Below are 56,634 nucleotides of genomic sequence, written 5' to 3'. Positions count from 1 at the left end.
TTGTCGACGCGCGCCTCGGCCTGGCGCAGCAATTCCTCGCAGCGGCGCTTCAGCGCTTCGCCACGCTCGTAAATCGTGACGGATTCCTCGAGCGGCACCTTGCCGTCTTCGAGTCGCTTCACAATCGTTTCGAGTTCCTCGATCGCGCGCTCGAAGGTGAGTTTGGCGACGTCGACTTGAGTATTTTCGGCCATATCCGTTTCCGATTGCCCGATTCGCCTTCAACACGAGAAAACAAAGTTTTGCGGGCGTAATGTGGCGGGTGCGTCAGGCGCCCATCAGGGCGCCGACATGCGCCGTAACAGATTCTTTCAGTCCTTGCAGGTCATAGCCGCCCTCGAGCACCGAAACAACGCGGCCGCCCGCGGTCTTGTCGGCGAGATCCATCAGCTTGCGCGTCACCCAGGCATAATCCTCCGCGCGCAAATTCAGCGAGGCCAGCGGATCGCGATAATGCGCATCGAAGCCGGCCGAGATGATGAGTAGCTCCGGGCTGAATTTTTCGAGTTGCGGCAGGATCAGATTCTCGAACGCCGAGCGGAATTCCGGCCCGCCATCCTCGGAGGCGAGCGGCGCATTGACGATGGTGTCGTGGTCGCCGCGCTCGCCCGTCGCGCCGGTGCCAGGAAACAGCGGCATCTGGTGCGTAGAGCAGTACATTACGGTCGGGTCCGACCAGAAAATGTCCTGCGTGCCGTTGCCGTGATGCACGTCGAAATCGACGATGGCCGCGCGCTTGATGCCGTATTTGCGCTGCGCATGACGCGCGGCGATGGCGACATTGTCGAAGAAGCAGAAGCCCATCGGCTTGCCGATCTCGGCGTGATGGCCGGGCGGGCGCACCGCGACGAAGGCATTGCGATGCTCGCCGGCCATCACCGCTTCGGTTGCGGCCACCGCGCCGCCGACGCCGCGCATCACCGCTTCCCAGGTGCCCGGCGACATCGAGGTGTCGCCGTCAATGTAGACGAGGCCGCTGCTCGGCGCGATGTGGCGCAGCTCGGTGACGTAGTGCTCGTTGTGGCAGAGCGTGACAATATCGAGATCGCCCTCCGGCGCCTGGTCGCGCACCAGAAACTGGAAGCGCTCATGCGACAGCGCCTCTTCCACCGCACGGAGGCGATCCGGCCTTTCAGGGTGTCCCGGCGGCGTGACATGGTCGAGGCAGGCCTTGTGGGAAAGGAGAAGCGTGCTCATCAGGTCGGCCTCATGGATGCGGGCTTTCGACGTCGCTTGGCGCATCCGGCGCCAAAACGCAATGCAAAACCCAATCTATGCGCTCGAACGGGAATGGCAAAGGGTTGTCCCGTTCCGGCCCGTTTGATCCGGATCAATTCACGCGCAGGATTCGGCTCAGCGGCAGCGGGCCGATTGGTCCATGCGCCCGGAAGAACGCGAACAGCGCGTCCGCGTCGTAGCCGCCATATTGCGGCGCCGTGCCTTGTTTGGCGACGGTAAAACCATCGCCGCCGACCGCGAGGTAATCGTTGAGGGTGACACGATAGCCGCTGGCCTGCTCGATCGGCCTGCCGTTGAGCATCATCTTGTCGGCCATCACGCGCTCGCCGAATGGCTTCGACGCATCCCAGGCATAGCTGAATCCGATCGAGACCTGGAGGATGCGCGGTCGCTTCGGGTCGAGCCATTGCTGCTCGAGCATGTCCTTCAGTTGGCTGCCCGTCAGCGTCACCGTCACGAGGCGGTTGCGGAACGGCTGGCTGGCGAAGACATCGCCGAAGGTGATCGCGCCGTTCTCCTTCGGGACGATATCGGTGCGGATACCGCCGGGATTGGTGAGCGCGATGACAGCGCTGCCATCCTGGGGCGCCCGGGTCGCGGCAAGCTGCGCGTCCGCGATGACGTCGCCGAGCGCACTTTCGCCGGCCTCGTTCGGCACGCGCGACAGCGTCTGCGTCACCGATCCGGCCGGCCGGTTGGCGATCGGCGCCGACAGCCTGTCATAGGCCTCGATCAACGCGGTCTGCTCGGCGTCCTTCGCCAGCGAGGCATTGGCGACGATGACGTTCTCGGCTTTGGCGCTGATGATGTCGCGGGTGACAGGATCGAGCCTGAGGTCGATCGCGGTGACCAGCGTGCCGTATTTGTCGCCACTGGTGACGAGCCGCCCGTCGATGTCGCAGACATAGGCGCGGTGGGTATGGCCGCTGACGACGACGTCCACGGCGCGGTCGAATTTCTTGACGATGTCGACGATCGGCCCGGTGATGGCAGGGCATTCGTTGTAGTCCCCGGCGGGCTCGCCGCCCTGGTGGATCAGCACCACGATCGCCTCGACGCCGCGCGCCTTCAGCTGCGGCACAAGCGCGTTCACGGTCGCGGCTTCGTCCCGGAATTCGAGCCCGTGGATGCCCGACGGCGAGACGATGCCTGCGGTCTCTTTCAAGGTCAGCCCGATGAAGGCGACTGGGATGCCGTCGAAGTCCCGGATCTCGTAGGGTGGCAGCACGGTGTTGCCCGTTGTGGTCTCAACGGTGGACGCGGCCAGATAACGGAATTTGGCGCCCGTGAACGGATGCGGCCCCTGGCAGCCGTCGACCGGATGGCAGCCGCCGTTCTGCATCCTGAGCAACTCGGTCTTGCCCTCGTCGAATTCGTGATTGCCGACCGAACTGATCGCAAGCCCCATCAGGGAAAGCGCTTCCACCGAAGGCTCGTCGTGAAACATCGCCGACAGGAACGGGCTCGCCCCGATCAGATCGCCGGCCGCGACCAAGATCGTGTTCTTGTGTCCCTCGCGCAGTTGCTTGACCAGCGTCGCCATGTATTCGGCGCCGCCGGCCGCAACCATCACTTTCCTGGTTCTGTCCTCGGGATCGGCGATGCGAATGCCGCCCGGCGGCGGCCGCAGATTGCCGTGAAAATCGTTGATGGCAAGGACGCGTAGCTCGACCGGCGCGGCGGTCTGGGCCGAGGCGGGGAGAGCGGCAACGAGGGCGAGGGCGGCGAGGATGGATCGTAAGGCATATCGCATAGAACCAGATTAGTCGCTCCGCGCGAAGATTTCACGAAGTTCTCGCCGTCATTCCGGGACGCGAGTAGCGTCGAGCCCACAATCGATTGACGGCAGTTGGTGGAGAAAGGAATTCCGGGTTCGCGCTTCGCACGCCCCGAAGGCTACCGCTTCTTCCGGCTTGCGAACGCGTTGAATGCTGCCACAGCTTCGTCCGACTTCAGCCGCTCGCCGAACAGATGGCCTTCCTGGTCGATGCGGCGGGTGAGGTCTTCGGCCGGCGCGCGCAGCAATTTGCGGGAGGTTGCGACCGCCTCGGCCGGCAGCCGGCAGATCTCGCGCGCCACCTTGCGCGCCTCGACCTCGGTATGTCCCGGCGATACCACGGTGTTGACGAAGCCTGCCGCGTGCGCCTCGGCTGCGGAGAACGTCCGCCCCATCACCAGCATCGCGAAGGCGCGCTGATAGCCCATCGTGTTCGGCATCAGGAGGCTGGCGGCGCCGACCGGCACCAGCCCGAGATGGATGTAGCGCGCTGAGAAGGTCGCAGCGTTCGAGGCCAACACGTAGTCGCAGTGAAACAGCATCACGGTGCCCATGCCGATCGAGGCGCCGTCCACGGCGGCGATGATGGGCTTGACGTTGAGGGCGAGCGAATAAAGAAACTTGGCGCCCTCCGACAGCGTCTCGGGACGCGCGGTGTCGGCGTGCATGAAATCGTCGATGTCGTCGCCCGCGGTGAATACGCCGGAGCCGCCGGTGATGATCATGCAGCGGATATCGGGGTTGTTCTGCGCGGTGTCGATCGCGCGGCTCATCTCCCGATACATGTCCTGGGTGATGGCGTTCTTCTTGCCCGGGCGGCGCAAGTTGATCACGCGCGTTCCGCGCTCCTCGGTGAGAACGATGTTGCCGCTCGACATGAGAACCCCCTGCGCTCGCCGCGACACTTGCCGCTCGCGAGCCTTGCAAGCCTCAGCCTACATCATCCCGCAAGCGTGCCAATGCGCTCGGTCAAGCTTTCTGGAGCGGATTTCCACAAGGCGGCACATGGCGGCGCCACGGGGTTTGCATTGCAGCAATGAGCTGCAAGTCCAAAAGCCTAAATCTTCCGGTTGTGGTGAGCCGCTGCTTAACCCAGCAGAACCGCATCGGCTGTCGCGACCGACTCCGCGCTTTCCGTCACGGTGCGCTCGAGCGCGCCGGCCTGGACGCTGATGTTCTCGGCAAAGAAGCGCGCGAGTGCGACGTAGCGCGCGGCGTCCGTGTTGCCGTCGGCCTTGGCGGCGAGCGCCTCCGAGGCGAGCAGGCAGCCGCCGAGCGTGGAACCGAATTGCTGCAAATACGGTGTCGCACCTGCAAGCGCCTCGTTCGGCGCGGACGTCACGCGCTCCAGCAGCCACTTGCTGGTACGCGTCAAGGCCTCCAGCGCTTCGCGCAGCTTGACGCCCGTGGTGCCGAAAGCCGGATCGTTGGAGGCTTCGACTTTCTTGACCGTCGCCGCCAGTTCGTCGAGCAGCGCCCACACCGACGCGCCGCCATTGGCCGCGAGCTTGCGCGTGACGAGGTCGATCGCCTGGATGCCGTTGGTGCCTTCGTAAATCGCGGTGATGCGGGCATCGCGATAATGCTGGGCCGCACCGGTCTCCTCGATGAAGCCCATGCCGCCGTGCACCTGCACGCCGAGATAGGCGACCTCGTTGCCGATGTCGGTGGAATAGCCCTTGGCCATCGGAGTCAGCAGCGCCGCGCGCGCTGCGGCATCGGCCCTGACTTTCGGATCCTTGGCGCGCGTCGAGACGTCGAGTGCGACAGCGGTCGCATAGCAGATGGTGCGCGCAGCCGCAGTCTGCGCCCGCATCCGCATCAGCATGCGTTTGACGTCGGGGTGCACGAAGATCGCATCCGATCCGTCGCCTTTCTTGCCGACGGCGCGGCCCTGCTTGCGCTCCTGCGCAAAGGACAAGGCCTGCTGAAAGGCGCGATCGGCGACACCGACGCCCTCAAGGCCCACGCCGAGGCGGGCCTGGTTCATCATCGTGAACATGCAGCGCATGCCCTGGTTCTCTTCGCCGATCAAAAAGCCGATGGCGCCGCCATGGTCGCCCATGGTCATGGTGCAGGTGGGAGAGGCATGCATGCCGAGCTTGTGCTCGACGCCCGAGGCGAAGATGTCGTTGCGCTGTCCGAGCGAGCCGTCTGCATTGACCATGAACTTCGGCACGAGGAACAGCGAGATGCCCTTGGTGCCGGCGGGCGCGTCCGGAAGGCGCGCCAGCACGAAGTGCACGATGTTGTCGGTCATGTCGTGCTCGCCATAGGTGATGAAGATCTTCGTCCCCTTGATGCGATAGGTGCCGTCGGCTTGCTTCTCGGCGCGGGTGCGCAGCGCGCCGACATCGGAGCCGGCCTGCGGCTCGGTCAGCTGCATCGTGCCCGTCCACTCGCCGGAGACGAGCTTCTCGAGATAGATCTTCTTCAGCGCGTCGCTGCCATGCGCGTCCAGCGCCTCGATCGCCGAAGCCGTCAGCAGCGGGCAGAGGCCGAAAGCGACGTTCGCGGCGCTCCAGATCTCGGTGCAGGCGGCGTTGATCGCGATCGGCAGGCCCTGGCCGCCGAAATCTTCCGGGCCCGAGACCGCGTTCCATCCGCCCTCGATCCAGCGCTTGTAGGCGTCCGGCCAGCCCGGCGCGGTCGTGACCTTGCCGTCGTCGAGCTTGATGCCGTGCTCGTCGCCGACCTTATTGAGCGGAGCCAGCACGTCGGTTGCGAACTTGCCGGCTTCCTCCAGCACGGCTGCGGCAATGTCGGCGTCGAAATCGCCGTAATGACCGGCCTCCATGGCGGCCTTGAGGCCGGCGCCGTGGTTGAGCGACAGCAGCATGTCAGAGATCGGCGCGCGGTAGGTCATGGCTCACTCCCGTGGACGGATATCGGCGCCGTATTCCCATGAAATGGCCGAGGTCTCAATGGGCGGAAGGATGCCTCGCCGCAGGGCCTGTCATCCCAAGCGCGGCTCGATAAAGGGCGTGGCGCGGCCGATCCCGGGCACCGGCGGTATTTTGCCGCTCCAGGCGGTTGAAATGCCGCGCTGCTCCCTATAGACCGGCTGCGACCGGAGGGAATCTGCGGCGGTCGGCCGTCGCCATCCCGTCCGGGCGTTGGGGCGTAGCCAAGCGGTAAGGCAGCGGATTTTGATTCCGCCATTCGGAGGTTCGATCCCTCCCGCCCCAGCCAGGGAGCATTTAACCCCTTGAAATCGTGCAGTTCGCCAATCTCGGCTGGGCGGTTGCGTCGCGTCACGCGCCTGTATCACAGGAGTTTTGCGGGCGCGCGGTTCAGCACGTCTTCAGGCGCCGTGCGACTGAAGACGTGCCGGCGGCTTCTCAAGAAAATAGGGGAGAACTTGGGACCGATTGCGATTGGCCTAAGAGCACGGGACCTTTCAAAGGCGCGCACCATCGCGGCTCATTTGGCCGGAGCGAGTGATGGCATCTTGCGTCAGCAGTAGCGAAGAGACGTGCCGTCGCCTGTTCAAATTCGGACGATGCCGGAGTCGTTCGCGTGCACCCATTTGACCAAGCTCGATCATCTCGCCGTGTTGGCCTCGAGCGATCCCATGGCCAGATTGCTCTGCGAGTTCTCTTTTTCGTCTCGCCGGCATTCTTTCGGCACCGGCGACGACTATGGGAGGCCACACGGCGAACAAGCGAAATGTGCGTACGGCAAAAACGTGTGGTCTGGATGTCGTCGCCCGGTCCGGTCGCGAGAATTTGCCGTTGCGTCTCTTGTGCCTGACCTACGCCGCGGGCGTCCCGCTGTTGAGAAGATTGGCGAGGGCGGTGAGAAGCTGTGCCGGTGCAAACGGCTTGGGAAGCATGACGCTGTTTGGAACGCCCTTGGAGGTCCAGTCCGCGGCTGCGGCCCCGCTCGTATAGACGATAGGAAATTCCGGATGGATCTCCCTGGCGTGCTGGGCGACGTCCCAGCCGTTCATCTTGCCTTTCAGGTCGATGTCGGTGACCAGCGCTCGGTATTGGCCGTTGTCGGCTTTCAGCAAAGTCACAGCCTCTTCTCCAAACGACGCGACGACCGACTCGAAGCCGCCGTCGTGCAATGCGTCCGCGACGAAACTCTGGAGCAACTCCTCGTCTTCGACAACGAGGATGATAGGCATTTTAATTTCCGGCACGACGAAATTCCCGCTGCAGCAGCCCGAGACGCAAGTTACAAAGTGAACATAAGTTCCCGGCGGGCAGCACGATCAGTTCAAATTATCGTTCAAGGTCTCGGAGAGCCGATGCGCGATTCTCCCGATCATGCGCTAATGGCCGAGAGAGGACGACCGCATCCCGTGATGGCCCGGCGGCATCGCTCCGATCTGCGCCCGCACATGCATGAGTGCGCGACGCAGCCATGTCCTGATGGTGTTGGCGGGGACGCCATATTGCTCGGCCAACCGATGCCGGCTTTCACCGTGGAGATAGGCCGCGATCACCAGATGACGCCGTGTCGGCTCGAGCGTTTGCAAGGCGGACAACATGCTCTGCTGAAGCCTTGCGGTGTCGCTTTCGTTCTCCCTGCGCTCCATGCTCTCGAGCGCCGTGGGAGTGTCGGCCGGAAAGTCCAGCAAGGCCGACTGGTCGCGAAAGATTTCGCGCGATGGCCTTCGCACGGCATCGATCGCGAGATTCCTGGCGATCGTTATCATCCACATCATGGGCGAGCCCAGAGCCGGACGATACGCCGGGGCGTTCAGCCAGATGCGAACATAGGCCTCCTGCGCGATGTCTTCGGCGAGATGCCGGCGCCTGACGACCAGGAGCACGGTGGAGAACAGCTTGCGCCGCGTGGCCGCGTGCAGCTTTTCGAAGGCCAGCTCGTCGCCCCCCGCCATGCGCAGCAACAGCTCATCCAGCTTCGCCGGATCGGATCGTTGGGTGCGGAGGCCACTCATCCTTGGCGCCATGTCATCCCTCGGGGCTGCCGGCAATTCCGTCCGACAAAGCTCTCCGATGTTGGCCCGACTGTCAATTGTAGTTTACATTTCGATCTGACAATCCACGTTGAATCCTGCACGATTCAAGATATTTCTCATTTCCTCAATGGCTTGGGTCAGTGAAGGTCTGTGGCTTCTCATCCCTTAGGAACCAAGTTTAGTCGCTCCCATTGTCATCTCAATCATACAATGGAGGCTTCTCATGCAAGGCGACAACCCTATCAGCTGGCTGATGTTCTTCACCCTCGCGGCCACGACGTTCATCATTGCCGGCGCATTCATCTACTTTCTTCGCTCCCGCACCAACCGCGAAATCGCGGCGAACGCGCTTGAAGGCAACGGAAGCAGCCGCGGCTTGGCGCCGAGCGGAGCCGGACCCGAACTCATTGGGTTCGCCGTCCTCGCGCTCGCAGTGATGGGCCTGCTCACGGTTGGCTACAACGGCAAATCCCGCCTCGAAACCGCTCAGGCAACCACGCCGGTCGGTGGTGCAACGACAGGCATGGCGCAGCCGGCTGGCACGCCCGATCAGCCCAAGCTCTATCAGCCGATCAATCCCGCGCCTGACACCCGTGCTGCCCCGACCTCATCGGATACCGGGACAGGGCCCGCCAACGGTTCGACCGGCCAGCCGAAGTAGTGATGACCAGCAGGAGACTCGTGTTCTACCATCCGCGAGTCCCTGCGCCGCCCTTGAACGGCCCAACGATGCGTGAGGTGATCCAGCCGCCGTAGAAGTCGCCTTCTTGGGGCTGCACGCGTTCGTCGTCCACCCAGCATTCATCGACGCGCGAGGCATAGAACGCCAGATGCCCCGCGATAGCGGAGAACGTCGGCGACGGCGATGGATAGCTCCAGGCGGCGCGATCCGACATCCGGCCATCGACACTCAGCGACCAGTATTGTGCGTCCCCCTTGAATTCGCACCACGAGCTGCCCGGCGAATTTAGCAGATATTGTCGCGCGATATCATCGGGCGGAATGTAGTAAACCGGCGGATGACTGGTCTCGAGGATCCGATAGCCCGCCGTCGTGTCGGCAATCGTGTGTGCGTTGAAGATGACGCGCAGCCGCGCACCGATCTTCTCCAGACGCGGCGGACGCGGATAATCCCAGACGGACTCCTGCCCGGGCAAGGGTTCGATGCGCTTGGGTAGCCACATATCTCATCACTCCAGCAGCAAATCGTGGGAGGAAAAATCATCGCACGATCATCGGAAAGGTCACGGCGATCGCCCATGCGAACAGCGTTCCGTTGGCGAGTGCGCCCGGTAGCGGATGCCGCGTCGCCGCATAGCTCCAGCGGCTGATCAGCCCAAAGGCCAGGAACAGCAGCAGGATGGCCGGCACAATGATCACGAGGAAGAACAGCTTCATCGGATTGAGCGCTACGGCAATCGCAAGCGAGAGTATGAAACAGAATTTGGTGAGGGCGTAGGCGCCGCTGCGGGACTCGCTGCCGCTCGTCAGCCACTCATCGGCGATGAAGTAGGGCAGCGTCCCGCAGGCGATTGCGGCGATCAGAGGCAGACGCGCCGGGATCGGCAGGAACGAGAACACATAGGCGTCGATCGCAAGACCGAAGGCCAGGATGTTGTAGGCGGACACTGCAATTGCTGCGATCGCGACGCGTTTCCAAGCAAAAGTCGTCGCGGCGGCCAGCGGTTGAGGCTTGCGCAAGTAGACCAAGAATGTGGTCGTCAGCGCGCCATAGAGCAGAAAATGTAATGTCAGATAATCGCCGAGCAGGATCGGCAGAAAGTCAGTCGGCATCTTCCACAGCAACAGCGGGGTTGCGATCGCCGGCAGGAGAGCGGCCGTCATCAGCGCCTTCCAGCCCAGGCTTGCGCCGGCCAAACCCGGGCTCGCCGCAGGCAACATTGTGGACAGCGGCCAGGCCAGTGCGACGATGCCGGCAAACACCAGCGCCAGCCAGCGGCCCCGGCTGTCGACCTCTGCCTGCGGTCGGTCGCCGAAGGCCGCATTCATCCAGCGTACTGTCTCAATCAGGCTGTCATGGCTGTAGAGCACGCCGATGTGTTCGACGCCGCGCGCCAGCACGAGCTTGCGGGCGGTACCGTCGGAAAATCGCCCGTAAGTCTCGCCGGGACTGGCCGTGCCGCCGGCGGTGAGATTGACGATGCGGAGGCCTTCGTTCCTGAGCATCGCAGGCTCCAGCGCACCGACGATGACGAGCAGATTGCGCGGATTGGCCGGTGTCACCACGGGCGAAAACACCGAGACCGCGACGGTCGCTTCGACATCCGGGTGCGCTTGCGCGTACCGCACCACGATGTCGGACGCCATGGAATGTCCGAGCACCGCGAGCCGGCCGTCACTCCCGGGCAGCTTGCGTGCCGACGCCGCGACGTCGGTCAATTCCTCCAGCAAGGCGGCAGTGATGGTCAGGCCCTCGTTGATATCGCCATGCATCGGGACCGAGTTGCGGCCATGGCCGAGGAAATCAAAGGTCACGGCGACATACCCGTTGCGCGCAAGCGTTTCGGCGAACGGCTGCATCAACTGCTGCGAACCGGCAAAGCCGTGCGCGATCACGACGACCGGCGCTGGAGCGGCGGATTTCGGCCTGAAGATCGTCACCGGCGTTTCGCCGATGACGGTTCGCGTGACGTTCAGTTCCCGGCTTCCGTCATGCAGTTCAAACAGCCCGAGCAGGATCGCAACGGTCGCGAGTAATCCGACGAGCAGCTTCATCGGTCTTCGCCGGCCATGTGCCTTCTACGGATAGTTCGCACCGTCCACCAGATCGCAAGGCCGGCAACCGGCACGAAGGCTGCTGTCGCGACATTGGGCTCGACATGAAGAGCGCCGCTGTCATGTGCCGCTTTGGCGATGTATCCGAACAGGCTTACCACGTAATAGGTGATCGCCGCGACCGAAAGGCCCTCCACTGTGGCCTGCAGCCGCAGTTGCAGCCGCGTCCGCGCATTCATCGACTTCAGAAGCTCTTGATTCTGCTGCTCCAGCTCGACATCGACGCGGGTGCGCAACAGGTTTGCGGCGCGTGCGAGCTTCAACGAAAGGCTGGATTGGCGTGCCTCAGTGGTGACGCATGTGCGCAGAGCCGGCTTCATCCGGCGTGCCAGAAACGACGACCACGTCGGGAGTCCACCGACCTTGCGTTCCCCGATGGTCTGCAAGCGTTGCTCGACGATCTCCTCGTAGGCACGGCTGGCGCCAAAGCGAAACACGCTCGCGGCCGCCCCGGCTTCGACCTCGGCAGCCAGGGCAGTCAGCTCATCGAGCAGCTTGTGGTTGGCGGCGAGGTCACCGGCTTGGCGCATCTGGTCGGTGACTTCGACGAGGCGGCGCTCTGCGGCTGCGATCGATGGCGACAGCCGTTGCGTTTCCGGCAGGCCGAGCAAGGCGAGCGTGCGATAAGTCTCGAGCTCGATCACCCGCCGGACCAGCGCTCCGGCGCGTTCGGACGACATCTTGCGGTTGGCAACGAGGATGCGGACAAAGCCCGAAGGGCCAGGCTGGAAATCTGTCGCGTAGAGCGCGGCACCGTCCGAGTTCTCGGCAACCGCCAGACTGGCGTTGTCGAACAACCGTTCCGGCGCAGTTCGTGGCAGATCCTCCGCCAGAAGATGCAGGTCGACGGCCACCAGCAGCGGGCCGGGCTGCGGCACCAGCCGCATCGGTCCCGCTAGCGAGGCCACATCCGGATGGAACGGCGCGGCCGCGGGATCGGCTGGCATTTCCCAGGTGTAGGTGGTGAATTCGGAGTGCTGCTCCCAGCGCAGCACGGTGGTGCCGAACGGGGCGCGATGATGCTTTTCGGCGGGCGATGGCGATTGCAGCCCGCGCGACGTGCAGAATGCGGTAAGGTTGACGCGGTCGACCTGTGCGCGTGGTCCCGACGTGTCGAAGGCAAAATGCACAACGCGCGATGGCACTGCAATAGGGGTGAAGGGGCGAGCATGAACCTCGCCGAGCACGGCTGAACGCAGCGGATGAGGTGTCAGCCGCGCCGTTTCGCCGTCACCTATCAGGACATCCGCGCTCATCGCGATCTCGAACTCCGGTGGCCAGTTGCTTCCAAGGGGCGCAGCGATATGAGTAACACCCCGTCGGGCCAAGCAGAAGTCGGAAGAAGTTCGGAGCACGCCAGCAAAAATAAATTTGGCGCGGTGTGAAACGCCGGATGATTGGCTCGTATATTCGCTGCAGAGCTTTGTCTTGAAATCGGCGTGTGCACCGCAAGCTGACCTTGATTTGCATTCCGGAAACGGCTGGCCTTAATCTCTGCCCGCGCCGCGGAGAGTCGTGCGGTTGCGGATGGGAGCGCGGTGGTGGCAGTCGCGATGCGGATAGGTACGCGCAAGAGCGTCATGGCATTGGCCCAGACCGAGGATATTGCGCAGCGCTTGTCCGGGGTGGCGCCCGAATTGGGCATCGAGATCGTCAGGTTCGAGACCACGGGCGATAGCGATCAGACCAGCAAGCTGTTGGTCCATGGCGGCAAGGGCGGTGCATTCGTCGCTGCCATCCGCGCCGCGGTCACATCGGGCCGGCTTCATGCAGCAATGCATTCGCTCAAGGACATGCCCGGCAATGAGGATACGCCCGGGCTCGTAATCGCCGCGACGCTGCCGCGCGATCCGCCGACCGATGCGCTCGTGCTGCGATCCGGCGTCTTTCTCGAGGACATCAGGCGCTCGCGCGGCAAGGGTTACCGGATCGGCACCAACGCGGTGCGGCGCGCCGCCTATGCACGGCGGCTGTTCCCTGACATCGAGGTGATACACTTTCGCGGCGCGGCCGATACCCGAGTTCGCAAGCTGGACAATCGGGACATGCAACGCCTGCCCGGTGGCGGAGAGGCGGGGCCGGCGGACGCTTTGATCATGGCCCGGTCCGGGCTCGAACGGATCGGTCTCGGCCATCGCATCGCTTGCGAGCTTGCGCCTTCGCAGGTTTTACCCGCGGTAGGGCAGGGTATCGTCGCGGTCGAGTGCGCGGTCAACGATTGGCGGACGCGGCAATATCTCGCGCTGATCGACGATCCGGCGGCACATCTAAGTTGCGACGCGGAACGAGAGGTTTTGTGGATCCTGAACGGTCACTGCAACTCGCCCATCGCAGGATATTCGACGATCGACGGTTCGCAGATGACGCTCACGGCTTCGGTGCTGGATGAAGCGGGCAGGGAATTTATCGAAGTGACCCGCTCGGGACCCGCAAGTCGACCGCGCGAGCTCGGTCGCGCGGTCGGGTTGGAACTGCTTCACAAGGGGGCGGCCGATATCATTGCGCCTACGCGGCCGCTGCCATGAAAGGATAGCATGGCAACAACATTTCCATTCTCCGCGATTGTCGGCCAGGACGAGATGAAGCTCGCGCTGCTGATTGCCGCGGTCGATCCCAAGGTCGGCGGCGTGCTGGCCTTTGGCGATCGCGGCTCCGGCAAGTCCACTGCGGTCCGCGCGCTTGCGGCGTTGCTGCCGAAGATGAAGGTCGTTGCCGCTTGCCGCTATAATTGCGATCCGGATCGGCCGGCGGAGTTTTGCGAGGATTGCCGCATTCGCGCAACCAAAGGCAGGCTGAAATCCGCGCAAGTGCCTGTTCCGGTCGTCGATCTGCCGCTCGGCGCAACCGAGGATCGCGTTGTCGGGGCGCTCGATCTGGAACGCGCACTTGCGCGCGGAGAGAAGGCGTTCGAGCCGGGATTGCTGGCCCGCGCGCATCGTGGATTTCTGTATATCGACGAAGCCAATCTGCTGGAGGATCATCTGGTCGATCTTCTGCTCGATGTTGCCGCGTCCGGCGAAAATGTCGTGGAGCGCGAAGGCCTGAGCATACGCCATCCGGCGCGGTTCGTGCTGGTCGGGACGGGAAACCCCGAGGAAGGCGAGTTGCGCCCGCAATTGCTGGATCGCTTCGGCATGTCGGTGGAGGTGAAGACACCCGACAATCTCGCGGACCGGATCGAGGTCGTGCGGCGCCGGGACGCCTTTGAAAGCGATAGCGAAGCCTTCGTCGCCAATTGGGCCAAGGACGAGGTCAAGCTTCGCAAGAAGATCATCGGGGCGCGGGAGAAACTTTCCTCAGTCTCGGTGCCCGATGTGACGCTCGAGCGCGCCGCCAAGCTCTGCATGGCGCTCGGCACCGACGGCTTGCGTGGCGAGCTGACCTTGATGCGCGCCGCACGAGCGCTCGCGGCACTCGAAGGCGCAAAGACCGTGACTGACGATCATCTGCGCCGGATCGCGCCTTCCGCTTTGCGTCATCGCTTGCGGCGCAATCCGCTCGATGATGCGGGCTCCTCGGTACGCGTCGACCGTGCGATATCAGAGGTCCTGGGATGACCGGCGCTGCCATCTGGTCCGATGCGGTGACGGCGTTGCAATTATTCGCCGTGGATCCGTCGGGAACCGGTGGCGTGTTGTTGAGATCACGCTCCGGACCGGTGCGGGATCGTTGGCTGGCCATGCTCCGTACGGCGTTGCCGCCATCCTGCAACGTGAAGCATCTGCCGCTCAACATCGCCGACGGCCGGCTTCTCGGTGGCCTCGATCTCAACGCGACGCTACTGGCTGGAAGGCCGGTTGCGGAACGCGGGCTGCTCGCAGAGGCGGATGGCGGTGTCCTCATTCTGGCGATGGCGGAGCGGCTGTCCGCAGCAACGACGGTCCATGTCACGGCCGCGATGGACGCCGGGGAGACCATCGTCGAGCGCGACGGCCTGTCGCTTCGGATGCCTGCGCGTTTCGGTGTGGTCGCCCTCGACGAAGGCGCTGACGATGAATTCACGTCGGCGTCTCTGCGCGATCGCCTGGCGGTCCACCTCGATCTCAACGCGATCGGCGTCCGTGACGCCGAGGAATTCGCGCTTGATACCAGGGAAATTTCGGCCGCACGCGCGAAGCTGCCAACCCTCAAGGCGGACGGTGCCCAGGTCGAGGCCCTCTGTACCGCGGCCACGGCGCTCGGGATCACCTCCTTGCGCGCGCCATTGCTGGCGCTGCGTATCGCCTGCGCCGCCGCCGCGCTCGCGGGTCATTCCAAAGTCGATCAGGGAGACCTTGCCTTGGCCGCGCGGTTGGTGCTGGCTCCCCGTGCCCTGGTGTTGCCGCCCGCAGATGAGGCGGCCCAGCCGGGGCAGCCACCACCGCCAATAGAAGATGAAGCTGACGAGTCCGGTGGCGAAGATCAAACCCCTGACATCGATCGCGCGCTTGACGAAATCATTCTGGCCGCGGCGCAGGCCGCAATCCCTCCGGACGTGCTTGCAGCCCTTCGTGCGGGATCTGCGCGACGATCGCGCAGTCGTTCCTCCGGCAAGGCCGGCGCATTGCAGAAATCCAACAAGCGTGGGCGTCCGGCCGGCGTGCTGAGCGGGGAATTGCGTGCCGGTGCCAAGCTCAGCGTGATCGAAACCTTGCGCGCGGCGGCACCATGGCAACCTCTACGGCGGCGTGAGATGACCGGAGCGGGCGCGCGATCGCTACCCCGGATTTTGATCCGTAAGGATGATTTCCGCATCTTGCGGTTCAGGCAGCGCACAGAAACGGTCACGATTTTCCTTGTCGATGCGTCCGGTTCCGCAGCATTGCATCGGCTGGCGGAGGCCAAGGGTGCGGTCGAGTTGCTTCTGGCGGATTGCTACATCCGGCGAGACCAGGTCGCGCTGATTTCGTTTCGCGGCAGTGCTGCGGAGTTGCTGCTGCCGCCGACCCGTTCGTTGGCGCGCGCTAAACGTGCTCTCGCAGGATTGCCGGGCGGCGGCGGGACACCGCTGGCTGCGGGGCTCGATGCGGCTTTCGTGTTGGCGGATTTGGTCCGCCGCAAGGGACAGACGCCGACCGTGATCGTCCTGACCGACGGCCGGGCCAACATTGCGCGCGATGGCGGGCAGGGGCGTCCGCGTGCCGAGGACGACGCGATGAGCGCGGCGCGGCAGTTGCGCGGGGCCGGTGTCGACATTGTTCTTGTCGATACGTCGCCGCGTCCGGGCATTTCAGGCGAAGCCATCGCCAAGGAGATGGGCGCACGCTATCTGCCGCTGCCGCACGCCGACGCCGCAACTTTGTCAAAAGCAGTGCTTGCCAGCGTCGGCTAAAACGATCCCTTGCAGGTCCGCACCCGCTTCCAATGTTCGACATGTGCGATCGGGGTCTGCGGTTGGATGCGTGGCCGAGATTGAAGATCAATTGGCCGCTTCCGAAATTTGCGGCGGATCGGCTGCAGCGTCACCTCGGCGGCGAGATCAGGCGTGAAGCAGAGATCGAGACAGCCGCCGGCTCTGGCGCGAACATAGCGGTATTTGGTCAAGTAACGGCTGGCCGGGCGCATCATCCAGAGCGGCGGAACTGGCTGCCGCCGGCCGGACAGCACTTCGGGGAAGAATTGGCGGGCGCAGCCCGTGTCAAGCGCCATTTCCGTTGCTGGTCGACAACTATGATTGTCAGTCCTGATCCACTGCTGTTACGGTCTTGGCCACGGCGAGATGCGATCGGGTTCGAAAAAGGGAGACTTTGAATGAGCGCAGCCGCCCGGGCAATAAATGCCGACGCGTCGCGTCGCGCGGAATTGCCCGCCCCGGTCTCCGGCCAGCGCCACGAGATCGGTAGTCCGGTCGGAAGGTTGACCTACTATTCGGCCGGTCCCGAACTTCCCGGCAATTTCCCGCCGCTGCTGTTGGTTCACAGCATCAATGCCGCGGCCTCAGCCTATGAAGTTAGACCCCTCTACGAACACTATCGCCGAAGCCGGACAGTCTACGCATTGGAGCTTCCCGGTTTCGGGCATTCCGAGCGAGGCAGGCGCGAATACACCGTGCGCATGATGACCGACGCCATTCTGATCGCAACGCGCGAAATCCAGAACGATCACGGCCGCGGTCCGATTGACGCATTGGCGGTGTCGCTGTCGTCGGAGTTTCTCGCCCGAGCCGTGAGCGAGATGCCGCTGGCGTTTCGCAGCTTGGCCCTGGTCAGCCCCACCGGCTTCACGAGCCTCGACAAGGCTACCAAATGGCGGGAAGGCACGCGAGGCAAGCGGTGGCTGCACGGGCTATTCGAGGTTCGCCTGTGGAGCGAAGGTTTTTTCCGGCTGCTGAGCAGCCGCCGCATCATTCGCTACTTCCTGAACAAGACCTGGGGCTCGACCAACATCGACGAGGGCTTGCTGGAATATGATTACCTGACCACACACCAACCGGGCGCACAGCACGCTCCGTACTATTTCGTCTCCGGGTTTCTGTTCAGCAAGGACATGCCCCGAATCTACAACTCGCTGACATTGCCGGTCTGGATGAGCCATGGCGTTCGCGGCGATTTCGTCGACTATGCCAACAAGACGCAAGTCGAGGGCCGTGCCAACTGGACCATTCGCGTGTTCTCGACCGGCGCGATGCCGCACTTCGAAGCCAAAGCCGAATTCATTGAGGCTTACGACGCGTTCCTCGCCGGCGTGCCGTCGGCATTGCCCGCGTAAGACACTGCCGTGTCCGGTCTCGTCTGGAGCCGCGATGGTACGGACTGGCCCAATCGGCATGCGAGTCTGTTCGTCGAAGCGGCCGGCATCCGCTGGCATGTGCAGCGAATGGGCGAGGGGCCATCGCTGCTCTTAATCCACGGCACCGGCGCCGCAACGCATTCCTGGCGCGGAGTGTTGCCGCTACTGGCCCAGCATTTCTCGGTGGTCGCGCTGGACTTGCCCGGACACGGATTTACGCAGACCCCGCCGTCACATCGCCTGTCGCTGCCCGGCATGGCCGCCGACATCGGAGCGCTGCTGCGCAAGCTGGAGGTCAGCCCGGAGATCGCGGTCGGTCATTCGGCAGGAGCAGCGATATCGGCTCGCATGTGTCTCGCCGGCCGCATGGCGCCGCGCCTGCTGATCGCCCTCAATGGCGCCTTTATGCCTTACGGCGGCATTGCCAATCATCTGTTCTCGCCATTAGCAAACCTGCTGGTGATGAATTCGTTGGTGCCACGAATGTTCGCCTGGCAGGCGTCTCATGCCGGCGCGGTCGAGCGCTTGATCGCCAATACCGGTTCGACAATCGATCAGCAGGGGATTGAGCTCTACCGCAAGCTGGTGCGGAATCCAGCGCATGTCGCGGCCGCGCTGCGGATGATGGCAAACTGGAAACTCGAGCCGCTGCTGCACGATCTGCCGCGGCTGACGACAGCGTTGGTCCTGGTGGCAGCCACCCATGATCGCTCGATATCGCCGGAGGTCGCACGACAGGTTCGCGAGATTCTTCCAGTTGCCGAGATCGAGCGACTGTCCGGTCTAGGTCATCTCGCGCACGAAGAAGAGCCGCGACGAATTGCAGAACTCATCTTGAAATACGCGCGTGTCTGCGCTGCCGAGCAAGCGGCGCAGGAAATGTAAGTCGGAATATACACTTTCCGGCTAGGCAACTGTCAATAAATAATTACAGTGGCCTCATGCTGGATTCAATCTCCGTCCGCCCAACGCCGCAACCTTCATCGCATCTGCAGCCGCATGCGGTGGTGATCGGCAGCGGCTTCGGCGGATTGGCAGCTGCGATCCGGCTCGGCGCAAAAGGCTATCGTGTCACCGTTCTTGAGAAACTCGATGCCCCCGGCGGCCGCGCCTATGTCTACACTCAGGACGGCTTCACCTTCGATGCCGGGCCGACCATCGTCACCGCGCCGTTTCTGTTCGAGGAACTGTGGAAGCTGTGCGGACGAAAGATGTCGGACGACGTGACGCTGGTGCCGGTCTCGCCGTTTTACCGGATCCGCTTTCAGGACGGTTCGCATTTCGACTATTCCGGCGATCCCGCCGCGATGCGCCGCGAGATCGCGCGATTCTCGCCTGGCGACGTCGACGGCTACGACGAGTACATGAGAGCCAGCGAGGAGATCTTCAAGGTCGGGTTCGAGAGGCTTGGTGACGTACCGTTCAGGAAATGGACGGATATGGCGAAGATCGCGCCTGAGATGCTGCGGCTGTCGAGCTATCGCAGTGTCTACTCGCTGGTTTCGAAATTCTTCCGGGACACTCGCCTGCGCGTCGTCTTCAGTTTTCATCCGCTGTTGATCGGTGGTAATCCTCTCACCGCGAGTTCGATTTACTGCCTGATCGCATTTCTGGAGCGGCGCTGGGGCGTGCATTTTGCGCTTGGCGGCACCGGGCGGCTGGTCGATGGGCTGGTCAAGTTGATCGAGGGGCAGGGCGGCAGGCTCCGCTGCAACCATGAGGTCCGCGAGATTGTCGTGAACAACGGCGTTGCGCGGGGCGTACGGTTGGCTTCGGGCGAGACCATTGCTGCCGATGTCGTCGTGTCCAACGCGGATTCCGCGTGGACGTATCGGCATCTGGTGCCTGCGTCGGCGCGGTCACGCTGGACTGACAGGCGCATCGAGCGAGCGCGTTATTCAATGAGCCTGTTCGTTTGGTATTTCGGCACACGTCGCAGATACGAGGGAGTGCCGCACCACACGATCCTGCTGGGCCCGCGCTACAAGCGATTGTTGACGGATATCTTCGATCGCAAGGTTCTGGCCGACGATTTCAGCCTGTATCTGCATCGCCCGACCGCGACCGACACTTCCCTCGCACCTGACGGCTGCGATGCGTTCTACGTGCTTTCGCCTGTCCCGCATCTGCAAAGTGGTACCGACTGGAGCTTGATAGCCGAAGAGTATCGCCAGGCGATTGCAGGCGAGCTCTCGAGGACTGTACTGCCCGGTCTTCAGAATGAGATCGTCAGCTCGCGGATGCTGACGCCGCAGGATTTCCAGGATCGGCTATCCTCGTTTCGTGGTGCAGCCTTCGGGCTGGAACCGATCCTCACGCAAAGCGCCTGGTTTCGCCCGCACAACAAGAGCGAAGATATCGAAAAGTTGTATCTGGTGGGCGCCGGTACGCATCCCGGCGCGGGCCTGCCCGGCGTGCTCTCGTCGGCGCGTGTTCTGGATGCCCTGGTGCCCGATGCCTCACATCTTGCAAGCCTGGTGACCGCATGACGACACGGCTCGATCCCATCGACATGGCTGCCTGCCGTGACCTGCTCAAAGGCGGTTCGCGGACCTTCAATGCGGCCTCGAAGGTGCTGCCGCGCCGGGTCGCTGATCCAGCCATTGCGCTCTATGCATTCTGTCGCTTGGCTGATGATGCCGTCGATCTCGGCAAAGACCGCGCCGCGGCAGTGGCGCGGCTGCGGGACCGGCTCGATCGCGCCTATCGAGAGCAGCCGATGGACCTCGCTGCTGATCGCCTGTTCGCCGATGTCGTCACGAAGTTCTGCATACCGCGCGAGCTGCCTGAAGCGCTGCTCGAAGGACTGGCGTGGGACGCAGAGGTCCGCCGCTATGAGACGTTGCAGGATCTCACTGCCTACGCAGCACGGGTTGCAGGCGCCGTCGGGGCGATGATGACGCTGGTGATGGGGCAGCGCGCGCCGGAGATCGTTGCGCGTGCCTGCGATCTCGGCGTTGCGATGCAGTTCACTAACATTGCCCGCGATGTCGGCGAAGATGCTCGCGCCGGCCGGCTCTATCTGCCGCAGTCGTGGCTGCGCGAGGCGGGGATCGACCCGGACATTTGGCTGCCGAATCCTTGCTTCACGCCTGATGTCGCGGCCATCGTGCAGCGGTTGCTCGATGCGGCCGATGTGTTCTATTCGCGCGCGACGCACGGCATCGCTAGTCTGCCGATCGGCTGCCGCCCCGGCATTTACGCCGCTCGCGCGCTCTATGCCGAAATCGGCCGCGAGCTAGAGCGGAGCGGGCTCGATTCCGTGTCGAGGCGTGCAGTCGTTTCGTCCCCACGCAAGCTCGCGGTTCTGGCGCGAACGCTGCTCTTGCCGCAAATGGAATGGGCGCCGGCGAGAGGGCTTGACGTCAGAACCGCCGATATTGAAGAGACCCGTTTCCTGGTGGACGCCGTGGCGGCAACGCCGCTACGCGCAAATGCCAGGCCGCGGTGGCGGCCGGTCGAGGACCGTGTGGTCTGGGTAATCGACCTGTTCGAACGCCTGGAACGCCGGGATCAGCTGCAGCGTTCGGGGTCGTTCCGGTAAGGCAAGGCAGATGCACGGGACCGACGCCATCAGGGACAACAACGACGGTCTCGCCGAACGGCGGCGTGCCGAAGCGAAAGTCTGGTTCGAATCGCTGCGCGACAGGATCTGCGCCGAGGTCGAGGTATTGGAGCGCGAAGCGCCGGCCGACCTGTTTCCGGGGGAGCCCGCCACCTTCACCTACAAGCCGTGGCAGCGCGCGACCGGCAGCGGCGGCGGTACCGGTGGTTTCCTCAGCGGTGGCAGGCTGTTCGAGAAGATCGGTATTCACACCTCGTCGGCCAACGGCACGCTTACCCCAGAGATGGCCAAAACGCTGCCGGGCGACGGCATTCAGCTCGACTACGTCTCCACCAGCATCAGCCTGATCATGCATCCGCGCAGTCCGCGGGTTCCGACGGTACACATGAATACACGTTTTCTGTCGACCGCAAAGGGGTGGTTCGGCGGCGGTGCGGATCTCACGCCGATGCTGGCGGAGCAGAGAAACCCGGATGCGCCTGATGCCGTGACGTTCCACGCAGCGATGAAGCAGGCCTGCGACGCTCATGATCCCGATTATTACGGCAAGTTCAAACCCTGGGCCGATACCTATTTCTTCCTGCCGCACCGCGGCGAGGCGCGCGGCGTCGGCGGCATCTTCTACGATCATCTCGACACTGGTGACTTCGAGAAGGATTTTGCATTCACGCGCGAAGTCGGACTTGCTTTGTTGGATGTCTATCCACGGATCGTGCGCCGGCGGATGATGGAACCGTGGACCGAGGCGGAGCGAGCGCAGCAGCTGGCCTGCCGTGGACTTTATGTCGAGTTCAATCTGCTCTACGACCGAGGCACCATGTTTGGCCTTCAGACCGGAGGCAACATCGAGACTATCCTGAGCTCCATGCCGCCATTGGTGAGCTGGGTTTAGCTTTCGGCTGAATTCTGTACGAAACGGTAGCTGCGGAGAGTTGCGCGGGGCGACATCATGGACAGCTATCTTGGTTTCATCGAGTTCTTCGTGGTGCTCATGTTCGCGGCGGCCTGGAGTATCCTCGAACTGGTGTGCCGGAGGCTCGACAGACAGAAGGAAGCCGAACGCGCGAAGCAGCAAAAGCCAACCGCGTCACCTTGACCAATTCGACCTCCGCACCCGCGGCATGCGAAATGGCAGCATGGCCTGGACGATCGGCATCTTGAAGCGATCGAGCGACAGGCTCTCGTGCATCAGCGTCACGGGCTCTCCGAGCATGCTCGCCGACACGACCGAGCGGGCATAGAACGGCGCATCTTCGAGGGTCTTGACGATCTTGGCAGCACTGTCGCTGCGCACGCTGCGGACGACGCGCCAGCCGGAACGCCTCAGGTCCATCGTTGGCGGCGGCTCGAAAGCCTGCATCCGTCCGTCACGATCGAACATCATCGCGAGGTCGACCCGGCTGCCGTCACGGCGCTCTGCTTCGTATAGGATCACCGTGCCGTCCTGCATCGCTCCGCGCGACCATTGCCAGTCGGCAAAACCCTGCTCCAGCGGCGCGTCGCCGTGGTTCATGTCGAAATAGCCGTCACCCTGCCAGTTAAGGCGGGGATGATCGAACCGCACCTGGACGCGCGCGCATGGCGCTATCGGCCACCACTGATGATTGCCGCTCTGATTGAGCGAGAAGGCCTGCTGCGTGATCGCGGTGGGTACCAGTCGGATGGTACCGCGCAGGCGTCCGGGAATCGGAACGGCAATTTCATCCACATCGATGCTTAGCGATCTGCCGTCCCAGGACAAATGGCTCGGACCGACCGTGAATGTGTCCGTCGTGCGGTTGACTGCGTCGCGTGATCGCTCCGTCATCGCCCAGCGATTGCCGCCGCTGCGATATACCGCGACATTGACGGCGCAATGATTGAGCGGATCGGCCGGTCCCTTGCGCCGCGCAAATGCGTAATAGGGTGAAAACACGCTGCCGATGAAAGCGATGATGGTGATGCCGTTCTGCCCGTCGTCGCTCAGCGCGTCGACATACCACCACGCATAGCCGTTTGCCGGAACGACCCGCGAGAACTCAGGTCCGCGAGCAGGCTGGCTGCTGCCGACCGTCCCGACAAGGCCGCCATCGGCACGCCCGGACCCGGATGCGTGCTCCCTCCCGCCAGGTACAGCCCCGGTATTTTCGTTCGTGCTCCCGGACGCTGGAAAGAGGCCGTCCATCCGTGCGAACTGCGGCCGTATAATGCGCCGCCGGTGGCCGGAAACATTCGGTTGAAATCCGCCGGCGTCGTCGCTTGCATCGCATCCGCTTGCGGCTGGAGTCGCAGGCCGCGTCGCTCCAGCATGCCAAATGTCCGCTGCGCGCATTGTGCCACCTCCATTGCATCGTAGGCATGCCGGTCGCCATTTGCGGGCGCGTTGACCAGCACCAGAAATCGCTCGGGACCGACCGGCGGGATGTCATCGTCGCGATCCTGGGCGCAGACATACACGGTCGGCTCGCGCGGGAGCCGGTCATGCGCGAAAATGTCGTCGAACTCGGCTGCATAATCGCCCGAGAAAAAGACGTTGTGCCGTTGCAGCGGAAAGCCATCCGCCTTTGCGACGGCGCTCCATGTCATGGCGGACAACGAACGGGCGCGGAGCGGGATCGCGGCTGCGGCGCGACGGACAGGATCTCCAAACATTCCATCCGCGAAGGCGCCGACATCAGTATTCATGATCACGGCGTCCGCAGCAATACGCTCGCCGCTTGCAAGCCTGACGCCACCGACGTGGCCGCCGGAGATCAGAACTTCGCTGACGTCCTCACCGTAGCGGATCGTCGCGCCAAAGGACCTTGCGCAATCGGCCAGCGCTTTGGCGAGTGCATGCATGCCGCCGTCGATGCTCCAGACGCCTTCGCGCTCGACATGCGCAACCAGCATCAGCGTTGCGGGCGCCAGATACGGCGACGATCCGCAATAGGTCGCGTACCGTCCAAACAATTGCCGCAGCCTTAGATCGACGAAATACTTTCCGAGCGCCGACCACATCGACGAAAACGGTTTGATCTGCGGCAATCGCATAAGCCCGCGAAGGCCGTCGGCGCCGATCAGTCCGCCCATGCTCGGCTGGGGAGCACGCAGGAACGGCTTCTCGAGAATCTCGTAGATGCGTTGGCTGTCCCGGCAAAAGGCACGATAGCCATCCGCTTCCACCGCGCCGGCAAAATCCCCGATTGCGTCGACTGTGCGCTCCTGATCGGCAAACAAGTCGAGCCGGGCATTCTCGTCCCACGCGTGTCTGGCGAGAATATCCAGCGGGCTCAAGCTGATGTGGTCCGCAAAATTCCGGTCGGCAGCCGCGAACAGTTCGTCGAACACCCAGCGCATCGTGAAGACGGTCGGACCGCTGTCAATCATCGAGGCGCCAACCGCGATCTGCCGCATCTTGCCGCCCGGCGCGGCGGCTCGTTCCAGGACAGTCACGTCGAGGCCGCGTGCTGCGAGCGCGAAGGCGGAGACCAGCCCGGCGACACCGCTGCCGACAACGACAACACAATCTCTGGGCATCTTGCACCGGCTCCGGCTTGTCGATTGACATGTGTCTATATTTATTTACACTCCAATCGACAAGTTAAATTGACATTCCTTGTGTCGAGCACGGGAGCCTGCCATGGACGTCACCAGCCGGATCGAACGGGCACTGAACGACGCGATTGATCAGGCCGAGCTTCCAGGTTGTCCGCCCCGGCTGGCGGCGGCCATGCGTTACGCCGTGTTTCCCCGCGGTGCGCGGGTGCGGCCGAGGCTCGTCCATAGCGTCGCAGCGGCGTGCGGTGAGGATCATCCAGCGGCTACTGACGCTGCCGGCGCGGCGCTCGAACTCCTGCATTGTGCCTCGCTCGTGCATGATGACCTACCCTGCTTCGACGCGGCCGAGACGCGGCGTGGCCGTCCATCGGTGCACAAGGCATTTGGCGAGCCGCTCGCGGTTCTCACTGGAGATGCGTTGATCGTGCTCGCGTTCCAGACGCTGGCGCGTCTTCAATGCACGCCGGAGCGGCTGGCGACGCTCACCCTGACGGTGGCCCGATCCGTCGGCGTGCCTTCAGGGATCGTCGCGGGGCAAGCCTGGGAATGCGAAGACAAGATCGATCTCGCACATTATCACCGCGCCAAGACCGGCGCGCTGTTCGCCGCGGCTACGGTCGCAGGCGCCGCGTCAGCCGGCGCCGATTGCGAGCCGTGGCGGATGGTCGGGGAAAAGCTCGGGGAGGCCTATCAGGTCGCCGACGATATTCGTGACGCGGCCTCGGACGAAGATGAGATCGGCAAGCCCGTCGGCCGCGACCTCGCGCTCGGGCGTCCCAGCGCGGTGATCGAACTCGGCCTCGATGGCGCGCTGTACCGCTTGCACGACCTCGTGCGTGGCGCCATCGATGCGATCCCGCCATGCCCCAATGGCGCCGAGCTGCGGTTGCTGATGCTCTCGGAAGCCAAGCGTTTGGTGCCGGCCAAGCTTGCCCAGTTCGCCGCGTAGCCACGATGGCCGCGATCGCGCATCGTGACGGTCGAGGCGAGACATCCAAGGCGCCGTCCGGTGCGGGTGTCGTCCCTTCAGGACACAGCGCGTCCCGGCCGTCGTTGCGTGATCGCATGCTCGCGTGGCGCGATTCGATCCTTTCCAACCAGTCTTTTCATCGGTTTGCCGGGAATTTTGCGCTGACGCGACCGATCGCGCGGCGTCGGGCAGGCGCGCTGTTCGATCTCTGTGCCGGTTTCGTGTATTCGCAGGTTCTGTTTGCTTGCGTCCGCCTGAAGCTGTTCGATCAAGTGGCAGATGGCCCGTTGAATTCGGCGGAGCTGGCATCGCGTGTGCCGCTGCCAGTCGACGCGACGTTGACGTTGCTCGATGCGGCGGTCTCGCTGCAATTGCTGCAGCGTCGCAGCGACGGCCGCTACGGTCTTGGTTCGCGCGGCGCGGCCCTCAGGGGCAATCCCGGCGTCGTTGCCATGATCGAGCATCATGCGATGCTGTACGACGACCTGAGGGATCCGATCGCGCTGCTGCGCGGTGACGCGGGCGCGGGGCAGCTCGCCGCCTATTGGCCTTACGCGGCGAATCGCAAGGCAGCCAATCTGCCGCGTCAAGCGATCGCACCCTACACGGCGTTGATGGCTGCGTCGCAGCCGATGATCTCGCAGCAGATACTGTCGGCTTATTCGTTTCGTCGACATCGCTGTCTGCTCGACGTGGGCGGCGGCGACGGATCGTTCATCGCCGCCGTTGCAGCCGAGACGCCCAGACTGCGCTGCGTGCTGTTCGATTTGCCTGCGGTGGCCGACCAGGCGAGCGAACGGTTTCGTGCCGAGGGATTGTCGTCGCGCGCGGTCGCGATCGGCGGGAGCTTTCTCGCTAACCGTCTTCCCGAGGGTGCCGATATCGTCTCGCTGGTGCGCGTGATCCACGATCACGACGACGCCGACGTCATGACGCTGCTTCGCGCGATTCACTTGTGCCTGCCAATCGGCGGCACGCTGCTGATTGCCGAGCCCATCTCCGGCGTTCGCGGCGCCGAGCCGATCGGCGATGCGTATTTCGCCTTTTATCTGCTCGCGATGGGCAGCGGCCGGCCCAGGACCTTCGCGCGGCTGCGAGACATGCTCACCGAGGCCGGCTTTTGCGAGATTGCGCTGCGGCCCGTGGCGATGCCCATGCTTGCGAGCGTGATCAGGGCGCGAAAAATCGAAATTGGCGTTAATCAAACTTGACAGTCACAAATGTAAGTCTAGCATGACAATCGCGGAGCCCTCTCAGCTTCCGCCAAGATCGGAGTGGAGCGATGGAGACCATCGCGGTGGTTCTCAAGCAGCCTGAGCAGATCGAGCTCGATCGGCTGGCTTTGACTGCTCCGACCGCCGACGATGTCGTCGTCGATGTCGACTGGAGCGGAGTCAGCACAGGCACCGAGCGGTTGCTGTGGTCTGGACGAATGCCCTCGTTCCCGGGGATGGGATATCCGCTGGTGCCAGGCTACGAGTCGGTTGGCCGCGTGGTTGAGGCAGGAAGTTCTACTGACCTCCATCCGGGTCAACGCGTCTTCGTGCCCGGCGCGAAATGTTTCGGCGAGGTCCGTGGCCTGTTTGGCGCCTCCGCGTCGCGGCTGGTGGTCGCAGCAAAACGCGTGGTGCCGCTCGATCAACATCTCGCTGAACGTGGAATTCTGCTAGCGCTGGCGGCGACGGCGTATCATGCCATCGCGACGCGGGGTGCCTCGGCACCGGACTGCATCGTCGGTCACGGCGTGCTGGGGCGACTGCTGGCGCGCATCTCCATCGCAGTTCGCAACGAGCCGCCGACCGTATGGGAGAAAAATCCGGCGCGCGTCGGCGGTGCCGTCGACTACGGTGTGATCGATCCCGAGCATGATACGCGGCGCGACTACAAGAGCATCTATGACGTGAGCGGCGACGCCAGCCTGCTCGATTCCCTGATTGGCCGCATCGCGCCGGGCGGCGAGATCGTGCTGGCTGGATTCTACAGCGAGCGGCTGTCCTTTGCGTTTCCGCCCGCGTTCATGCGCGAGGCGCGGCTTCGCGTTGCCGCGGAGTGGCAGCCCTCCGATCTCGTCGCGATCAAGGCCTTGGTCGAATCCGGACGGCTCTCGCTCGATGGCCTGATCTCCCACCACCACGATGCCCGGGATGCTTCCAACGCCTATCGCGTCGCGTTCGAAGAGTCGGCTTGCCTGAAAATGGTCCTGAACTGGAGTTCGCTCTCATGAATGTCGTGCCGAACATCAACATGAAGGACGCTCTGCGAGCGGAAGCGTCGATCGAGCCGGATGCGCCGGTGACGACGCCGGCGACCAAGGAAACCCAGATCATCGCGATCTACGGCAAGGGCGGAATCGGCAAGAGTTTTACGCTGGCCAATCTGTCCTACATGATGGCGCAGCAGGGCAAGAAAGTGCTGCTGATCGGCTGCGACCCGAAGAGCGACACCACGTCGCTGCTGTTCGGCGGTCGCGCCTGTCCGACCATCATCGAGACTTCGTCGAAGAAGAAGCTCGCCGGTGAGGAGGTCAAGATCGGCGACGTCTGCTTCAAGCGCGACGGCGTGTTCGCGATGGAGCTCGGCGGCCCCGAGGTCGGCCGCGGCTGTGGCGGCCGGGGTATCATCCACGGCTTCGAACTGCTGGAGAAGCTCGGTTTCCACGAGTGGGGATTCGATTACGTGCTGCTCGACTTCCTCGGCGACGTGGTGTGCGGCGGCTTTGGCCTGCCGATCGCGCGTGACATGTGCCAGAAGGTCATCGTCGTCGGCTCCAATGACCTCCAGTCGCTCTACGTCGCCAACAATGTCTGCTCGGCAGTCGAATATTTCCGCAAACTCGGCGGCAATGTGGGCGTTGCCGGCATGGTCATCAACAAGGACGACGGCACTGGCGAGGCGGCGGCATTTGCGCAGACGGTCGGCATTCCCGTCCTTGCGGCAATCCCGGCCGACGACGACATCCGCAAGAAGAGCGCGAATTACGAGATCATCGGCCTGCCGGGCGGGCAGTGGAGTTCCTTGTTCGAGGAGCTTGCCACCAATGTCGGCCTGGCGCCGCCGGTTCGCCCCACGCCGCTGACCCAGGACGGCTTGCTCGGCCTGTTCAAGGGCGAAGTGGTCGGTCGCGGCGTCGTACTCGAGCCTGCGACGATGGAAGACATGTGCGGAAAATCGGTGGTCGACAAGCCGTCCCTCGAAGTCGTCTACGATGCGGCGTGAGCGGCAGCATGACGCGGAGCGCAACATGAACGTCCTTCTGCCGCGATACGCCGGCGCGATATCCGAGTCTGTCGTGAATGAGCCCGTCGAGGTCGAGCTGGCCGCGACGGACGCTGTCGTTGCCCCGCCGACCCTCAACGCCGCGGCGACGAAAACCGACGGCCTGGGCTGTCATGCCGGCGCCGCCGAACTCAAGGCTGCCGCCAGCGCTGCGGGAAAGAGCGATATCCTCGACCGGTATGCCGCCGACTATCCCAAAGGCCCGCATGACCAGCCGCAAAGCATGTGCCCGGCGTTCGGTTCGCTCCGGGTCGGCCTGCGGATGCGGCGCACGGCGACGGTCCTGTCGGGTTCGGCATGTTGCGTCTACGGCCTGACCTTTACCTCACACTTTTACGGTGCGCGGCGCACCGTCGGCTATGTGCCTTTCAACTCCGAGACGCTCGTCACCGGGAAACTGTTCGAGGACATTCGCGAAGCCGTCTTCAAGCTCGCTGACCCCGCGCTATACGACACCATCATCATTACCAATCTCTGCGTGCCGACGGCGTCGGGCGTTCCGCTGGATCTGTTGCCGGATGAAATCAACGGCGTCCGAATCATTGGCATCGACGTGCCTGGTTTCGGTGTGCCGACCCATGCCGAGGCAAAGGATGTGCTGGCGGCAGCGATGCTCGAATATGCCCGCAAGGAAGTGGAGCAGGGGCCGGTGCAGGCGCCGCGCGGCGGCAAGAGCGAACGGCCGACAGTCACGCTGGTCGGCGAAATGTTCCCCGCCGATCCGGTCGGCATCGGCATGATGCTGGAGCCGCTCGGTCTCGCGGCCGGTCCGGTGGTGCCGACGCGCGAGTGGCGCGAGCTCTATGCCGCGCTGGACGGCTCCGTGATTGCAGCGATCCATCCGTTCTACACCGCGAGCTTCCGCCAGTTCGAACTGGCCGGACGCAAGATCGTTGGTTCCGCCCCGGTCGGACATGATGGCACCGAAGCCTGGCTTGAATCCATCGGCACGGCTTGCAACGTCGCGCGCGATAAGATCGACGCCGCCAAGAACCGCTTCCTGCCGATGATCAAAACTGCACTCGCGGCGAAGCCGATCGACGCGCGGATCACTGTCTCAGGTTATGAGGGTTCCGAACTGCTCGTCGCGCGGCTCCTTATCGAGAGCGGCGCGCGCGTGCCGTATGTCGGAACCGCCTGCCCAAGAACGCAATGGTCTGATGCCGACCGCGAATGGCTGGAATCCAGGGGCGCACGAGTCCAGTATCGCGCATCGCTCGAAATGGACCTCGCGGCTGTCGGCGAGTTCAAACCCGATCTGGCCATTGGCACCACGCCCATCGTCCAGAAGGCCAAACAGCTCGCGATCCCGGCTCTGTATTTCACCAACCTGATTTCGGCGCGTCCGTTGTTCGGCGTTGCGGGTGCCGGATCTCTCGCGCAGGTCGTCAACGCGGCGCTCGCGAACCAGAGCCGCTTCGACGAGATGAAGGAATTCTTCGGCGATGTCGGCGAGGGCCACGCGGCCGGCATCTGGGAGGATACGCCGAACGAAAACGTGGCATTCCGGGAAAAATACAGGAAACAGATCGAAGCCCAGGCCAAGAAGCGCAAAGCCGAGGAGATGATCTGATGCTCGTCCTGGATCATGATCGCGCGGGTGGTTACTGGGGAGCTGTCTATGCCTTCACCGCAGTGAAGGGCATGCAGGTCATCATCGATGGACCGGTCGGTTGCGAGAATCTGCCGGTCACATCGGTGCTGAATTATACCGACGCTTTGCCGCCGCACGAGCTACCAATTGTGGTGACGGGCCTCGGCGAAGAAGAGCTCGGACAGACCGGTACCGAAGGCGCGATGAAACGCGCCCACCGCGTGCTCGATCCCTATCTGCCGGCCGTCGTCGTCACCGGTTCGATCGCGGAAATGATCGGCGGCGGCGTGACCCCGGAGGGAACAAACATCAAGCGTTTCCTGCCGCGCACCATCGACGAGGATCAGTGGCAGAGCGCCGACCGCGCCATCGTTTGGCTCTGGAAGGAATACGGGGTCAAGAAGATCCCCGAACGCAAGCCACGTGCCGAGGGCGTCAAGCCGCGCGTTAATATCATCGGGCCGATCTATGGCACTTTCAACATGCCGTCCGATCTTGCCGAAATCCGCCGGTTGATCGAGGGTATCGGCGCCGACATCAACATGGTGTTTCCGCTTGGCAGTCACCTCGCCGACATTCCTAAGCTGGTGAATGCTGACGTCAACGTCTGCATGTACCGCGAGTTCGGCCGCATGCTGTGCGAGGCGCTGGAGCGTCCCTATCTGCAGGCGCCGATTGGCCTTCACTCCACCACCAGATTCCTGCGCAAGCTCGGCGAAATGCTGGGCCTCGATCCCGAGCCATTCATCGCGCGCGAGAAGCACACCACCATCAAGCCGCTTTGGGATCTGTGGCGATCGGTGACCCAGGACTTTTTCGGCACGGCCAGCTTCGCCATTGTCGCCAACGAGACCTATGCACGCGGCGTCAGGAATTTCCTGGAAAGAGAGATGGGCCTGCCATGCACCTTCTCCTTCTCGCGGAAAGCGGGCGTCAAGCCGGACAACGATGCCGTACGATCTGCCGTGCGCGAGAAGCCGCCGCTGATCCTGTTCGGCAGCTACAACGAGCGCATGTACCTGGCCGAGGCAGGTGGCCGGGCGATCTATGTGCCGGCGTCGTTCCCGGGCGCGGTGATTCGCCGCCACACCGGCACGCCGTTCATGGGCTATTCGGGCGCGACCTACCTCGTTCAGGAGGTCTGCAACGCTCTGTTCGACGCGTTGTTCAATATCCTGCCTTTGGCGGCCGATCTCGATCGCGTCGACCCGACGCCAGCCCGGCTGCACGAGGAAATTCTCTGGAGCGACGAGGCCAAAGCGCTCCTCGACGAGGTGCTGGAGGCCCATCCCGTACTGGTGCGCATCTCGGCGGCCAAGCGCCTGCGCGATGCCGCCGAGAGCGGTGTGCGCCAGGCCGGTGAAGCGCGCGTCACCACGGAGTTCGTGAACAGGGCTCGCGCGGTGCTGATGAGTGGAGCGCCAGCATGAGAATTATCGAAGCCGGTTTGTTTCCGGTGATTCCGTATCTGCACCTGAAAGACGATATGCGGGAGGTGATGTCGATGTCCGATTATGCTTATGGCGATCGAGCGAAAGCGCACGGCGAGAACAAGACTATCGAATCCCACGCGGTATTTGGCGCCTGCTACGTGGCCTTTCTGTTGCGGGCTGCGCTCTCGCGGCTGACACCCTGGCGCAAGCGAGCGGTCTTCGACCATTCCAGGAATCGCGAATCGATCTTCGCGGAGGCCCGCAGTGCTGCCGGCACGATCGTGACCTCATCGTTCATGGGACTGTAACCGGGATTCCGTCCGGCCGGTTGCCGGGCGGATAACTGCCGTATCGATGGATTCGGCAATCGCTGTCGCCCACGCTCGGGCGGCGAACGGCCGCAAGGCCATCACTAGGAGGATACCAAATGAAGGACGGTTCCTTATCGGGGCTATCCGAAGCTGAAGCCAAGGAATTCCATTCGATATTCATGACGAGCTTCCTGCTCTTCACGGCTGTCGCGGTGGTTGCCCATATCCTCGCCTGGATGTGGCGTCCCTGGTTGCCCGGCCCGGGCGGCTACAAGACGACGGCGGTGGATAGCATTCAGCACGTCGCCAGCGTCGCCCTTTCGTACCTGACATAAAGGGAGGCAATCATGTGGCGAATTTGGCTTCTGTTCGATCCGCGCCGTGCCTTGGTCGCGCTCTTCACGTTCCTGTTCGGACTGGCGATCGTGATCCACTTCATCCTGCTGTCGACCGACCGGTTCAATTGGCTGGACGGGCCTCGCAAGGCGAAGACGTCAGAGATCACTCTGCCGTACACACCACCAAGCATGCCGTCCTGATGGCATGACGAAATGCGTACCGGAACGGACGAGGCAGGATCGAGCGGCCCGTCTCGTCCGCTTCCGGTAGCGACCCGGGGATGATGGTCACGCTGGTTTTCGCAGGCGGAGGAACGAACGATGGCAATGCTCAGCTTTGAAAGAAAATATCGCGTGCGTGGCGGAACGCTCATCGGTGGCGACCTGTTCGACTTCTGGGTCGGTCCGTTCTACGTCGGATTCTTCGGGGTGACGACGGTGTTCTTCTCGTTCGTCGGCATCGCGATGATCCTCTGGAACACTGCGCTCGGACCCACCTGGAATCTCTGGCAAATCAGCGTCAATCCGCCGGATGTAAAATACGGCTTGTCGTTCGCGCCGCTGCAGGAGGGAGGGATCTGGCAAATCGTCACGATCTGCGCACTCGGCGCCTTCGTGTCATGGGCGCTTCGGGAGGTCGAGATCTGCCGAAAGCTCGGGATCGGCTATCACGTACCGTTCGCCTTCGGCTTCGCGATCTTAGCCTATTTCACCCTGGTGGTGATCCGGCCGGTCTTGATGGGATCGTGGAGCTACGGCTTCCCCTACGGCATCATCACCCATCTCGATTGGGTGTCGAACACCGGCTACCAATACGGGAACTTCCACTACAATCCCGCGCACATGATTGCCATCACGTTCTTCTTCACGACGTGCTTGGCGCTGGCCCTGCACGGCGGTCTGATCCTGTCGTCGACCAATCCCGACAAGGGGGAGGCTGTGAAAACGCCCGAGCATGAGAACACGATGTTCCGGGATCTGATCGGCTATTCCGTCGGCACCATCGGCATCCATCGCCTCGGACTGTTCATCGCGCTCTCCGCGGTGTTCTTCAGCGCGGTCTGCATTGTGATCAGCGGGCCGTTATGGTCGGAAGGCGATGCCTGGTCGGAGTGGTGGAACTGGTGGCGTAATCTTCCGATCTGGTCCTCCAACTAATTCGGTCATCAGAGAGAGTCCTGAGCCATGGCCCAATATCAGAACTTCTTCACGCAGGTGCAGGTGCGCAGCACTATCTACCCCGGCATTCCGATTCAGCCGGGAATATGGGTTCGTACCAGTGAGGGCCGGTTCAACTACTGGCTCGGAAAGATCGGCGACGCCCAGGTCGGACCGTTCTATCTCGGATTTCTCGGACTCGCCTCCATCGCCTGCGGCATCGTTGCGATCGAGATCATCGGTCTCAACATGCTTGCATCGGTGAACTGGAGCCCGATCGAATTCGTCAGGCAGTTGCCATGGCTGTCGCTGGAGCCGCCGAAGCCTGAATACGGCATCAGCTTTCCGCCATTGCAGGAAGGCGGCTGGTGGCTGATGGCCGGCTTCTTCCTCACCACCTCGATCCTGTTATGGTGGGGGCGCACGTACCGTCGGGCCCGCGCGCTCGGCATGGGCACGCACGTGTCATGGGCCTTCGCGTCCGCGATCTGGCTCTATTTGGTGCTCGGCTTCATTCGGCCGCTGCTGATGGGTCACTTCAGCGAGGCCGTTCCGTTCGGGATCTTCCCGCATCTCGACTGGACCAACAATTTCTCGATCACCCACGGCAACCTCTTCTACAATCCGTTTCACATGCTCTCGATCGCCTTCCTGTATGGCTCGGCCCTGCTGTTCGCGATGCACGGCGCAACGATCCTGGCGGTCAGCCGCTATGGCGGCGAGCGCGAGATCGAGCAGATCGTCGACAGAGGCACGGCGCTCGAGCGGGCGGCCTTGTTCTGGCGCTGGACCATGGGCTTCAACGCGACGGCGGAATCTATCCACCGCTGGGCCTGGTGGTTTGCGGTGCTCTGCCCGCTCACGGGCGGCATCGGGATCCTGCTTTCCGGTACCGTCGTCGACAACTGGTTCGACTGGGGCGTCAAGCACGGCCTGGCACTGCCGCGATAATTCATTTGAAGATATGGCGCGCGCCGGATTGCAACATGCCGCTGCGGCGCGCGCACGCTTTCATCGTCTTCCCGGCTCGGCTGTCCGAGACGACGCGACGGCGTACGGCCTGATCCGGGCTTCGTGCGTTGGTCGTCCGCCAACAAAAACCGGGTTCGAGGAACGCTAGGTGAGATATCACGGGTTGTTGGAGGATATTTGCCCTGGTTCAGGTGTTCAAATCTCCGAAGGAGTCGCTGGGGAATCTCGGCGCATTGCCAGCCGCGAACCTGATCGCGGCAGCCAGCGACGTCGCTGTAATCATCGACGGCGAGGGGATCATTCGCGATGTCGCCTTCAACAAGGAAGACCTGTCGCTCGAGCTCGACGCCCACGGCCGCTGGCTGGGTTCGAAGCTCGCCGACATCGTGACCTCCGAAACCAGTCGCAAAGCGAGAGAATTGCTCCAGGACGCGGTGAGCCGAAAGTCCTCGATCTGGCGTCAGGTGAACCATCCGTCGCCCGGAGGCGCGGATATTCCGGTGCTGTATTCGGCTGTCAACATTGGACGCAACGATCGATTTGTCGTGGTCGGTCGCGATCTGCGTCCGCTGGCAGCGATGCAGCAGCGGCTCGTCAACGCCCAGCAATCGATGGAGCGCGACTATGCCCGGCTGCGCCAAGCCGAAACGCGCTATCGCCTGCTATTCCAGGTCTCGTCGGAGGCGGTCATGATCGTTGATGCCTCCAACAATGCCATTCTTGAGATCAATCCAGCCGCGCTGGCGCTGTTCGACGAGAGCGCACCGCAGGTTCTGAAATCGAACCTCGCCTCACATTTCGCTTCGGCGGATGCCGAGACGGTTCAAACCCTGCTGTCCAATGTTCGCGCCACCGGTCGTGACGGCAACGTCCGTGCCCGGCTTGCGATGGGAGACCGGGAGTGCTTTGTCGCCGTGTCCCAGTTCCGGCAGGAGAACGCGACCTTGTTTCTGGTCCGCCTGTCGTCGCAGCAGACGCCGGCGGAAGCCGACGCGCTGAAGGCGACATCGAGCTTGCTGGAGTATTTCGACGCCGCGCCCGACGCGTTGGTCATCACCGGGCATGACGGCCGTATCGTCAAGGTGAACCCGGCTTTTACTGAGATGGCGCAGCTCAGCAGCGCTGAGCAGGCACGCGGGGAGTCGCTGGATCGCTGGCTCGGCCGTGCCGGTGTCGACTTTGCGGTGGCGTTCGCCAATCTTCGCCAGACCGGCTCGATCAAGCTGTTCTCGACCTCGCTGCGCGGCGAACATGGCGCCACCACGGATGTCGAGGTCTCAGCGGCGTCTCTGGTCCACGAGGACCGCAAGCAGGGTTTCGGCTTCGCAATCCGCAATGTCGAGAAGCGCCTTTCGGCATCGCCGTCCTCGGCTCGCGAACTCCCGCGCTCCGTTGCCCAACTCACCGAACAGATCGGCCGTGTTCCGCTGCGCGATCTCGTGCGCGAGGCGACCGATGTCATCGAAAAATTGTCGATCGAGGCCGCACTGGAACTGACTGGCGACAACCGTGCATCGGCCGCGGAAATGCTCGGACTCAGCCGTCAGAGTTTATACGTCAAGCTCCGGCGCTTCGGGCTCGCGGAGCACGCAGGTGATGGGGAGGTCGAAGATGACTAGTGCCGTTGTCAGTCGTCCCGCATCGTCGGTCGTTCTCGAACTGCTGAAGCCGATCACCTGGTTTCCGCCGATGTGGGCCCTGGGATGCGGGATCGTGTCGTCCGGCGTTTCGCCGGGCCACCGTTGGCCGATGATCATCGCTGGTGTGCTGCTGGCGGGACCGATGGTCTGCGGCACCAGCCAAGCCGTGAACGACTGGTATGACAGGCATGTCGATGCCATAAACGAGCCCGGCCGGCCGATTCCGTCGGGACGAATTCCCGGCCGCTGGGGTCTCTACATCGCGATCCTTTGGACGGCGCTGTCACTGTTGCTTGCGACGGTGCTCGGTACCTGGGGCTTTGTTGCCGCCATCGTCGGCCTCGTGCTGGCCTGGGCCTATAGCGCGCCGCCGATCCGCCTCAAGCAGAACGGCTGGTGGGGCAATGCGGCATGTGGGCTCTGTTATGAAGGCCTGCCCTGGTTCACGGGTGCTGCGGTGATGAGCGCATCCGCGCCCGACTGGAACATCGTCTTGATCGCGCTGCTCTACAGTATCGGTGCCCACGGCATCATGACGCTCAACGACTTCAAGTCGGTCGAAGGCGACAAGCGGATGGGGATCGATTCGCTGCCGGTGCTGCTTGGCGTCGACAATGCCGCGCGGTTTGCCTGCGTCGTGATGGCAGCGCCCCAGGTGGCGGTCGTGGCACTGCTACTGGCATGGCAGCGTCCGTTTTATGCGGCGGCGGTAGCGGTCCTGTTGCTCACGCAATTGCTTCTGATGGTGCATTTTCTGAAGAGCCCGCGCCAGCGCGCCCCTTGGTACAACGGCACCGGGATCAGCTGCTATGTCGTCGGCATGCTCGTCAGCGCCTTCGCGCTGGCCGCGATGAAAGCGGGCTGACCATGAACAGCCGGGTTCTTTCATGGTTGGGCATCATTAGGCTCGGTCTGGTTCAGACCGGTCTCGGTGCGATCGTGGTCTTGACGACGTCGACGCTCAACAGGGTCATGGTGGTGGAACTGGCGATGCCGGCTATGCTGCCTGGCGCTCTCGTCGCCGTTCACTATGCCTTCCAGGCCTTCCGGCCGGCCTGGGGCCACGGCTCGGATCTCGGGGCCCGCCGAACGCCGTGGATCGTCGGCGGCATGGCGGTGCTGGCAACCGGCGGATTGATGGCGGCGGTGGCGACGGCCTGGATGACGACGCATCCGCTGTTCGGCATCGCGCTTGCGGTGGCCGCCTTCTGCCTGATCGGCGTCGGGGTCGGCGCCGCCGGAACGTCGCTGCTGGTGTTGCTTGCGAAGCGCACCGACGACAGCCGCCGTGCGGCGGCCGCGACCATCGTCTGGGTGATGATGATTGCGGGCTTTATCGTGACCACGGGTTTGGCGGGCCATTTGCTCGATCCTTTTTCCCCGATGAGACTGATCGTCGTATCGGGATCGGTATCCGTGGCGGCGATGGTTCTCACGGTCATCGGCGTATGGGGCGTCGAACGAGAGCAGGTAACCAACGCCCAACGCGTCTCGAAGCGGACGACGCGAGAAGCGTCGTTCCGCGAAGCCTTCCTAGAAGTCTGGAACGAACCAAGGTCGCGGCGGTTCGCCGTCTTCGTTTTTGTCTCGATGCTCGCGTATAGCGCGCAGGATCTGATCCTCGAGCCGTTCGCTGGCGCGGTGTTCGGCTTCACGCCCGGCGAGACGACGAAGCTTTCGGGTGTGCAGCATGCGGGAACGTTGATCGGCATGGCCTTGGTGCCGTTGATCGGCGCCATCTATCCACGATCGCGCGGAAACCTGCAGATATGGACCATCGGGGGATGCCTCTCCTCGGCAATCGCGCTGCTGTGTTTGGCGGCAGCGGCGGTCGTTGGGCCGTCCTGGCCGTTGCGCGAGACCGTGTTCATGCTCGGCGTCACCAATGGGGCCTACGCCGTGGCTGCGATCGGCTCGATGATGGCGCTGGTTGGAGCGGGCGATGAGAAGCGCGAAGGCGTGCGCATGGGTCTGTGGGGCGCAGCACAGGCGTTCGCGTTTGGAATCGGTGGATTCCTGGGAACGCTGGCCAGCGACATCGCGCGCTACGTCCTGACGTCGGTGGAGTCGTCTTATTCCGCGGTGTTCGCATCGGAAGCGGGATTGTTCGTCGTTGCCGCCGTGATGGCCGTCTGGGTTCATCGTGCTCCGGCAAAGGACGCGATGCAGCAGCGCCTTTTGGATCCGCCGGTAGCCGCTATCGCAGAAGGAGCGCGGTCATGAGCAGTTCGGAAATTTTCGATGTCGTGGTGATCGGCGGCGGGCCGTCCGGCGCGACGGCCGCGCACGATCTTGCAAAGCTCGGGCGGAGCGTGTTGTTGCTCGACCGTGCCGGGCGCATCAAGCCTTGCGGTGGTGCGATCCCGCCGCGGCTGATCCGCGACTTTGACATCCCCGATCACCTGTTGGTCGCGCACGTCAACTCCGCCCGAATGGTGTCGCCCTCGAACCAGCAGGTGGACATGCCGATCGACGGCGGCTTCGTCGGCATGGTCGACCGCGATGTCTTTGACGAATGGCTACGGACCCGTGCCGCCGAGGCTGGCGCGAAGCGGAGGACTGGCCTGTTCAAGCGCTTCGAACGCGACGAAACCGGCACCACCGTTGTCTATTTTGAGGCACGCTCCGCCGACGGGATCGTGGCGGAAAAGACCGTTCGAGCCCGCGCGCTGATCGGCGCCGATGGCGCCTTGTCGGCCGTCGCACGGCAGTGTCTGCCCGGTGCGGACCGGCTGCCTTACGTGTTCGCCTATCATGAGATCGTCCGCGCTCCGCCGCCGGCGTCCAGCTTCGACGGTACGCGTTGCGACGTCTATTACCGCGGCACTGTGTCTCCCGACTTCTACGGTTGGGTCTTCCCGCATGGCGACACCGTCAGCGTCGGCACTGGGTCTGCCCGCAAGGGATTTTCACTGCGGGAGTCGGTTGGCAGCTTGCGAGACGCTGCAGGGCTTGGAACATCCGAGACGATTCGCCGCGAAGGAGCCCCGATCCCGCTGCACCCGCTGCCGCGATGGGATGATGGGCACAGCGTGCTGCTCGCCGGCGATGCAGCGGGAGTCGTTGCTCCTGCGTCGGGCGAGGGCATTTACTACGCGATGATCGGCGGACGGTTGTCGGCGGAAGCCGTCGACGAGTTTCTGGAGACCGGGAACGCCAAGGCCTTGCGCAACGCGCGAAAGCGCTTCGTGCGGCTGCACGGCGTGGTGTTCTGGATTCTCGGCGTGATGCAGTGGTACTGGTACTCCAACGATCGCCGCCGCGAACGCTTCGTCAGCATCTGCCGCGACCGCGACGTCCAGAAGCTGACGTGGGATGCCTACATGAACAAGGAACTTGTTCGCGCCAAGCCGGTCGCCCATGTGCGCATATTCTTCAAGAACCTTGCCCACATGGCAGGGCTGGCATCGGCGTAATGGCCACGCGCGGCAGTTTCTGGAAGCCTGTCGCGATCGCGGCTTCCGTTGCGGTCTTTATTGCCGCGTTGGGCGGCACGTTGACCGACACCGGGATCTGGTATCAGAGCCTCATCAAGCCGTCTTGGCAGCCACCGGATTGGCTGTTCGGTCCCGCCTGGACCTTGATCTTCGCGCTGGCGACGGCCTCGGCAGTCTATGCCTGGCGCAACGCCGGGAGCCCCGCCCAGCGGGAATGGGTGATCGTGCTGTTTGCCCTGAACGGATTTCTCAACGTGCTGTGGAGCACATTGTTCTTTGCGCTGAAACGTCCGGATTGGGCGCTGATCGAGGTGGTGTTCCTGTGGCTCTCGATCCTGTTGCCGATCATCGTGTTTTGGCGCTTCGCAAGGCTCGCGAGTCTTTATCTGGTGCCTTATCTGTTGTGGGTGTCGTTCGCCGCATTTCTCAACCTTACGGTCGTTCGCCTCAATGCACCTTTCGCGTGACGAACGGTTGCTAGGATCGGATGTCCGTGTGATCTTCTGGCATGGCTGACCTGTTTGCGAGTGGACGCCTCGTCGATTTCATTCTCGTCGTGGTCTTTCTCGAGGCTACGGCCTTGTTGGTATATTGGTCGCGTGTCCGACGAGGCGTCTCGCCACGCGATCTCCTACCTAATCTGTGCGCCGGCTTGTTCCTTCTGCTCGCTCTGCGCGCAACCCTTGCCGACAGCGGCTGGATGTTGGCGAGCTTCTTCCTCGCGGCGGCCGGACTTGCACATCTGACCGACGTCTCCCGGCGGTGGCGCAACTAGCCACCGCACAGGTCCTCCACCGACCGACTATTTCTTCTCAGAGAACTTGTTGATGTAGGCGATGACGTCCTTGCGCTGCTGCTCGTCGGTAAGCTTGAACGCCATCTTGGTCGAGCCCGTTGCGAGATCCGCCTTGCCCTTGTCGGTCAGGAATTTCTTCAGAAATGCGTTCGGATCGGGCAAGTACTGCATGATCAGTTCGTCGGACCAAACCAATCCGTTCTCGCCTGCGGCCTTATTCAATGCAGAATACGCGAAGCCTGGCGCCGTTCCCGATTGCCGGCCGATGACGCCGGTCAAGACCGGTCCGACCAGGTTCTTGGCGTCCGGCCCGATGCGGTGGCAGGTCATGCACTGCTTGAAAATCTGCTCACCCTTGGCCGCGTCCTGCGCCAGGGCTGCGCTGCTCGAAAAAACAATGCCTGCTGCGACGTAAGCAAAAACTGCAGATTTCACCGGCACGTTGCTCTCCCTAGCTTCTGTTTGGGCTCGATTTGAGTGTTAGGATATATTGACAGTTATAAATATCAATCAATGTTGTCGGTTCCTGACGTTTCTTTTGAGCTTCGTCAAACTGTTCGCGCTGGATCGTGTTAACTGGACGCTCGACGGCGAGCTTTTCGCTAGGATCTGTGCGGCCAGTGTCATGCAAATGTGACAACTAAAACCTTCAAAACAAAGGTGTTTCTTGACTTGGCGCTGGATTTTGCGCATTCCTAGAGTTCAAGACCCTTGGTTTCGTGTTCCGCGTGTCAGGCAACGTTGGCATGTGGCGTGCATCGGTCCGACTGCCGTTGTTTCGACAGCTTCACGCTTCCGCAGAGATTGATCGGCAGATAACAGAATGGCCGCATTACCGACCGTACAGCCCGACATCACCCTCCTGCTGGACATGGAGGGGGTGATCCGCGAGGCGACGCTGTCTCCGTCGATGAGCGGCGAGAGCGTCGACGGATGGCTCGGCCGCCCCTGGGTCGAAGTTGCCGGCGACATGGGCGGCGAGAAGGTCAAGAGGATGGTCGATGACGCGCGTGTCACCGGCATCTCGGCGTTCCGCCAGATCAACCAGCGCTTTCCGAGCGGTCTCGAAATTCCGATGGAATTCACGACGGTGCTGCTGGGTGGCCGCGCCGGGATGCTTGCTATCGGCAAGAACCTGCAGGCCGTCGCCGAGCTTCAGTCGCGCCTGATCGCGGCTCAGCAGACGATGGAGCGCGACTATTGGAAGCTGCGCGAAATCGAGACCCGCTACCGTCTGGTCTTCGACGCGTCCAACGAAGCCGTCTTGATCGTGTCGGCCGCCAACCTGCGAATCCTGGAAGCCAACCGTACTGCGATCGAGGCGCTGAATTCGCCGCGTCGCCGCAACGAGGACATCGCGGGACGTGAGCTGCTGCATGACATCGCCGCTGAAGACCGCGATGCGGTTCGCGAAGTGCTTGCGCGCATCCGCGAGCGTGGCAAAGCGCTGAGCATCCTTGTGCATCTTGGTCCTGACGCCAAACCCTGGATGCTGCGGGGGTCGCTGATGACGGCGGAACCCGGCCACGTGTTTCTGCTGCAGTTCACTGCAGCGACCGACCTGTCGGCTTCGAAGGAGAAGGGGCAGCCCTCGACCATCGAGGAGTTGGTCGAGCATTTGCCAGACGGGTTCGTGGCGCTCGATGAAGCCGGGATCATTCGCCATGCCAATCAGGCCTTCCTCGATCTGGTGCAACTCGGCTCGAGGGCGTCCGCAATCGGGGAATCGCTCGGCCGCTGGCTTTGGCAGCCGGGTGCCGATCTGAATGCACTTCTTTCGAATCTCCAGCGGCACAAGACGGTGCGGTTGTTCACGACGTCGGTCCGCGGTGAACTCGGCACGGAAACAGAGGTCGAGATCTCGGCCGGAACCGGGGAGGGCGCGCCCGGTCAGATCGGCGTTTTGCTGCGCAACGTAGCCCGTCGCCTGCCGTCGGGTAGCGAGAGCGATTTTCTGCGTACCGCGCTGGGCTCGATGAGCGAGCAGATCGGTAAGTCGTCGCTGCGCCAGCTCGTCAAGAATACGGTTGGCGTGGTCGAACAGCACTACGTGAAGCAGGCGCTCGAGCTTGCGGGTGGCAACCGGACGGCGACCGCCGAACTTCTGGGATTGAGCCGCCAGAGCCTTTATGCAAAGCTCAACCGTTACGGCCTGGATGATAAAGAGCCGGACGCCGAGGAAACCCCAGAGGACTGAGTTGGCGCTGCATTCGCTCGCTACACCAGCATTCGGAAAAGCCGACCTTTCGAACTGCGAACGGGAAGAGATCCATCTCGCGGGCTCGATTCAGCCCCACGGCGCCCTTTTGGTCGTCAGCGAGCCCGATCACCGTGTCGTTCAGGCCAGCGCCAATGCCGCGACCTTTCTCAATTTGAAGCAGGTCGACGGCATGGCGCTCGCCGAGCTCGATGGCGACCTGCTGGTCCGAATTCTCCCGCATCTCGACCCGACCGCCCAGGGAATGCCGATCGCGGTGCGCTGCAGGATCGGAAGCCCCGGCGCCGAATATGACGGGCTTTTGCATCGTCCGCCCGAAGGAGGGTTGGTCATCGAGTTGGAGCGGGCCGGGCCGTCGGTCGATTTCACCAGGCACATAGCCAAGGCGCTCGAGAAGATTCGCACTGCGTCCTCGATCCGCGCTTTATGCGAAGAGGCCGCGACCCTGTTTCAGGATCGTACCGGCTATGACCGCGTCATGGTCTATCGTTTTGACGATGAGGGACACGGCGAAGTGTTTTCTGAGCGCCGCAAGCCGGAGCTTGAGGCGTATCTGGGCAATCGCTACCCTTCGACCGATATTCCGCAGATGGCGCGGCGGCTCTATGAGCGCACACGAGTCCGCGTGCTTGTGGATGTGAACTATGAGCCCGTCCCGCTGCAGCCCCGGCTCTCGCCGATTACGGGGCGGGATCTGGACATGTCGCTCTGCTTCCTGCGCAGCATGTCTCCGATTCATCTTCAGTATCTGAAGAACATGGGCGTAGGCGCTACCCTGGTGATTTCTCTGGTGGTCGGCGGAAAGCTGTGGGGCCTCGTAGCCTGTCACCATTACGAGCCGCGCTTCATCCATTTCGAATTGCGGGCGGTCTGCGAACTGCTTGCCGAGGCGATCGCGACGCGCATCGCGGCGCTCGAGAGCTTTGCGCAAAGCCAGTCCGAGATATTCGTGCAGCGGCTCGAGCAGCGAATGATCGAGGCGATGTCGCGCGAAGGCGATTGGCGAGGCGCGATCTTCGACAGCTCGCAATCGATCCTGCAGCCGCTCGGGGCAAGCGGAAGCGCTCTAATCTATGAAGGCCAGATCATTTCGACTGGTGAAGTCCCGGGAACACAAGAAATCAGGGAGATCGGCGCGTGGCTGGATACGCATCGCGATCGGTCGGTGATGGCGACGGCGTCGCTCGGGCTCGATCTGCCCCAGTTCGCGGGCATTACGAAGGTCGCAAGCGGCATCGCAGTGACGCCGATTTCCAGCAATCCCGGCGAATACCTGATCTGGTTCCGCCCAGAGCGCATTCGCACGGTGACCTGGGGCGGCGATCCGTTGAAACCTTTCGTGATCGGCAACAGCCCAACGGATTTGTCACCGCGCCGGTCTTTCGCCCAGTGGCACCAGCAGGTTGAAGGAACGTCCGACCCCTGGACGCCGGCCGATCTCGCCGCTGCGCGCCTGATCGGTCAGTCGGTTGGCGACATTGTTCTGCAATTCCGCGCGGTGCGTACGCTCATCGCCCAGGACCAGCTCGAACAGTTCAGTCGCCAGGTGCGCGTGTCCGATCAGCCGGTGATTATCGCCGATATCGATGGCAAGGTCCTGCTGATGAACCAGGCCTTCAAGACGTTGTTGCCGAAGGATCATGCCGCGTTCGACCATCTGGACGAACTGGCCGGAGCATTTCAGCAATCGGACCGCTTCCTTCGCGATGTTGCGGACCTCATTCGTCACCATCGCCCGTGGCGAGGTGAGTTGCTGTTGCGCAGCGAAGGCAACCGGGAAAAGCCATTGATGGTCAGGGCCGATCCTGTGCAGCCGTCGCGGGACCGGGTGCTCGGCTTCGTCTTGATCTTCTCCGATATCACCGACCGAAAGGCCGCCGAGATCGCGCGTAGTCGTTTCCAGGAAGGCATCGTTCAGAGCAATCGGATCAGCAGCGTGCGTCTCGATTCCAAGACCGATCTCGTCTACCAGAACCTGCTGTCGTCGGTGATCGAGAACGCCCAGCTCGCCGCGCTCGAAATCACCTATGGTGTGGAAACGGGGCGGATCGCCGAGATGCTCGAGAGCGTGCGCAATTCGACGCTGCGTACCGCTGAAGTGCTGGAGCATTTGATCTGGCACGCGTCGCGCACGTCGGGTAGCGGCAAGCCGAAAGCCTGAATCGCCGCGCGTGCCGGGCGACCTAGCCCACGGCAGCGACCGCGGCAGGCTCATGGGGCGTTGCGGCCTCGACGGCACAGGAAAGGTCGATATTCATCGAAAAGGCAATTGCGCCTTCTTCCACCACGACCTGCGGATCGGGCGCGGTGGCGCCGGCCTCGTCGAGCGCCCTGCGGTAGCTCGCCTTCACCACCTCCAGATCCGAGACGTGCGGAAAATCGTAGAAAGTCAGCTCCGGAGCCCGAAGTTTGAGTGTGCGCGCCAGCAAGCGCTGCAGGATCTGCCCCCCGCTGAGGTCCCCGAGATAGCGGGTGTAGGCATGTGCGATCAGTCGCATGCCGTCGCCATCGGCCGCATGTGCAACCCGCTTGGCGTAGATCTCACCGGCGGCAAGCAGCGGGACGTCCTCAATCCATCGCTCGCCGCACAGGGCAGCAAGATCGGATTCGATCGCGTGTGCGCGCGCGAGCCGGTAAGGTGAGAGCAGCTCGATGCCGGGTGAACCGGTATGGCGTTCGAGGCCATGCTCCATTGCCCGGTAGGCGGGGAGCAGATTGCGCAGCAACAGGATATAGCCTGCGCGGCTCGCTTCACCCCGTAGCAGACTGCGAATGATGCCGGTCCGTTCGGCTTCCGCATGCAGCGCCTTGGTGCGGAGATAAAGCGCCGTCACGACGCTGGGCGGGGAGGGATTTTCCGCCGTCGCAGACGCCATTCCCGTCGCCTCCACAATCGCGTTGGAGGGTAATCTTCCTCGCGTCAATCTGCGCCGTCCCTGTGCGCCGAGGCCGGTCACTTCCGCCCCTTCATCTGCTCGATCAGACCGTGCGCCTGTTGCGGTGCGCTGATCGCATCTGCCGACATCATATCGGCTCCCATCGACGCCACAAGGTCGGGCTGAGCGATTATCATCGGGCCGCCCAGAATGATGCCGACCTGCCGGTTGCGCGAGTCGCGCCTGATGTCGTGGATGTCCTTCTTCAGTTCGTCGAGCCGCCGGTCGCTGCTGACGGAGAAGCCGACGATATCGAACCAGTGGTTATGCACCAGGGATGTCAGCTCCTGGTGTGACGAAAACGGTCCGGTGCAGAGGTTCCAGCCGGCGCGGCGGAAGAATTCGGCCACCATGGATAGCCCGAAACTGTGCTGGTCACCCGGAATGATCGTCAGCAGCGCCGATTCGCCGCTGTGGCCGTCGTTCGCCTCCTGGACGAAGCTGTCGCCCAGGCGGTGCATGATGAACTGCAATCGCCCGACGCCGAGCGTCACGCTGGCAAAATCCGTCGCGTCCGATTCCCACTGCGCGCCGAGCTGTCGCGCTGCGGGCGCCAGCAGATCCAGAAAGATCGATTCGACCGAGGCGCCCTTCGCCTGGAGATCCACGACATAGGCGAATGCTGCGCCGTCATCTGCGCCAAGCGCCAATGCGGCGAACATCTCCACTTCGGTCGGCGTGCTTGGTTCGGCGTTCTCCGCAGGCCTTCCTGTCGGTGCACTGCGCAACGCTAGCACGATCTTGGGAATGATCTGGGTCTTGATAGTCCGGACCACCGCGACCGGCTGCAGCGTCGGCCGAAAGCGCCAGATCGGCGTCGGAATTCTCTGTCGTAGCGATTTGGCACGAGGCGCCGTAGCGGTGTCGGTGGCACTACCGGGTGAGAAAGATTGCTCGTTCACATCGGTCATTTTTCACTCCCCCCAACATTAAGTCCCCGAGTCCAAAAACCGTCAAGTTGAATTTACGTATGGTTTAGTTGACAGTCCATGAAGTGAGGTTTAGCCTTCTTCCATCAAGCCCGCACATAGGGAGTGGCGCGGTGCAGTTTCGATCAGCTAAACACGGCCCATTTTCCAAGTACGGCAACCCTTCGCCGGCAGCTGCTCGATTTTCCCAGTCGATATCGCATCACCGTGCAGATGGACTGTCAAATAGTCTTTACAGTTTGACCGACAAATCCGTCGCTGCGCCTGCGAACGAAATAACGCAGATTGGCAATGCCGGATCGCAAGCAAGCTCGCCGACGCAACCACTTAAGCCTCTGTACACGCCCGAGCAGCGTATTCGCCGCGATGCAACAAGGTGGACCCTGGTGCAAGGTATCCTCGCGCCAGTCCAGTTTGCGGTTTTCCTGATCAGCCTGGCGCTGGTGCTTCGTTATCTCTTCACCGGAGAAGGCTTTGCCGCTGCCACGGCGTCGATCGTCGTCAAGACGCTCGTGCTCTACGCGATCATGGTCACCGGCTCGATTTGGGAACGCGAAGTCTTCGGTTGCTACCTGTTTGCGCCGGCGTTCTTCTGGGAAGACGTCTTCAGCTTCCTCGTGCTGGCACTGCACACCGCCTATCTGGTCGCGCTGTTCGCAGGGCTCGGTGATCCGCGCCAGCAAATGCTGCTCGCGCTGGCAGCCTATGCGTCCTACTTCGTCAACGCCACGCAGTTTGTCCTCAAGCTGCGCGCCGCGCGCCGCGACGAGCGACTGGCGCTTTCTGCAACTCCCGTTATTCGAGGGAGCCGCGCATGAACGTGCATGTGCAGGGATGTATTGTCTCCGTCGATGGCGCGCCCAAGCCGGTGCTTCGTGAGAGCGGCCAACGCGAGGTTTTCTGCGGGCTGACCGGAATCGTCTGGCTGCACCGGAAGATCCAGGATGCGTTCTTCCTGGTGGTGGGCTCGCGCACCTGCGCGCATCTGATTCAGTCCGCCGCTGGCGTCATGATCTTCGCCGAGCCGCGATTTGCCACCGCGATCATGGAGGAGAAGGATCTCGCCGGGCTCACCGACGCCAACGACGAGCTGGACCGCATCGTCGCTCAGCTGATCGCGCGGCGGCCAGAGATCCGGCTGCTGTTCCTGGTGGGCTCCTGTCCGTCCGAGGTCATCAAGCTCGATCTGTCGCGGGCCGCATTGCGGCTGTCGCAGACATTTTCGCCCGCAGTTCGCATTCTCAATTATTCGGGCAGTGGAATCGAGACAACATTCACGCAAGGCGAGGATGCCTGTCTCGCCTCGCTCGTCCCCGCGGCCCCCCCGACCCGGACGAGCGAGGACCAATTACTTATCGTCGGCTCGCTGGCCGACGTGATCGAGGACCAGTTCATCCGGCTGTTCGACGCGCTGGGCATTGGGCGCGTGCAATTCCTGCCGCCGCGCAAGGCGAGCGCGCTTCCAGCGATCGGACCAAACACCCGATTTCTCCTGGCCCAACCCTTCCTCGCTGAAACGGCGCGCGCGCTTGAAGATCGCGGCGCCGTGCGGCTGGTCGCGCCGTTCCCGCTGGGCGTCGAGGGCACGACGGCTTGGCTGCGTGCGGCGGCCGATGCGTTCGGTGTCGCGCCCGCGCTGTTCGAGACGGTGACGCAACCCCATCGGATCAGGGCGGAGCGGGCGCTCGTTCGTTATCGCGATCAGCTCGACGGCCGCAGCATCTTCCTGTTCCCGGATTCGCAGCTCGAGATTCCCCTGGCGAGGTTCCTGTCGCGCGAATTGTCGATGCGGCTGGTCGAAGTTGGTACGCCCTATCTGCACCGCGAGCATCTCGCCGAAGAGCTCAGGCTGCTGCCGGATGATGTCGTGCTGTCGGAAGGGCAGGACGTCGATCTGCAGCTAGATCGCTGCCGCATGGCGCGCCCCGATCTAGTGGTGTGCGGGCTTGGACTTGCCAATCCGCTGGAGGCCGAGGGCATGACCACGAAATGGTCGATCGAACTCGTGTTCACGCCGATCCAGGGCTACGAGCAGGCGGCCGATCTGGCCGAACTGTTTGCGCGCCCCCTGGTGCGCCGCGCCAAACTGGTGGCCTGATCATGCAGCTCACCGTGTGGACATATGAAGGACCTCCCCATGTCGGCGCAATGCGCGTCGCCACCGGGATGGAAGGCCTGCATTACGTCCTCCATGCTCCGCAGGGGGATACCTATGCGGATCTGCTGTTCACGATGATCGAACGTCGCGACCGGCGACCGCCCGTGACCTACACCACGTTCTCCGCGCGAGATCTCGGCGGCGATACCGCCGAACTCTTCAAGGCGGCAGCGCAGAATGCCTTTGATCGCTTCCAGCCGCAGGCGATGCTGGTCGGCGCGTCCTGTACCGGGTCGCTCATCCAGGACGACCCCGGTGGTCTCGCGCGTGCGCTCGATCTCCCGATCCCTGTCGTGGCCGTCGATCTGCCGGCCTATCAGCGCAAGGAAAATTGGGGCGCGGCCGAAACATTCTATCAACTGGTGCGCGCGCTCGCAGGGCCCTCGGCGCCGGCGCCGGGAGCATCGCGCCCTGAGCGCGCAGCCGGCGTGCGTGCCCGCTGCAATCTGCTTGGCCCGACCGCGCTCGGCTTCCGGCATCGCGACGATATTGTCGAGATCACATCGCTGCTGACAAAGCTCGGCGTCGACGTGAATGTCACCGCTCCGATGGGCGCGAACCCGGCCGATATCGCAAGACTAGGCGAGGCCGACTTCAATGTGGTGCTCTATCCCGAAATCGCAGGCCAGGCCGCCTCATGGCTGCAACGGACTTTCGGTCAGCCCTTCACCAAAACCGTTCCGATCGGCGTCTCGGCCACCCGCGAATTCGTCGCAGAGGTCGCGAAGCTCGCCGGTGTCGATGCGTCGGCGACGCTGGCTTCGGCCTCTACCCGGCTGCCGTGGTACTCGCGTTCGGTCGACTCGACCTATCTGACCGGCAAGCGTGTCTTTATCTTTGGCGACGCCACCCATGCCGTTGCCGCCGCACGCATTGCATCCGACGAACTCGGCTTCAAGGTCGTCGGTCTCGGCACCTACAGCCGCGAGTTCGGCCGCGAAATCCGCGACGCGGCAAAGCGCTATGACGTCGAGCCACTGATCACCGACGACTATCTGGAGGTCGAGGCGAAGGTCGCGGAGCTGCAGCCCGAGCTGGTGCTGGGGACGCAGATGGAGCGGCATATCGCCAAGCGCCTTGGCGTTCCCTGCGCCGTGATCTCGGCGCCGGTGCATGTGCAGGACTTTCCGGCACGCTATGCACCGCAGATGGGGTTCGAGGGCGCCAACGTCATCTTCGATACCTGGGTGCATCCGCTGATGATGGGCCTCGAAGAGCATCTGCTGGCGATGTTCAAGGATGATTTTGAGTTCATGGACGGTGCTGTGCCGTCGCATCTTGGCGCGGGCCATCAGGCGGCCGATGCCGCAAAGCCGGTTCGGCCGGTCGAGCTGGTTCCGGCGGCAACACTGGCCGGCGTGACCTGGGCGGCCGATGCCGAGAAAGAGCTTTACAAGATTCCATTCTTCGTTCGCGGCAAGGCGCGCCGGAACACCGAACGTTTCGCCAATGAAAATGGCGTTGCCACCATAACCATTGAGACACTCTACGATGCCAAAGCGCATTACGCCCGCTGACGCGACGGCTCTGAAGGTCGTCGTCGTGACCATGGACAGTCATCTGTCCGGCGCGGCCGCTCGGGCCGAGAGGGTGTTGAGGGGGCATTTCCCCGGGCTGACGCTCGCGGTCCATTCCGCAGACGAATGGGGTACCGACGATGCAGCGCTCGATCGTTGCAAGGCCGACATCGCCCGCGGCGACATCGTGATCGCCACCATGCTGTTTCTCGACGACCATGTTCGCCTCGTGATGCCGGCACTCGTTGCCCGGCGCAATGATTGCGACGCGATGATTTGCTGCATGTCGGCGGCCGAGATCGTCAAACTCACGCGCGTCGGCAGGTTCGACATGAGCGGCGAGGCGCTCGGCGCCATCGCATGGCTGAAAAAGCTGCGCGGCAATCGCAAAGGTAGCCCCGGCGGCAAGGGCGAGATGAAGATGCTGCGGCAGCTGCCCAAGCTGCTGCGCTTCATCCCCGGCACCGCGCAGGATATGCGCGCCTATTTCCTCACTTTGCAATACTGGCTGGCCGGTTCCGAGCAGAACATCGCCAACATGATCCGCCTGCTGGTCGACCGTTACGCGGATGGTCCGCGTCGCGGCCTGCGTGGCATCGTCAAGGCCGAGGCGCCGGTCGACTATGCCGACATCGGTGTCTATCATCCGCGCCTCAAGGGTCGCATCGCCGATAGCGCAGATCGACTGCCCGTCCTGGCCGGCGAGCGCGGCACCGTTGGGCTCCTGTTGTTGCGCTCCTATCTGCTCGCCGGAAATGCCGGTCACTATGACGGCGTCATCGCTGCATTCGAGGCAAAGGGGTTGCGCGTGATCCCAGCCTTCGCCAGCGGGCTGGATCAGCGCCCGGCGATCGAACGCTTCTTCATGAAAGACGGAAGCAGCGTTGTCGACGCGGTGGTCTCGCTCACCGGCTTCTCGCTGGTCGGTGGTCCCGCCTACAACGACTCCCGGGCGGCCCAGGACATTTTGGCTCAACTCGACGTCCCCTATCTGTCGGCGCATCCCGTCGAATTTCAGACGCTGGAACAATGGGGAGCTTCGGATCGCGGTCTGATGCCGGTCGAGAGCACCATCATGGTGGCGATCCCCGAGCTGGACGGTGCGGCGGGACCGATGGTCTATGGCGGCCGCTCCGACGGGGCTGGCGTTCCCTGCACCGGCTGCGAGCGTGCCTGTGTTTTCGTACCGGCCGAGACCGGAGGCGAAATGCATGTGTGCAGCGAACGCGCCGACATGCTGGCGGCGCGCACGGCCCGCCTGGTCGCGACGCGCCGCTCGGAACGGCGGGATCGCAAGGTCGCGATCGTCCTGTTCAATTTCCCGCCGAATGCCGGCAACACCGGTACCGCGGCGTTTCTGTCGGTGTTCGAATCCCTGCATCGGACACTCTCCGCCATGCAGCGCGAGGGCTATCAGGTCGAGGTGCCCGAAAGTGTCGACGCGTTGCGGGAGCGCATCGTGGTCGGCAACGCCACTCGCTTCGGCGCCGATGCCAACGTCCACGCCAGAATTCCGGCCGGCGATCATGTTCGTCGCGAAGCATGGTTGCGGCAGATCGAGGCGCAATGGGGGCCGGCGCCGGGCAAGCAACAGAGCGATGGCAGCTCGATCTTCGTGCTCGGCGAGCGCTTCGGCAACGTCTTCGTCGGGATCCAGCCCGCGTTCGGATATGAAGGCGATCCGATGCGGCTGTTGTTCGAGAAGGGCTTTGCGCCGACGCATGCCTTCTCGGCATTCTATCGCTGGCTGCGCGAGGATTTTGGCGCTGGCGCTGTCCTGCATTTCGGAACCCACGGCGCGCTAGAATTCATGCCCGGTAAACAGGCGGGGCTTTCTGGCGCTTGCTGGCCGGACCGCATGATCGGCGACCTGCCGAACCTCTATCTCTATGCCTCCAATAACCCGTCCGAAGGCACGATCGCGAAGCGCCGTTCGGCCGCGACGCTGATCAGCTATCTGACGCCGCCGGTCGCCCATGCCGGGCTCTACAAGGGTCTGGTCGAGCTGAAGGGCTCGATCGGGCGTTGGCGTGCCCTTGCTCCGGATGACGATGCGGAGCGCGGCGATCTCGCGACGTTGATTCAGGCCCAGGCCAGTGCGCTGGAACTGACCGAAACGGCCCCCGCCTGGATGGATCCGGCCACCGCGGTCGGCAAATTGTCGGAAGCCGTGCTGGAGCTCGAATACACCCTGATCCCGCATGGCTTGCATGTCGTCGGTGAAACGCCGTCGGTCGAACAGCGGGTCGAAATGCTGCAGGCGGTGGCGGATGCCTCGCACGGCGCGCGTCCCGACAAATCGATCCTCGAAGCGCTGGTGAGGGGCGGGGCGCCCGAAACACTGGCCGCGAGGGATGATGCCGCGCTTACCCTCTACATGGAATTGGCCGGCATCGATCGCATCCTCGAGCAGGATCATGAACTGCCTGCAATCCTTCGTGCCCTGGACGGCAGGTTCGTTCGTCCCGCGCCGGGCGGCGATCTTCTGCGCACGCCGGCCATCCTGCCGACCGGGCGCAATCTCCATGGCTTCGATCCGTTCCGTATTCCCAGCGCCTTTGCGGTGCAGGACGGAGCTCACCAGGCACAGCGTCTGATCGAAAAGCATGCCGGCGAAGGACACGGGATTCCGGAATCGGTCGCGATCGTGCTGTGGGGCACCGACAACCTCAAGAACGAGGGCGCGCCGATCGGGCAGGCGCTGGCCTTGCTCGGCGCAAAGCCGCGCTTCGACGGCTACGGTCGCCTGACCGGTGCTGAGCTGATCCCGCTCGATCAGCTCAACCGGCCGCGGATCGACGTCATCATCACCATGTCCGGCATCTTCCGCGACCTGCTGCCGTTGCAGATCAAGCTGCTGGCCGAAGCCTGCTTCCTGGCCGCGTCCGCCGACGAGCCGGTCGAGCAGAATTTCGTTCGCAAGCACGCTCTCGCCTACCAGGCCGCAAATCATTGCGATCTCGAGACCGCGTCCCTGCGCGTATTCGGCAACGCCGACGGCGCCTACGGTTCGAACGTCAACCATCTGGTCGAAAATGGTCGTTGGGAGGACGAGGACGAACTCGCCGAGACCTACACCCGCCGCAAGAGCTTTGCCTATGGCCTCAAGGGTCAGCCTGTACAGCAGACGGCACTGTTGAAGAACGCGCTCGCCACCGTCGATCTCGCCTACCAGAACCTCGACTCGGTCGAGCTCGGCGTGACGACCGTGGATCATTATTTCGACACGCTCGGCGGCATCAGCCGCGCCGTGCGGTTGGCCAAAGGTGGCCAGTCGGCGCCGGTCTATATCGGCGATCAGACCCGGGGCGCGGGCACGGTCCGGACGCTGTCGGAGCAGGTCGCGCTGGAAACCCGCACCCGGATGCTCAATCCGAAATGGTACGAGGGCATGCTCAAGCACGGCTACGAGGGCGTTCGCCAGATCGAAGAGCATGTCACCAACACCATGGGCTGGTCGGCGACGACGGGCGAGGTCGCGCCCTGGGTGTACCGGCAGCTGACCGAGACCTTCATGCTCGATCCCGAAATGCGCGAGCGCCTGGCCTCGCTCAATCCCGTCGCCTCCGCAAAGGTCGCCAACCGCCTGATCGAAGCTCACGAACGCAAATACTGGTCGCCCGATCCTGAGATGCTCGATGTCCTGCGCAGGGCAGGCGAAGAGCTCGAAGACCGCCTTGAAGGCGTGGGAGTTGCCGCATGAACATTCAAACCAAACCATCGTCGCTCAAGAGCCCGTCCTGCTGCGGCGACGGCGAGGGAAGCGTGCAGGTTCAGCTCGATCCCAAGCTCAAGATAGGCACCGCAAAGGTGTTCTCGGTCTACGGCAAAGGCGGCATCGGCAAGAGCACGACATCGTCGAACCTGTCGGTCGCATTCTCCAAACTCGGCAAGCGCGTGTTGCAGATCGGCTGCGATCCCAAGCACGATTCGACCTTCACGTTGACCAAACGCTTGGTCCCGACCGTGATCGACGTGCTGGAATCCGTGAACTTCCATGCCGAGGAGCTGCGGCCGGAAGACTTCGTGTTCGAAGGCTACAACGGCGTGATGTGCCTGGAGGCGGGTGGGCCGCCGGCCGGAACCGGTTGCGGCGGCTACGTCGTCGGCCAGACCGTGAAACTCTTGAAGGAGCACCATCTGCTCGAGGACACCGACGTGGTGATCTTCGACGTGCTCGGCGATGTCGTCTGCGGCGGCTTTGCGGCACCCCTGCAACACTCCGACCGCGCGCTGATCGTCGCCGCCAATGATTTCGACTCGATCTTCGCGATGAACCGCATCGTCGCCGCGATCGAGGCCAAGTCGAAGAACTACGGCGTCCGGCTCGGCGGCGTCATTGCCAACCGCAGCAAGGATACCGACCAGATCGACCGCTATGCCGAGCAGGCCGGCTTGAAGCGCGTGGCGCATTTTCCGGACCTCGACGTCATCCGCAAGAGTCGGCTGAAGAAATCGACGTTGTTCGAAATGGACGAGACGCCTGAATTGAAGGCGGTCACCGATGAATACATGCGGCTCGCCGCCGAGCTCTGGGCCGGAACGATCGAGCCGTTGCCGGGAAAATCGCTGAAGGACCGTGAAATCTTCGATCTGCTGGGGTTCGACTGATGTCCATTGCAACCTATCTTGAACGGCGCGGCGAGCTTCAGACTTATTTCGACCGGACCGCGGTCGATGCCTGGGCCAAACTGACGTCGGATGCGCCGGTCGGTCGCATCAGGGCCACCGTGCGCGCCGGGCGCGACGAGATGCGCAACACGCTGCTCTCGTGGCTGCCGCAGAACATGAGCGGTGCGCGATTGCTCGATGCCGGCTGCGGCACCGGTGCGTTGTCGATCGAGGCCGCGCGGCGCGGCGCCCGGGTGGTCGCGATCGACCTGTCTCCAACGCTGGTGTCGGTGGCGCGCGAGCGGCTGCCGTCGGACCTCGATTCCTCGACCATCGAATTTCGGTCCGGCGATATGCTCGACCCGAAGCTTGGCAAGTTCGACTTCGTGGTCGCGATGGATTCGCTGATCCATTATCGCCCGGCGGACACCTGCCGGATCATGGCCGGCTTGGCGAACCGGACCTCCGAAGCCCTGCTGGTGACGTTCGCGCCGAAGACACCGGCGCTGGCTGCGATGCACGCCGTCGGCCGGTTCTTCCCGCGTGGAGATCGCGCACCGGCGATCGAGCCGGTGGGTGAGCAGAAATTGCGACGGTTACTGATGTCGGAGGAAGGGCTTGAGCGATGGCAGCTCGGCCGTAGCCATCGCGTCGCCAGCGGATTCTACAAGTCGCAAGCTTTGGAGATGACGCCCCGATGACCCGGATCTCGTCAACATTGGCAAAAGGGTGGATGCGGCTTGGGACGCGCTTCCTTCCCTTTGCCGACGCGGCAACGACGGAGCTTCCGCTCGGGCGGTTGCTGCGTCTGTCGTTGTTCCAGGTGTCGACCGGCATCTCGATCGTGCTGCTGAACGGCACTCTAAACCGGGTGATGATCGTCGAGCTGGGCGTCTCCACGCTTTTGGTCTCGCTAATGGTGTCGATCCCGCTCGTATTCGCGCCATTCCGCGTCCTGATCGGCTTCAAGTCCGACAATCATCGCTCGGTGCTGGGCTGGCGCAGGGTGCCCTATATCTGGATGGGAACGCTGATCCAGTTCGGCGGCTTCGCGATCCTGCCGTTTGCACTACTGGTTCTGTCAGGCACGGGCGAGTATCCCGCAGTTTACGGACAATTCGGCGCGGCGCTCGCCTTCCTGCTGGTCGGCGCCGGCATGCACACGGCGCAGACGGCGGGCCTCGCGCTCGCGACCGATTTGGCGCCGGCTGATGCGCGGCCGCGCGTGGTGGCCTTCCTCTATGTTATGCTGCTGTTCGGAATGGCCGGCAGCGCGCTGATCTTCAGCGAGCTTTTGCGCAACTTCAACGAAATACGCCTGATCCAGGTGATCCAAGGCGTCGCCGTCACGCAATTGCTGCTCAACATTGCCGCCTTGTGGAAGCAGGAAGCGCGCAATCCGGCGCTGACGTCAGCTGCGCGCGAGCGGCCTGAATTCCAGCACTCTTGGGCCAAGTTCCGCAACGCCGGCGGCTCGGTCCGCGTCCTCGTGGCGGTGGCGCTCGGCACCTCGGCATTCTCGATGCAGGATATTCTGCTCGAGCCTTACGGCGCCGAAATACTCAAGCTGACCGTCGGGCAGACCACGGCGCTCACGGCGTTCTTCGCGCTCGGTACGCTGGCGGGATTTGGCTTGGCCGCAAGGACGCTGGGACGCAACGCCGATCCCTACCGCATCGCCGGTTTTGGCGCGGTGGCGGGAGTGTTCGCGTTCGCCGCGGTGATCTTCGCCGCGCCGCTGGGCTCCGTGCTGCTCTTTCGCGTCGGCACCGCGTTGATCGGCTTTGGCGGCGGGCTATTTGC

51 protein-coding genes, 1 tRNA gene and 1 pseudogene (2 of these 53 running past the window's edge) are annotated in these 56,634 nt (G+C 63.2%); 37 read left to right on the top strand and 16 right to left on the bottom strand.

Features of this window, described 5'->3' with window-relative positions; translation table 11 throughout:
• The 5 genes from JQ580_RS20840 to JQ580_RS20820 form a co-directional block, all read right to left on the bottom strand.
• A protein-coding gene (locus JQ580_RS20840; protein ID WP_212282082.1) for an exodeoxyribonuclease VII small subunit crosses the window boundary here: on the bottom strand, nt 1-194 show its 5' portion. The gene continues 58 nt to the left of window position 1, outside the view; only the first 194 of its 252 coding nucleotides appear in the window; its start codon is at nt 192-194; the stop codon falls past the left edge of the window.
• 73 nt (nt 195-267) lie between these two features.
• A complete protein-coding gene (locus JQ580_RS20835) occupies nt 268-1,197 on the bottom strand; it encodes a histone deacetylase family protein (protein WP_212282081.1) in 930 nt (309 codons plus the stop codon).
• A 133-nt stretch (nt 1,198-1,330) separates the two neighbouring features.
• Nucleotides 1,331-2,992 (bottom strand): bifunctional metallophosphatase/5'-nucleotidase, encoded by a 1,662-nt coding sequence (locus tag JQ580_RS20830; protein ID WP_212282080.1) that lies wholly within the window; start codon nt 2,990-2,992, stop codon nt 1,331-1,333.
• A gap of 143 nt (nt 2,993-3,135) precedes the next feature.
• Entirely contained in the window at nt 3,136-3,894 is a 759-nt protein-coding gene (locus JQ580_RS20825; protein ID WP_212282079.1) for an enoyl-CoA hydratase-related protein, read from the bottom strand.
• A gap of 209 nt (nt 3,895-4,103) precedes the next feature.
• Nucleotides 4,104-5,882, bottom strand: coding sequence for an acyl-CoA dehydrogenase family protein (locus JQ580_RS20820; RefSeq protein WP_212282078.1), 1,779 nt, complete (start codon nt 5,880-5,882; stop codon nt 4,104-4,106).
• Between the two features lie 251 nt (nt 5,883-6,133).
• On the opposite strand from JQ580_RS20820, the gene JQ580_RS20815 reads away from it, so the two are divergent.
• Nucleotides 6,134-6,208, top strand: a tRNA-Gln gene (locus JQ580_RS20815).
• Between the two features lie 562 nt (nt 6,209-6,770).
• Here the strand turns inward: JQ580_RS20815 and JQ580_RS20810 are convergent.
• Both JQ580_RS20810 and JQ580_RS20805 read right to left on the bottom strand, forming a co-directional pair.
• On the bottom strand, nt 6,771-7,148 hold the full coding sequence (locus JQ580_RS20810) for a response regulator (protein ID WP_212282077.1): 378 nt from the start codon (nt 7,146-7,148) through the stop codon (nt 6,771-6,773).
• Between the two features lie 147 nt (nt 7,149-7,295).
• On the bottom strand, nt 7,296-7,928 hold the full coding sequence (locus JQ580_RS20805) for an RNA polymerase sigma factor (RefSeq protein WP_212282076.1): 633 nt from the start codon (nt 7,926-7,928) through the stop codon (nt 7,296-7,298).
• A 244-nt stretch (nt 7,929-8,172) separates the two neighbouring features.
• Between JQ580_RS20805 and JQ580_RS20800 the strand changes: the two genes are divergently transcribed.
• Nucleotides 8,173-8,610, top strand: coding sequence for a hypothetical protein (locus JQ580_RS20800; RefSeq protein WP_212282075.1), 438 nt, complete (start codon nt 8,173-8,175; stop codon nt 8,608-8,610).
• A gap of 25 nt (nt 8,611-8,635) precedes the next feature.
• On the opposite strand, the gene JQ580_RS20795 is transcribed toward JQ580_RS20800, so the two are convergent.
• The 3 genes from JQ580_RS20795 to JQ580_RS20785 are packed head-to-tail and all read right to left on the bottom strand — an operon-like array spanning nt 8,636 to nt 12,001.
• On the bottom strand, nt 8,636-9,133 hold the full coding sequence (locus JQ580_RS20795; protein WP_212282074.1) for a DUF427 domain-containing protein: 498 nt from the start codon (nt 9,131-9,133) through the stop codon (nt 8,636-8,638).
• A gap of 37 nt (nt 9,134-9,170) precedes the next feature.
• A complete protein-coding gene (locus JQ580_RS20790; RefSeq protein WP_212282073.1) occupies nt 9,171-10,685 on the bottom strand; it encodes an alpha/beta hydrolase in 1,515 nt (504 codons plus the stop codon).
• Entirely contained in the window at nt 10,682-12,001 is a 1,320-nt protein-coding gene (locus JQ580_RS20785; RefSeq protein WP_212282072.1) for a DUF3422 family protein, read from the bottom strand. Before JQ580_RS20785 ends, JQ580_RS20790 begins: the two co-directional genes overlap by 4 nt.
• A gap of 297 nt (nt 12,002-12,298) precedes the next feature.
• On the opposite strand from JQ580_RS20785, the gene hemC reads away from it, so the two are divergent.
• The 3 genes from hemC to JQ580_RS20770 are packed head-to-tail and all read left to right on the top strand — an operon-like array spanning nt 12,299 to nt 16,056.
• The gene (hemC, locus tag JQ580_RS20780) at nt 12,299-13,270 is read left to right on the top strand and encodes a hydroxymethylbilane synthase (protein ID WP_283813969.1); all 972 of its coding nucleotides are present in this window, start codon (nt 12,299-12,301) and stop codon (nt 13,268-13,270) included.
• A gap of 9 nt (nt 13,271-13,279) precedes the next feature.
• On the top strand, nt 13,280-14,302 hold the full coding sequence (bchI, locus tag JQ580_RS20775) for a magnesium chelatase ATPase subunit I (protein WP_212282070.1): 1,023 nt from the start codon (nt 13,280-13,282) through the stop codon (nt 14,300-14,302).
• Nucleotides 14,299-16,056 carry a magnesium chelatase subunit D gene (locus JQ580_RS20770; RefSeq protein WP_212282069.1) on the top strand — a complete coding sequence of 586 codons (1,758 nt, stop codon included), beginning with the start codon at nt 14,299-14,301 and terminating at the stop codon, nt 16,054-16,056. The genes bchI and JQ580_RS20770 overlap by 4 nt, the downstream gene beginning before the upstream one ends.
• 110 nt (nt 16,057-16,166) lie before the next feature.
• On the opposite strand, the pseudogene JQ580_RS33905 reads toward JQ580_RS20770, so the two are convergent.
• Nucleotides 16,167-16,373 (bottom strand): annotated as a pseudogene (locus JQ580_RS33905) (uroporphyrinogen decarboxylase family protein); the annotation flags it as partial.
• A gap of 102 nt (nt 16,374-16,475) precedes the next feature.
• Between JQ580_RS33905 and JQ580_RS20760 the strand changes: the two are divergent.
• Genes JQ580_RS20760 through JQ580_RS20735 form a run of 6 tightly spaced genes read left to right on the top strand, consistent with a single transcriptional unit; the run spans nt 16,476 to nt 22,114 of the window.
• Entirely contained in the window at nt 16,476-17,432 is a 957-nt protein-coding gene (locus JQ580_RS20760; protein WP_212282067.1) for an alpha/beta fold hydrolase, read from the top strand.
• Between the two features lie 9 nt (nt 17,433-17,441).
• Entirely contained in the window at nt 17,442-18,338 is an 897-nt protein-coding gene (gene bchO, locus JQ580_RS20755; RefSeq protein ID WP_212282066.1) for an alpha/beta fold hydrolase BchO, read from the top strand.
• Nucleotides 18,339-18,394: 56 nt separating this feature from the next.
• Nucleotides 18,395-19,942 (top strand): phytoene desaturase, encoded by a 1,548-nt coding sequence (locus JQ580_RS20750; RefSeq protein ID WP_212282065.1) that lies wholly within the window; start codon nt 18,395-18,397, stop codon nt 19,940-19,942.
• Entirely contained in the window at nt 19,939-20,997 is a 1,059-nt protein-coding gene (locus JQ580_RS20745) for a phytoene/squalene synthase family protein (RefSeq protein WP_212282064.1), read from the top strand. The genes JQ580_RS20750 and JQ580_RS20745 overlap by 4 nt, the downstream gene beginning before the upstream one ends.
• Before the next feature lie 10 nt (nt 20,998-21,007).
• Nucleotides 21,008-21,910 (top strand): oxygen-dependent coproporphyrinogen oxidase, encoded by a 903-nt coding sequence (gene hemF, locus JQ580_RS20740; RefSeq protein WP_212282063.1) that lies wholly within the window; start codon nt 21,008-21,010, stop codon nt 21,908-21,910.
• Between the two features lie 57 nt (nt 21,911-21,967).
• Nucleotides 21,968-22,114 carry a hypothetical protein gene (locus JQ580_RS20735; RefSeq protein ID WP_212282062.1) on the top strand — a complete coding sequence of 49 codons (147 nt, stop codon included), beginning with the start codon at nt 21,968-21,970 and terminating at the stop codon, nt 22,112-22,114.
• Here JQ580_RS20735 and JQ580_RS20730 read toward each other — a convergent pair.
• Both JQ580_RS20730 and crtD read right to left on the bottom strand, forming a co-directional pair.
• Nucleotides 22,106-22,984, bottom strand: coding sequence for a hydratase (locus tag JQ580_RS20730; protein WP_249134322.1), 879 nt, complete (start codon nt 22,982-22,984; stop codon nt 22,106-22,108). The genes JQ580_RS20735 and JQ580_RS20730 overlap by 9 nt on opposite strands.
• On the bottom strand, nt 22,981-24,516 hold the full coding sequence (gene crtD, locus JQ580_RS20725; RefSeq protein ID WP_212282061.1) for a 1-hydroxycarotenoid 3,4-desaturase CrtD: 1,536 nt from the start codon (nt 24,514-24,516) through the stop codon (nt 22,981-22,983). The genes JQ580_RS20730 and crtD overlap by 4 nt, the downstream gene beginning before the upstream one ends.
• A gap of 103 nt (nt 24,517-24,619) precedes the next feature.
• Between crtD and JQ580_RS20720 the strand changes: the two genes are divergently transcribed.
• The 17 genes from JQ580_RS20720 to JQ580_RS20640 all read left to right on the top strand — a co-directional run bounded on the left by JQ580_RS20720 (nt 24,620) and on the right by JQ580_RS20640 (nt 40,441).
• On the top strand, nt 24,620-25,486 hold the full coding sequence (locus JQ580_RS20720; protein WP_212282060.1) for a polyprenyl synthetase family protein: 867 nt from the start codon (nt 24,620-24,622) through the stop codon (nt 25,484-25,486).
• A gap of 116 nt (nt 25,487-25,602) precedes the next feature.
• Nucleotides 25,603-26,718: a methyltransferase gene (locus JQ580_RS20715; RefSeq protein ID WP_212282129.1), complete on the top strand. Its 1,116-nt coding sequence runs from the start codon at nt 25,603-25,605 to the stop codon at nt 26,716-26,718.
• A 71-nt stretch (nt 26,719-26,789) separates the two neighbouring features.
• Complete coding sequence (gene bchC, locus JQ580_RS20710; protein ID WP_212282059.1) at nt 26,790-27,731, top strand: chlorophyll synthesis pathway protein BchC; 942 nt, start codon at nt 26,790-26,792, stop codon at nt 27,729-27,731.
• Entirely contained in the window at nt 27,728-28,723 is a 996-nt protein-coding gene (locus tag JQ580_RS20705; RefSeq protein ID WP_212282058.1) for a chlorophyllide a reductase iron protein subunit X, read from the top strand. The genes bchC and JQ580_RS20705 overlap by 4 nt, the downstream gene beginning before the upstream one ends.
• A 25-nt stretch (nt 28,724-28,748) precedes the next feature.
• Nucleotides 28,749-30,356, top strand: a complete 1,608-nt coding sequence (gene bchY / locus JQ580_RS20700; RefSeq protein ID WP_212282057.1) for a chlorophyllide a reductase subunit Y — start codon at nt 28,749-28,751, stop codon at nt 30,354-30,356.
• Nucleotides 30,356-31,807 carry a chlorophyllide a reductase subunit Z gene (gene bchZ / locus JQ580_RS20695; RefSeq protein WP_212282056.1) on the top strand — a complete coding sequence of 484 codons (1,452 nt, stop codon included), beginning with the start codon at nt 30,356-30,358 and terminating at the stop codon, nt 31,805-31,807. The genes bchY and bchZ overlap by 1 nt, the downstream gene beginning before the upstream one ends.
• Complete coding sequence (locus tag JQ580_RS20690) at nt 31,804-32,118, top strand: hypothetical protein (RefSeq protein WP_249134296.1); 315 nt, start codon at nt 31,804-31,806, stop codon at nt 32,116-32,118. Before bchZ ends, JQ580_RS20690 begins: the two co-directional genes overlap by 4 nt.
• Before the next feature lie 119 nt (nt 32,119-32,237).
• Nucleotides 32,238-32,456 (top strand): light-harvesting antenna LH1, beta subunit, encoded by a 219-nt coding sequence (gene pufB, locus JQ580_RS20685; RefSeq protein WP_015684466.1) that lies wholly within the window; start codon nt 32,238-32,240, stop codon nt 32,454-32,456.
• Between the two features lie 12 nt (nt 32,457-32,468).
• Nucleotides 32,469-32,660: a light-harvesting antenna LH1, alpha subunit gene (gene pufA / locus JQ580_RS20680; protein WP_015684467.1), complete on the top strand. Its 192-nt coding sequence runs from the start codon at nt 32,469-32,471 to the stop codon at nt 32,658-32,660.
• Between the two features lie 120 nt (nt 32,661-32,780).
• A complete protein-coding gene (gene pufL, locus JQ580_RS20675; protein WP_212282055.1) occupies nt 32,781-33,617 on the top strand; it encodes a photosynthetic reaction center subunit L in 837 nt (278 codons plus the stop codon).
• Nucleotides 33,618-33,644: 27 nt separating this feature from the next.
• Complete coding sequence (pufM, locus tag JQ580_RS20670; protein ID WP_094891121.1) at nt 33,645-34,568, top strand: photosynthetic reaction center subunit M; 924 nt, start codon at nt 33,645-33,647, stop codon at nt 34,566-34,568.
• 212 nt (nt 34,569-34,780) lie between these two features.
• Nucleotides 34,781-36,208 (top strand): transcriptional regulator PpsR, encoded by a 1,428-nt coding sequence (ppsR, locus tag JQ580_RS20665; RefSeq protein ID WP_212282054.1) that lies wholly within the window; start codon nt 34,781-34,783, stop codon nt 36,206-36,208.
• Nucleotides 36,201-37,094 (top strand): chlorophyll synthase ChlG, encoded by an 894-nt coding sequence (gene chlG, locus JQ580_RS20660; protein ID WP_249134294.1) that lies wholly within the window; start codon nt 36,201-36,203, stop codon nt 37,092-37,094. Before ppsR (JQ580_RS20665) ends, chlG begins: the two co-directional genes overlap by 8 nt.
• Nucleotides 37,095-37,096: 2 nt before the next feature.
• Entirely contained in the window at nt 37,097-38,452 is a 1,356-nt protein-coding gene (locus tag JQ580_RS20655) for a BCD family MFS transporter (RefSeq protein WP_212282127.1), read from the top strand.
• The gene (locus tag JQ580_RS20650) at nt 38,449-39,645 is read left to right on the top strand and encodes a geranylgeranyl diphosphate reductase (protein WP_212282053.1); all 1,197 of its coding nucleotides are present in this window, start codon (nt 38,449-38,451) and stop codon (nt 39,643-39,645) included. Before JQ580_RS20655 ends, JQ580_RS20650 begins: the two co-directional genes overlap by 4 nt.
• Nucleotides 39,645-40,133 carry a TspO/MBR family protein gene (locus JQ580_RS20645; protein ID WP_212282052.1) on the top strand — a complete coding sequence of 163 codons (489 nt, stop codon included), beginning with the start codon at nt 39,645-39,647 and terminating at the stop codon, nt 40,131-40,133. The genes JQ580_RS20650 and JQ580_RS20645 overlap by 1 nt, the downstream gene beginning before the upstream one ends.
• Nucleotides 40,134-40,174: 41 nt before the next feature.
• Entirely contained in the window at nt 40,175-40,441 is a 267-nt protein-coding gene (locus JQ580_RS20640) for a hypothetical protein (RefSeq protein ID WP_212282051.1), read from the top strand.
• Nucleotides 40,442-40,468: 27 nt separating this feature from the next.
• On the opposite strand, the gene JQ580_RS20635 is transcribed toward JQ580_RS20640, so the two are convergent.
• Nucleotides 40,469-40,903 carry a c-type cytochrome gene (locus tag JQ580_RS20635; RefSeq protein ID WP_212282050.1) on the bottom strand — a complete coding sequence of 145 codons (435 nt, stop codon included), beginning with the start codon at nt 40,901-40,903 and terminating at the stop codon, nt 40,469-40,471.
• 382 nt (nt 40,904-41,285) lie between these two features.
• Between JQ580_RS20635 and ppsR (JQ580_RS20630) the strand changes: the two genes are divergently transcribed.
• Together ppsR (JQ580_RS20630) and JQ580_RS20625 are read left to right on the top strand one after the other, a co-directional pair.
• Complete coding sequence (gene ppsR, locus JQ580_RS20630; protein ID WP_212282049.1) at nt 41,286-42,659, top strand: transcriptional regulator PpsR; 1,374 nt, start codon at nt 41,286-41,288, stop codon at nt 42,657-42,659.
• Complete coding sequence (locus JQ580_RS20625) at nt 42,619-44,841, top strand: GAF domain-containing protein (protein WP_409363221.1); 2,223 nt, start codon at nt 42,619-42,621, stop codon at nt 44,839-44,841. The genes ppsR (JQ580_RS20630) and JQ580_RS20625 overlap by 41 nt, the downstream gene beginning before the upstream one ends.
• Before the next feature lie 22 nt (nt 44,842-44,863).
• Here the strand turns inward: JQ580_RS20625 and JQ580_RS20620 are convergent, their stop codons facing one another.
• A complete protein-coding gene (locus JQ580_RS20620) occupies nt 44,864-45,637 on the bottom strand; it encodes a biliverdin-producing heme oxygenase (protein WP_311982467.1) in 774 nt (257 codons plus the stop codon).
• A complete protein-coding gene (locus tag JQ580_RS20615; protein WP_212282047.1) occupies nt 45,634-46,527 on the bottom strand; it encodes a cobalamin B12-binding domain-containing protein in 894 nt (297 codons plus the stop codon). Before JQ580_RS20615 ends, JQ580_RS20620 begins: the two co-directional genes overlap by 4 nt.
• Before the next feature lie 293 nt (nt 46,528-46,820).
• On the opposite strand from JQ580_RS20615, the gene bchF reads away from it, so the two are divergent.
• The 7 genes in view from bchF to JQ580_RS20580 are tightly spaced (at most 2 nt apart) and all read left to right on the top strand, a layout consistent with a single transcriptional unit that may run on beyond the window.
• Nucleotides 46,821-47,363: a 2-vinyl bacteriochlorophyllide hydratase gene (gene bchF / locus JQ580_RS20610; RefSeq protein ID WP_409363220.1), complete on the top strand. Its 543-nt coding sequence runs from the start codon at nt 46,821-46,823 to the stop codon at nt 47,361-47,363.
• On the top strand, nt 47,360-48,643 hold the full coding sequence (locus tag JQ580_RS20605; protein WP_212282046.1) for a ferredoxin:protochlorophyllide reductase (ATP-dependent) subunit N: 1,284 nt from the start codon (nt 47,360-47,362) through the stop codon (nt 48,641-48,643). Before bchF ends, JQ580_RS20605 begins: the two co-directional genes overlap by 4 nt.
• Before the next feature lie 2 nt (nt 48,644-48,645).
• Nucleotides 48,646-50,220, top strand: coding sequence for a ferredoxin:protochlorophyllide reductase (ATP-dependent) subunit B (gene bchB, locus JQ580_RS20600; protein ID WP_212282045.1), 1,575 nt, complete (start codon nt 48,646-48,648; stop codon nt 50,218-50,220).
• Nucleotides 50,195-53,923: a magnesium chelatase subunit H gene (locus JQ580_RS20595; protein ID WP_212282044.1), complete on the top strand. Its 3,729-nt coding sequence runs from the start codon at nt 50,195-50,197 to the stop codon at nt 53,921-53,923. Before bchB ends, JQ580_RS20595 begins: the two co-directional genes overlap by 26 nt.
• On the top strand, nt 53,920-54,831 hold the full coding sequence (bchL, locus tag JQ580_RS20590) for a ferredoxin:protochlorophyllide reductase (ATP-dependent) iron-sulfur ATP-binding protein (protein ID WP_212282043.1): 912 nt from the start codon (nt 53,920-53,922) through the stop codon (nt 54,829-54,831). Before JQ580_RS20595 ends, bchL begins: the two co-directional genes overlap by 4 nt.
• On the top strand, nt 54,831-55,532 hold the full coding sequence (gene bchM, locus JQ580_RS20585) for a magnesium protoporphyrin IX methyltransferase (RefSeq protein WP_212282042.1): 702 nt from the start codon (nt 54,831-54,833) through the stop codon (nt 55,530-55,532). Before bchL ends, bchM begins: the two co-directional genes overlap by 1 nt.
• Nucleotides 55,529-56,634 carry the 5' portion of an MFS transporter gene (locus JQ580_RS20580; protein ID WP_212282041.1) on the top strand. The gene runs 328 nt beyond the window's last position, so 1,106 of the gene's 1,434 nt are visible here — the first part of the coding sequence; it begins with the start codon at nt 55,529-55,531; its stop codon lies off the right edge, out of view. The genes bchM and JQ580_RS20580 overlap by 4 nt, the downstream gene beginning before the upstream one ends.

The sequence above is a fragment of the Bradyrhizobium sp. SZCCT0148 genome (genome assembly GCF_018129985.1).
GTDB classification, from domain to species: domain Bacteria; phylum Pseudomonadota; class Alphaproteobacteria; order Rhizobiales; family Xanthobacteraceae; genus Bradyrhizobium; species Bradyrhizobium japonicum_H.
The sequence above is the reverse complement of the archived record's forward strand: the minus strand, read 5'-3'. Positions and strand labels throughout refer to the sequence as shown.

What these genes read in the sequence shown, in the direction of transcription:
- JQ580_RS20835 (WP_212282081.1), bottom strand. Translation starts at nt 1,197, where the DNA reads ATGAGCACGCTTCTCCTTTCCCACAAGGCCTGCCTCGACCATGTCACG.
- JQ580_RS20830 (WP_212282080.1), bottom strand. Translation starts at nt 2,992, where the DNA reads ATGCGATATGCCTTACGATCCATCCTCGCCGCCCTCGCCCTCGTTGCC.
- JQ580_RS20825 (WP_212282079.1), bottom strand. Translation starts at nt 3,894, where the DNA reads ATGTCGAGCGGCAACATCGTTCTCACCGAGGAGCGCGGAACGCGCGTG.
- JQ580_RS20820 (WP_212282078.1), bottom strand. Translation starts at nt 5,882, where the DNA reads ATGACCTACCGCGCGCCGATCTCTGACATGCTGCTGTCGCTCAACCAC.
- JQ580_RS20810 (WP_212282077.1), bottom strand. Translation starts at nt 7,148, where the DNA reads ATGCCTATCATCCTCGTTGTCGAAGACGAGGAGTTGCTCCAGAGTTTC.
- JQ580_RS20805 (WP_212282076.1), bottom strand. Translation starts at nt 7,928, where the DNA reads ATGAGTGGCCTCCGCACCCAACGATCCGATCCGGCGAAGCTGGATGAG.
- JQ580_RS20800 (WP_212282075.1), top strand. Translation starts at nt 8,173, where the DNA reads ATGCAAGGCGACAACCCTATCAGCTGGCTGATGTTCTTCACCCTCGCG.
- JQ580_RS20795 (WP_212282074.1), bottom strand. Translation starts at nt 9,133, where the DNA reads ATGTGGCTACCCAAGCGCATCGAACCCTTGCCCGGGCAGGAGTCCGTC.
- JQ580_RS20790 (WP_212282073.1), bottom strand. Translation starts at nt 10,685, where the DNA reads ATGAAGCTGCTCGTCGGATTACTCGCGACCGTTGCGATCCTGCTCGGG.
- JQ580_RS20785 (WP_212282072.1), bottom strand. Translation starts at nt 12,001, where the DNA reads ATGAGCGCGGATGTCCTGATAGGTGACGGCGAAACGGCGCGGCTGACA.
- hemC (WP_283813969.1), top strand. Translation starts at nt 12,299, where the DNA reads ATGCGGATAGGTACGCGCAAGAGCGTCATGGCATTGGCCCAGACCGAG.
- bchI (WP_212282070.1), top strand. Translation starts at nt 13,280, where the DNA reads ATGGCAACAACATTTCCATTCTCCGCGATTGTCGGCCAGGACGAGATG.
- JQ580_RS20770 (WP_212282069.1), top strand. Translation starts at nt 14,299, where the DNA reads ATGACCGGCGCTGCCATCTGGTCCGATGCGGTGACGGCGTTGCAATTA.
- JQ580_RS20760 (WP_212282067.1), top strand. Translation starts at nt 16,476, where the DNA reads ATGAGCGCAGCCGCCCGGGCAATAAATGCCGACGCGTCGCGTCGCGCG.
- JQ580_RS20750 (WP_212282065.1), top strand. Translation starts at nt 18,395, where the DNA reads ATGCTGGATTCAATCTCCGTCCGCCCAACGCCGCAACCTTCATCGCAT.
- JQ580_RS20745 (WP_212282064.1), top strand. Translation starts at nt 19,939, where the DNA reads ATGACGACACGGCTCGATCCCATCGACATGGCTGCCTGCCGTGACCTG.
- hemF (WP_212282063.1), top strand. Translation starts at nt 21,008, where the DNA reads ATGCACGGGACCGACGCCATCAGGGACAACAACGACGGTCTCGCCGAA.
- JQ580_RS20735 (WP_212282062.1), top strand. Translation starts at nt 21,968, where the DNA reads ATGGACAGCTATCTTGGTTTCATCGAGTTCTTCGTGGTGCTCATGTTC.
- crtD (WP_212282061.1), bottom strand. Translation starts at nt 24,516, where the DNA reads ATGCCCAGAGATTGTGTTGTCGTTGTCGGCAGCGGTGTCGCCGGGCTG.
- JQ580_RS20720 (WP_212282060.1), top strand. Translation starts at nt 24,620, where the DNA reads ATGGACGTCACCAGCCGGATCGAACGGGCACTGAACGACGCGATTGAT.
- JQ580_RS20715 (WP_212282129.1), top strand. Translation starts at nt 25,603, where the DNA reads ATGCTCGCGTGGCGCGATTCGATCCTTTCCAACCAGTCTTTTCATCGG.
- bchC (WP_212282059.1), top strand. Translation starts at nt 26,790, where the DNA reads ATGGAGACCATCGCGGTGGTTCTCAAGCAGCCTGAGCAGATCGAGCTC.
- JQ580_RS20705 (WP_212282058.1), top strand. Translation starts at nt 27,728, where the DNA reads ATGAATGTCGTGCCGAACATCAACATGAAGGACGCTCTGCGAGCGGAA.
- bchY (WP_212282057.1), top strand. Translation starts at nt 28,749, where the DNA reads ATGAACGTCCTTCTGCCGCGATACGCCGGCGCGATATCCGAGTCTGTC.
- bchZ (WP_212282056.1), top strand. Translation starts at nt 30,356, where the DNA reads ATGCTCGTCCTGGATCATGATCGCGCGGGTGGTTACTGGGGAGCTGTC.
- JQ580_RS20690 (WP_249134296.1), top strand. Translation starts at nt 31,804, where the DNA reads ATGAGAATTATCGAAGCCGGTTTGTTTCCGGTGATTCCGTATCTGCAC.
- pufB (WP_015684466.1), top strand. Translation starts at nt 32,238, where the DNA reads ATGAAGGACGGTTCCTTATCGGGGCTATCCGAAGCTGAAGCCAAGGAA.
- pufA (WP_015684467.1), top strand. Translation starts at nt 32,469, where the DNA reads ATGTGGCGAATTTGGCTTCTGTTCGATCCGCGCCGTGCCTTGGTCGCG.
- pufL (WP_212282055.1), top strand. Translation starts at nt 32,781, where the DNA reads ATGGCAATGCTCAGCTTTGAAAGAAAATATCGCGTGCGTGGCGGAACG.
- pufM (WP_094891121.1), top strand. Translation starts at nt 33,645, where the DNA reads ATGGCCCAATATCAGAACTTCTTCACGCAGGTGCAGGTGCGCAGCACT.
- chlG (WP_249134294.1), top strand. Translation starts at nt 36,201, where the DNA reads ATGACTAGTGCCGTTGTCAGTCGTCCCGCATCGTCGGTCGTTCTCGAA.
- JQ580_RS20655 (WP_212282127.1), top strand. Translation starts at nt 37,097, where the DNA reads ATGAACAGCCGGGTTCTTTCATGGTTGGGCATCATTAGGCTCGGTCTG.
- JQ580_RS20650 (WP_212282053.1), top strand. Translation starts at nt 38,449, where the DNA reads ATGAGCAGTTCGGAAATTTTCGATGTCGTGGTGATCGGCGGCGGGCCG.
- JQ580_RS20645 (WP_212282052.1), top strand. Translation starts at nt 39,645, where the DNA reads ATGGCCACGCGCGGCAGTTTCTGGAAGCCTGTCGCGATCGCGGCTTCC.
- JQ580_RS20640 (WP_212282051.1), top strand. Translation starts at nt 40,175, where the DNA reads ATGGCTGACCTGTTTGCGAGTGGACGCCTCGTCGATTTCATTCTCGTC.
- ppsR (WP_212282049.1), top strand. Translation starts at nt 41,286, where the DNA reads ATGGCCGCATTACCGACCGTACAGCCCGACATCACCCTCCTGCTGGAC.
- JQ580_RS20625 (WP_409363221.1), top strand. Translation starts at nt 42,619, where the DNA reads ATGATAAAGAGCCGGACGCCGAGGAAACCCCAGAGGACTGAGTTGGCG.
- JQ580_RS20615 (WP_212282047.1), bottom strand. Translation starts at nt 46,527, where the DNA reads ATGACCGATGTGAACGAGCAATCTTTCTCACCCGGTAGTGCCACCGAC.
- JQ580_RS20605 (WP_212282046.1), top strand. Translation starts at nt 47,360, where the DNA reads ATGAACGTGCATGTGCAGGGATGTATTGTCTCCGTCGATGGCGCGCCC.
- bchB (WP_212282045.1), top strand. Translation starts at nt 48,646, where the DNA reads ATGCAGCTCACCGTGTGGACATATGAAGGACCTCCCCATGTCGGCGCA.
- JQ580_RS20595 (WP_212282044.1), top strand. Translation starts at nt 50,195, where the DNA reads ATGCCAAAGCGCATTACGCCCGCTGACGCGACGGCTCTGAAGGTCGTC.
- bchL (WP_212282043.1), top strand. Translation starts at nt 53,920, where the DNA reads ATGAACATTCAAACCAAACCATCGTCGCTCAAGAGCCCGTCCTGCTGC.
- bchM (WP_212282042.1), top strand. Translation starts at nt 54,831, where the DNA reads ATGTCCATTGCAACCTATCTTGAACGGCGCGGCGAGCTTCAGACTTAT.